This window comes from Ruminococcus sp. YE71 (assembly GCF_900119155.1).
Classification (GTDB): domain Bacteria; phylum Bacillota; class Clostridia; order Oscillospirales; family Ruminococcaceae; genus YE71.
Genome location: NZ_FPIR01000013.1, coordinates 1 through 57671 on the forward strand (window position 1 = coordinate 1; position 57671 = coordinate 57671).

At 52.1% G+C, this 57671-nt stretch carries 50 protein-coding genes, 1 tRNA gene and 1 riboswitch (1 of these 52 running past the window's edge); of the genes, 29 read left to right on the forward strand and 22 right to left on the reverse strand.

The window, feature by feature from the left end:
• Positions 1-347: 347 nt before the first annotated feature.
• Positions 348-420 (reverse strand) — tRNA-Pro (locus BT142_RS12170).
• Between the two features lie 245 nt (positions 421-665).
• Here BT142_RS12170 and ppk1 point away from each other — a divergent pair.
• Positions 666-2771 (forward strand): polyphosphate kinase 1, encoded by a 2106-nt coding sequence (gene ppk1 / locus BT142_RS12175; RefSeq protein WP_072418473.1) that lies wholly within the window; start codon positions 666-668, stop codon positions 2769-2771.
• Between the two features lie 77 nt (positions 2772-2848).
• Here the strand turns inward: ppk1 and BT142_RS12180 are convergent, their stop codons facing one another.
• Positions 2849-4396: a DUF975 family protein gene (locus BT142_RS12180; RefSeq protein ID WP_072418474.1), complete on the reverse strand. Its 1548-nt coding sequence runs from the start codon at positions 4394-4396 to the stop codon at positions 2849-2851.
• Between the two features lies 1 nt (position 4397).
• Positions 4398-5459, reverse strand: a complete 1062-nt coding sequence (queA, locus tag BT142_RS12185; protein WP_084659461.1) for a tRNA preQ1(34) S-adenosylmethionine ribosyltransferase-isomerase QueA — start codon at positions 5457-5459, stop codon at positions 4398-4400.
• Between the two features lie 88 nt (positions 5460-5547).
• Positions 5548-5729: riboswitch (Lysine riboswitch) on the forward strand.
• Between the two features lie 126 nt (positions 5730-5855).
• On the opposite strand from queA, the gene asd reads away from it, so the two are divergent.
• The 14 genes from asd to BT142_RS12255 all read left to right on the forward strand — a co-directional run bounded on the left by asd (position 5856) and on the right by BT142_RS12255 (position 20511).
• The gene (asd, locus tag BT142_RS12190; protein WP_072418475.1) at positions 5856-6944 is read left to right on the forward strand and encodes an aspartate-semialdehyde dehydrogenase; all 1089 of its coding nucleotides are present in this window, start codon (positions 5856-5858) and stop codon (positions 6942-6944) included.
• Between the two features lie 4 nt (positions 6945-6948).
• Positions 6949-7644: a zinc metallopeptidase gene (locus BT142_RS12195; protein WP_072418476.1), complete on the forward strand. Its 696-nt coding sequence runs from the start codon at positions 6949-6951 to the stop codon at positions 7642-7644.
• Positions 7645-7676: 32 nt separating this feature from the next.
• Positions 7677-8576, forward strand: coding sequence for a 4-hydroxy-tetrahydrodipicolinate synthase (gene dapA / locus BT142_RS12200; protein ID WP_072418477.1), 900 nt, complete (start codon positions 7677-7679; stop codon positions 8574-8576).
• A 98-nt stretch (positions 8577-8674) separates the two neighbouring features.
• A complete protein-coding gene (gene dapB / locus BT142_RS12205) occupies positions 8675-9433 on the forward strand; it encodes a 4-hydroxy-tetrahydrodipicolinate reductase (protein WP_072418478.1) in 759 nt (252 codons plus the stop codon).
• 243 nt (positions 9434-9676) lie between these two features.
• Complete coding sequence (gene tgt / locus BT142_RS12210) at positions 9677-10819, forward strand: tRNA guanosine(34) transglycosylase Tgt (protein ID WP_072418479.1); 1143 nt, start codon at positions 9677-9679, stop codon at positions 10817-10819.
• A 3-nt stretch (positions 10820-10822) separates the two neighbouring features.
• Positions 10823-11527, forward strand: a complete 705-nt coding sequence (locus tag BT142_RS12215; RefSeq protein WP_072418480.1) for a hypothetical protein — start codon at positions 10823-10825, stop codon at positions 11525-11527.
• 12 nt (positions 11528-11539) lie between these two features.
• Positions 11540-12271, forward strand: coding sequence for a hypothetical protein (locus BT142_RS12220; RefSeq protein WP_072418481.1), 732 nt, complete (start codon positions 11540-11542; stop codon positions 12269-12271).
• A gap of 3 nt (positions 12272-12274) precedes the next feature.
• Positions 12275-12925, forward strand: a complete 651-nt coding sequence (locus BT142_RS12225; RefSeq protein ID WP_072418482.1) for an HAD family hydrolase — start codon at positions 12275-12277, stop codon at positions 12923-12925.
• Positions 12926-12941: 16 nt separating this feature from the next.
• A complete protein-coding gene (locus tag BT142_RS12230) occupies positions 12942-14612 on the forward strand; it encodes an AMP-binding protein (RefSeq protein ID WP_072418483.1) in 1671 nt (556 codons plus the stop codon).
• Positions 14613-14908: 296 nt separating this feature from the next.
• Entirely contained in the window at positions 14909-15535 is a 627-nt protein-coding gene (locus tag BT142_RS12235) for a GNAT family N-acetyltransferase (protein ID WP_072418484.1), read from the forward strand.
• Positions 15536-15636: 101 nt separating this feature from the next.
• A complete protein-coding gene (locus tag BT142_RS12240) occupies positions 15637-17934 on the forward strand; it encodes a clostripain-related cysteine peptidase (RefSeq protein ID WP_072418485.1) in 2298 nt (765 codons plus the stop codon).
• A 21-nt stretch (positions 17935-17955) separates the two neighbouring features.
• Positions 17956-18627, forward strand: a complete 672-nt coding sequence (locus BT142_RS12245; protein ID WP_072418486.1) for a nitroreductase family protein — start codon at positions 17956-17958, stop codon at positions 18625-18627.
• 34 nt (positions 18628-18661) lie between these two features.
• Positions 18662-19324, forward strand: a complete 663-nt coding sequence (locus BT142_RS12250) for an LbetaH domain-containing protein (RefSeq protein ID WP_072418487.1) — start codon at positions 18662-18664, stop codon at positions 19322-19324.
• A 197-nt stretch (positions 19325-19521) separates the two neighbouring features.
• Positions 19522-20511, forward strand: a complete 990-nt coding sequence (locus BT142_RS12255) for a diaminopimelate dehydrogenase (protein ID WP_072418488.1) — start codon at positions 19522-19524, stop codon at positions 20509-20511.
• Between the two features lie 433 nt (positions 20512-20944).
• Here the strand turns inward: BT142_RS12255 and BT142_RS12260 are convergent, their stop codons facing one another.
• Positions 20945-23941 (reverse strand): ABC transporter ATP-binding protein/permease, encoded by a 2997-nt coding sequence (locus tag BT142_RS12260; protein ID WP_072418489.1) that lies wholly within the window; start codon positions 23939-23941, stop codon positions 20945-20947.
• Positions 23929-24405, reverse strand: coding sequence for a MarR family winged helix-turn-helix transcriptional regulator (locus tag BT142_RS12265; protein ID WP_072418490.1), 477 nt, complete (start codon positions 24403-24405; stop codon positions 23929-23931). Before BT142_RS12265 ends, BT142_RS12260 begins: the two co-directional genes overlap by 13 nt.
• Before the next feature lie 243 nt (positions 24406-24648).
• Here BT142_RS12265 and BT142_RS12270 point away from each other — a divergent pair, with 243 nt between their 5' ends.
• The 4 genes from BT142_RS12270 to BT142_RS12285 all read left to right on the forward strand — a co-directional run bounded on the left by BT142_RS12270 (position 24649) and on the right by BT142_RS12285 (position 27563).
• A complete protein-coding gene (locus BT142_RS12270; protein WP_072418491.1) occupies positions 24649-25941 on the forward strand; it encodes a hypothetical protein in 1293 nt (430 codons plus the stop codon).
• 1 nt (position 25942) lies between these two features.
• A complete protein-coding gene (locus BT142_RS12275; RefSeq protein ID WP_072418492.1) occupies positions 25943-26641 on the forward strand; it encodes a hypothetical protein in 699 nt (232 codons plus the stop codon).
• 141 nt (positions 26642-26782) lie between these two features.
• A complete protein-coding gene (locus tag BT142_RS12280; RefSeq protein WP_072418493.1) occupies positions 26783-27118 on the forward strand; it encodes a DUF4234 domain-containing protein in 336 nt (111 codons plus the stop codon).
• A 67-nt stretch (positions 27119-27185) separates the two neighbouring features.
• Positions 27186-27563, forward strand: coding sequence for a DUF2752 domain-containing protein (locus BT142_RS12285; protein ID WP_072418494.1), 378 nt, complete (start codon positions 27186-27188; stop codon positions 27561-27563).
• A gap of 51 nt (positions 27564-27614) precedes the next feature.
• Here BT142_RS12285 and BT142_RS12290 read toward each other — a convergent pair whose 3' ends face one another.
• From BT142_RS12290 to BT142_RS12315, 6 genes are all read right to left on the reverse strand, one after another.
• Positions 27615-28424 carry a DUF3592 domain-containing protein gene (locus tag BT142_RS12290; RefSeq protein WP_072418495.1) on the reverse strand — a complete coding sequence of 270 codons (810 nt, stop codon included), beginning with the start codon at positions 28422-28424 and terminating at the stop codon, positions 27615-27617.
• 26 nt (positions 28425-28450) lie between these two features.
• A complete protein-coding gene (gene galT / locus BT142_RS12295; protein ID WP_072418496.1) occupies positions 28451-29947 on the reverse strand; it encodes a UDP-glucose--hexose-1-phosphate uridylyltransferase in 1497 nt (498 codons plus the stop codon).
• 162 nt (positions 29948-30109) lie between these two features.
• A complete protein-coding gene (gene rpsR, locus BT142_RS12300) occupies positions 30110-30346 on the reverse strand; it encodes a 30S ribosomal protein S18 (protein ID WP_092983174.1) in 237 nt (78 codons plus the stop codon).
• A gap of 41 nt (positions 30347-30387) precedes the next feature.
• On the reverse strand, positions 30388-30939 hold the full coding sequence (locus BT142_RS12305) for a single-stranded DNA-binding protein (RefSeq protein ID WP_072418498.1): 552 nt from the start codon (positions 30937-30939) through the stop codon (positions 30388-30390).
• A 35-nt stretch (positions 30940-30974) separates the two neighbouring features.
• Positions 30975-31265, reverse strand: a complete 291-nt coding sequence (gene rpsF / locus BT142_RS12310; RefSeq protein WP_072418499.1) for a 30S ribosomal protein S6 — start codon at positions 31263-31265, stop codon at positions 30975-30977.
• 159 nt (positions 31266-31424) lie between these two features.
• Positions 31425-32384 carry an RING finger protein gene (locus BT142_RS12315; RefSeq protein WP_072418500.1) on the reverse strand — a complete coding sequence of 320 codons (960 nt, stop codon included), beginning with the start codon at positions 32382-32384 and terminating at the stop codon, positions 31425-31427.
• A gap of 550 nt (positions 32385-32934) precedes the next feature.
• On the opposite strand from BT142_RS12315, the gene BT142_RS12320 reads away from it, so the two are divergent.
• The 3 genes from BT142_RS12320 (at position 32935) to BT142_RS12330 (ending at position 38934) form a co-directional block, all read left to right on the forward strand.
• Positions 32935-33339, forward strand: coding sequence for a hypothetical protein (locus BT142_RS12320; protein ID WP_072418501.1), 405 nt, complete (start codon positions 32935-32937; stop codon positions 33337-33339).
• Positions 33339-35285 carry a threonine--tRNA ligase gene (thrS, locus tag BT142_RS12325; RefSeq protein ID WP_072418502.1) on the forward strand — a complete coding sequence of 649 codons (1947 nt, stop codon included), beginning with the start codon at positions 33339-33341 and terminating at the stop codon, positions 35283-35285. The genes BT142_RS12320 and thrS overlap by 1 nt, the downstream gene beginning before the upstream one ends.
• A 190-nt stretch (positions 35286-35475) precedes the next feature.
• Positions 35476-38934, forward strand: a complete 3459-nt coding sequence (locus BT142_RS12330) for a glycoside hydrolase family 2 TIM barrel-domain containing protein (RefSeq protein WP_072418503.1) — start codon at positions 35476-35478, stop codon at positions 38932-38934.
• Between the two features lie 54 nt (positions 38935-38988).
• Here BT142_RS12330 and aguB read toward each other — a convergent pair whose 3' ends face one another.
• From aguB to BT142_RS12350, 4 genes are read right to left on the reverse strand one after another with little or no spacing between them, the layout of a single operon-like run.
• Positions 38989-39864, reverse strand: coding sequence for an N-carbamoylputrescine amidase (aguB, locus tag BT142_RS12335; RefSeq protein WP_072418504.1), 876 nt, complete (start codon positions 39862-39864; stop codon positions 38989-38991).
• Complete coding sequence (gene aguA, locus BT142_RS12340; protein WP_139182230.1) at positions 39861-40979, reverse strand: agmatine deiminase; 1119 nt, start codon at positions 40977-40979, stop codon at positions 39861-39863. The genes aguB and aguA overlap by 4 nt, the downstream gene beginning before the upstream one ends.
• The gene (gene nspC / locus BT142_RS18755) at positions 40976-42112 is read right to left on the reverse strand and encodes a carboxynorspermidine decarboxylase (RefSeq protein ID WP_072418505.1); all 1137 of its coding nucleotides are present in this window, start codon (positions 42110-42112) and stop codon (positions 40976-40978) included. Before nspC ends, aguA begins: the two co-directional genes overlap by 4 nt.
• 1 nt (position 42113) lies before the next feature.
• Entirely contained in the window at positions 42114-43367 is a 1254-nt protein-coding gene (locus BT142_RS12350) for a saccharopine dehydrogenase family protein (protein WP_072418506.1), read from the reverse strand.
• 43 nt (positions 43368-43410) lie between these two features.
• On the opposite strand from BT142_RS12350, the gene BT142_RS20005 reads away from it, so the two are divergent.
• Positions 43411-43764, forward strand: a complete 354-nt coding sequence (locus BT142_RS20005; RefSeq protein ID WP_175545497.1) for a hypothetical protein — start codon at positions 43411-43413, stop codon at positions 43762-43764.
• Here BT142_RS20005 and BT142_RS12360 read toward each other — a convergent pair.
• Genes BT142_RS12360 through BT142_RS12375 form a run of 4 tightly spaced genes read right to left on the reverse strand, consistent with a single transcriptional unit; the run spans position 43707 to position 46763 of the window.
• The gene (locus tag BT142_RS12360; protein WP_072418507.1) at positions 43707-44174 is read right to left on the reverse strand and encodes a GNAT family N-acetyltransferase; all 468 of its coding nucleotides are present in this window, start codon (positions 44172-44174) and stop codon (positions 43707-43709) included. The two genes, BT142_RS20005 and BT142_RS12360, sit on opposite strands and share 58 nt — an antisense overlap.
• Positions 44175-45032 carry a polyamine aminopropyltransferase gene (speE, locus tag BT142_RS12365; RefSeq protein ID WP_072418508.1) on the reverse strand — a complete coding sequence of 286 codons (858 nt, stop codon included), beginning with the start codon at positions 45030-45032 and terminating at the stop codon, positions 44175-44177.
• A 59-nt stretch (positions 45033-45091) separates the two neighbouring features.
• A complete protein-coding gene (locus BT142_RS12370) occupies positions 45092-45304 on the reverse strand; it encodes a hypothetical protein (protein ID WP_072418509.1) in 213 nt (70 codons plus the stop codon).
• 7 nt (positions 45305-45311) lie between these two features.
• Entirely contained in the window at positions 45312-46763 is a 1452-nt protein-coding gene (locus BT142_RS12375) for an aminotransferase class I/II-fold pyridoxal phosphate-dependent enzyme (protein ID WP_072418510.1), read from the reverse strand.
• A 531-nt stretch (positions 46764-47294) separates the two neighbouring features.
• Here BT142_RS12375 and secF point away from each other — a divergent pair.
• Positions 47295-49691: a protein translocase subunit SecF gene (secF, locus tag BT142_RS19130; RefSeq protein WP_175444942.1), complete on the forward strand. Its 2397-nt coding sequence runs from the start codon at positions 47295-47297 to the stop codon at positions 49689-49691.
• A gap of 39 nt (positions 49692-49730) precedes the next feature.
• On the opposite strand, the gene BT142_RS12390 is transcribed toward secF, so the two are convergent.
• The 3 genes from BT142_RS12390 to BT142_RS12400 all read right to left on the reverse strand — a co-directional run bounded on the left by BT142_RS12390 (position 49731) and on the right by BT142_RS12400 (position 53456).
• Positions 49731-50342: a hypothetical protein gene (locus BT142_RS12390; RefSeq protein WP_072418511.1), complete on the reverse strand. Its 612-nt coding sequence runs from the start codon at positions 50340-50342 to the stop codon at positions 49731-49733.
• Positions 50343-50431: 89 nt separating this feature from the next.
• Positions 50432-52687, reverse strand: coding sequence for an anaerobic ribonucleoside triphosphate reductase (locus BT142_RS12395; protein ID WP_072418512.1), 2256 nt, complete (start codon positions 52685-52687; stop codon positions 50432-50434).
• Positions 52688-53246: 559 nt separating this feature from the next.
• On the reverse strand, positions 53247-53456 hold the full coding sequence (locus BT142_RS12400; protein ID WP_072418513.1) for a hypothetical protein: 210 nt from the start codon (positions 53454-53456) through the stop codon (positions 53247-53249).
• A 154-nt stretch (positions 53457-53610) separates the two neighbouring features.
• Here BT142_RS12400 and BT142_RS12405 point away from each other — a divergent pair, with 154 nt between their 5' ends.
• The 5 genes from BT142_RS12405 to BT142_RS12425 all read left to right on the forward strand — a co-directional run.
• Positions 53611-54519 (forward strand): asparaginase domain-containing protein, encoded by a 909-nt coding sequence (locus BT142_RS12405; protein ID WP_175545498.1) that lies wholly within the window; start codon positions 53611-53613, stop codon positions 54517-54519.
• A gap of 82 nt (positions 54520-54601) precedes the next feature.
• A complete protein-coding gene (locus BT142_RS12410; protein WP_072418515.1) occupies positions 54602-55465 on the forward strand; it encodes an undecaprenyl-diphosphate phosphatase in 864 nt (287 codons plus the stop codon).
• A 20-nt stretch (positions 55466-55485) separates the two neighbouring features.
• Positions 55486-56025: an anaerobic ribonucleoside-triphosphate reductase activating protein gene (gene nrdG / locus BT142_RS12415; protein WP_072418516.1), complete on the forward strand. Its 540-nt coding sequence runs from the start codon at positions 55486-55488 to the stop codon at positions 56023-56025.
• 91 nt (positions 56026-56116) lie between these two features.
• Positions 56117-56794, forward strand: coding sequence for a vitamin B12 dependent-methionine synthase activation domain-containing protein (locus BT142_RS12420; protein WP_072418517.1), 678 nt, complete (start codon positions 56117-56119; stop codon positions 56792-56794).
• A protein-coding gene (locus tag BT142_RS12425; RefSeq protein ID WP_072418518.1) for a homocysteine S-methyltransferase family protein crosses the window boundary here: on the forward strand, positions 56784-57671 show its start. The gene runs 1485 nt beyond the window's last position; 888 of the gene's 2373 nt are visible here — the first part of the coding sequence; the start codon lies at positions 56784-56786; its stop codon lies beyond the right edge, outside the window. The genes BT142_RS12420 and BT142_RS12425 overlap by 11 nt, the downstream gene beginning before the upstream one ends.

Below are 57671 nucleotides of genomic sequence, written 5' to 3' on the forward strand. Positions count from 1 at the left end.
CTCTGTATCGTGTAATCTTCTTTGGAATAGATCTCGTCTATCACATTGCCCAGTACTCTGACCGGTGAGCTTTCTTCGATGTAGATCTCATAATTTATGTTAAGACGTACTTGACAATTTCTCATTTTTATGGTACAATCCTTTCGTGGGTTATTTTTTTCGCAATTAAATTATACCACAAAACGAAGAGCTTAGCTATACCTTTCGGGGTTCGCTAAGCTCTTTTTCTTTCTTTTTGGGGTGCAACAGCCCCTGCCGTTTTGTCCCGATACGATAATGTAACGGACACCGTATCCGTAAAATAGAAAAGCTCGCAAACCCTGAAGTTTACGAGCTTTCTGCGTTAGTCGGAGTGACGGGACTTGAACCCACGGCCTCTACCACCCCAAGGTAGCGCGCTACCACCTGCGCCACACCCCGAACAACGTAATATATTATAGCACATCAATTCGCACCTGTCAAGGGTTTTTGAGCCTGATTTGATTAAACTTTTGTAAATATAAAATTAAGCCTTGTTCACAATTCGTTGTCGAACTCGCTTAGTAATAGAATAATAATCAAATATACGTATTGTGTTAATATAATCTTGATATAATTAATTGAAACAACCGATCGAGTTGGTTAGTTTTATACGATTCTTACAAATTATGTTACGGGAGAAAAATATGGGCAAGAAAAATACAGACAGACAAATTATCGAAGAGATCCCCGAAAATGAGTATCTTTGCTTTGATAACAGGGAACTTTCGTGGCTCAAATTCAATGAAAGAGTGCTTGAAGAGGCTGAGGACGAGCGGGTGCCGCTTCTCGAACGGCTGAATTTCGTTTCAATATTCCAGAGCAACCTCGATGAATTCTTTATGGTCAGGGTCGGAGGTCTGCACGATACGGTCTCGGTCGCACCCGATACGCGCGACAGCCGCTCGGGGATGAACGCCGCCGAACAGCTCACGGCTATCCTGCCCGAGGTCAAGCGGCTCTGCGACCGCCGCGACGCCGCATACGTTAATATAATGCGAGGGGTGCGCGACAACGGCGTAAGGCTCGTGCGCTACACCGAGCTCACACATAAGGAACAGGAATTCGTCCGCCGCCACTTCGACGAGGATATACAGCCCCTGCTTTTCCCTGCGATGATCGGCAAGAAACAGCCGTTCCCGTTCCTCAAAAACAAGGAGGTCTACGGTTTTGCCGTGCTCGAAAACAAGAGCGGAAAGCGCAGGATAGCCATCGTGCCGTCCATCTCGCCGATGTTTCCGCCGACGCTGGAGCTTTCGGGCATCTCGGGCGGTTCGAGCGTTTCGGTCATCTGCATGGAGGACGTTATCCTTGAATTCTTTGAGGAGATATTCACGGGCTACAAGGTCATCGAAAAATCCCTTATCCGCATAATCCGCAACGCCGACATCGACGAGGCGAGGGTCTACGACGAGGAACTCGACTACCGCGACCACATGAGCGAGGTCATAAAGATGCGCAAAAAGCTCGCTCCCGTGCGTCTTGACCTGTCGAATCAGCTGAGCGAGCCCGTGCTCGAAGAGCTGTGCAGCCTTCTCCGTCTCGAACGCCGATGGGTGTTCATTTCGGGAATGCCGCTCTCCACCGACTTTATCAAGCCCCTCGGCGAACTTCTCGACGGCAGACCTCAGCTTCGCTATCAGCCGAGAACCCCCCAGCGAAGTCCCGAACTGACCGATTCGCCTGTCATACCTCAGATACTGAAAAAGGACGTGCTGCTCCACTATCCTTATGAGAGCATGACACCGTTCCTGAATATGCTGCGTCAGGCTGCCGAGGACAAGAACGTCATCTCGATACAGATGACCCTCTACCGACTCGCAAACCACAGCAAGGTCATCGAAGCGCTCGTTGACGCCGCCGAGAACGGCAAGGAAGTCAACGTGCTCGTCGAGCTCAAGGCGCGTTTCGACGAGGAGAACAATATCAACTGGTCGAAGCGTCTTGAACAGGCGGGATGCAGAGTGGTCTACGGTATCGACGGACTGAAAGTCCATTCAAAGATATGTCTCATTACCCGCCGCAGCGGAAAGAGCACGCAGTACATAACCCAGATAGGCACGGGAAACTATAACGAATCCACGGCGCGGTTCTACACCGACCTCTCGCTGATGACTGCCGACCGTCAGATAGGTCTTGAAACGGCGGAGGTTTTCAGGCACATCCTGATGGGTGAGACCGTTGCCGAGACAAAGCACCTTATGGTAGCGCCCAACTGCCTGCAAAACAAGGTCATCGACCTTATCGACCGTGAGGCGCAGAAGGCTCGCGAGGGCAAAGCCGCATACATCGGCGTGAAGCTCAACTCCATGACCGACAAGAGGATAATGGAGCACCTTATAGAAGCGTCCAAGGCGGGCGTAAAGATAGAGATGGTCATCCGCGGCATCTGCTGCCTGAAGCCTGGCATCGAGGGTCACACTGAGAACATCCGCATCGTGAGCATTGTCGGCAGACTGCTCGAACATTCGAGGATATACATTTTCGGAGCCGATGACGACAGGGATATCTTCATCGCGTCCGCGGACTTCATGACGAGGAACACGCTCAAACGCGTCGAGGTCGCAGCGCCTGTCTATGCGCCCGAACTCAAAGCGCGTATAATGGGGATATTCGGCATCCTTATGAGCGATACCGCGTCCGCAAGGCTCATGCTCCCCGACGGCAGCTACAAGCGTCTGAGGGAAGGCGCGGACAATCTCTGCGCTCAGGAAAAGCTGTACGATATGGCTTACGAGAACGCGCTGAACTGATATATTACGTCACTATATAATTATAATAGCAAAAACAAAGCCCGAAAGAGCGGATCTGCTCTTTCGGGCGTTTTTGTTTAATGGAAACCTTCGGTGATGCCGTCACCTGTGTTCGGGTGCTTGACCGACCATCCAAGGTCGATGAAGAACAGAACGGTCAGCACAGTGCAGAGCGTCTTTCTGACCTTCGGCGGTATCCTCTCGAAGAGGTTATCCACCACGGGCGCGATGAAATAGGTCATAGAAACTCCCGCAAGTCCGAAGACCAGCAGACCTTCAAGACATATCCTGCCGTTCAGGTTCATGAAATAACCCGTGTAGTCCCACCAGCGCTGACCCATCATCTTTTCCAGCAGCCACGAGGTGAAATACTCGACGATGCCGCAGACCGCGAACGTCCCTGCGAACATCACGGCAGGCTTCTTTCTCAGCGGTTTGAGCAGGTAGATGATTATCCAGCCGCCCACGCCGTATATCGGCAGCCACGGCCCCGTCATGGTACCGCGGTTGATGAAGGAACCTTCGTTAATAAGATAGAAGAAAACTTCCCACGCCCAGCCGATGAACGAGAAGAAAAAGAAGAACAGCACAGGACGGTCGCCGCCGTAGTCCTTGCTGTAGTCGGTGGTGAGCCATCTGCGGTGTTCGAGGTAGGGGGTAGGGCAGTGGGTGTCGGGGTAGCAGGCGGAATCCGCGGCGTTGACAAGGTAGATGTCGTAAAGCAGCTCGGGCTTTTTCAGCTTTTCGCGCTTATCCTCACGCAGGGAAGAATAGTACTCCGAAAGCAGACACTCGCGGTAGGGATTGAGGAAGAACACCGACGTCAGGTGAAAGGTCGCACCGTCGAGCAGAGCCGCAGGCAGCAGCGTCAGGTCGATGAGGAATGCACGCTTCTTCTCGCCGCGCATCATCTGCTTCGAGAGGGCGAAAGCGTCATGAGTGGAGATGTTGGGGTTCTCGGCGAGGATGTAGGGTATCATCATGTATTCATAGTGTTTGATGACGCCGCCCACGATAGTCAGGTCCCACAGCGTCTGGTACAGCGAGCGGAAAAACATGGTCCTCGCAGTTCTGAGGATATGGCCCGTGCGGTAGATGAACAGCAGGCGGTCGGCTTTGGTGTAGGGGTAGCACCTCCGCTCCATGAAATATCTGCACCGTCCCACGATGATGAGGTTCTTGATGAACACCCAGAACAGTCCCGAGATGACGGTCATCGCGAATATCACCACCGATTCGCCTATCCTGCCGTGAAATACTATCTTGTTGATGCCGTTGAGCACGCCGAATCCAAGCGAGCCCGTGTCGGTCACCTCGTTCACGATGACCGCAAAATAGCCCATCGTATATTTCTCGGCTTCCGTCTCGGCTTTCGGCGGGTCGATGTCAACTATCGTCTGTTCCTTTACGAACTCGCGCAGTATCTCGGCATTCGACTTTCGGTTGTCCGAGATGATGTAGGAGGCTTCCTGTTTCGCCTGCTTTTCCTGCGTCCGCCAGTCGGAAGCGTAGTTGTAGCCCTCGTTCAGCACGATGCCGACGATGAATGCCACCACTATATTCAGAAAGAAGTGGGACTTCAGCGACTTTAGTGCTGAACTGTACAGGTCTTTGGATAGTTTCATATCACGACTCCGTATCGGGAGCTATGAGCATAGCATCGCCGAAGGAGAAGAAACGGTATTTTTCCTCGACCGCGACCTTGTAGGCGTTCATGGTCTTTTCGTACCCGAGGAACGCCGACACCAGCATGATGAGGGTGCTTTCGGGCAGGTGGAAGTTTGTCACAAGTCCGTCGAGCACCTTGAACTCGAAGCCCGGATAGATGAATATCTCGGTGCGTCCCTCACAGGGGATGACCTCGCCGTACTTCTGCGCGGCGGATTCGAGCGTCCTGCATGAAGTCGTACCGACCGCGATGACCCTGCCGCCGTTCGCTTTGGTCTGTTTTATCAGCTCGGCGGTACGTTCGGGTATCTCGTAGTGCTCCGAGTGCATCTTGTGGTCGAGCACCTTGTCTTCCTTGACGGGACGGAAGGTGCCGAGACCAACATGGAGCGTCACGTAAGCGATGTTCACGCCCATGTCCTCTATCTCTCTGAGCATCTCCTTGGTGAAGTGCAGACCTGCGGTAGGCGCGGCAGAAGAGCCGACCTCATGGGAATAAACGGTCTGATAGCGCTCTTTGTCCTCCAGCTTTTCGGTTATGTAGGGGGGGAGCGGCATCTGACCTATCTCGTCGAGGGTCGAGAAGATGTTGCCTTCTTTCACCTCAAAGCGTGCGACGCGGTTGCCGTCTTCAAGAACGTCGGTTATCTCGGCGGTGAGCTTGCCCTCGCCGAACACGAACCGCGTGCCGATCTTCGCCTTCTTGCCAGGGCGGCAGAGTATCTCCCACTCGTCGTTGCCGCGCTGTTCCAGCAGCAGGAACTCGATGAAGCTGCCCGTATCCTCACGCTCACCGTAGATACGCGCAGGCAACACGCGTGAATCGTTGAGCACCAGCAGATCACCCTTTTTGAGGTAGCTGCATAGATTGTAGAAATGAGCGTGCTCTATCTCGCCGCTCACACGGTCGATCTTCATCAGACGCGAGGAATTTCTCGGCTCGGCAGGGTGCTGAGCTATCAGCTCCTGAGGAAGATCGTAAAAAAAGTCGGCTTTTGTCATGTTATTTAAGTCAAGCATCTGTTTTTCTCCTGAATTTTTACAAAAAAGTCATAATTTTTTTTGCGGTGCTATTGACAATCGTTCAAATATCTGTTATGATAAGATTTGAACAGATAGAGGTGCGGCAACGAACAGTAGCCCTGAGTAAGAACGTGCGTATCCCGAACGTGCGGCTCTGCGGCAAAAGGCAATGCCGCCGAAGCTCAGCGCACGGGGAGCTGCTGCTGACCGCCTGCCGAACAGGTTTGCGGTTGTCATCATGCTTTGTGATGGAGTGCTATCGGCATTGATTGTCAACATTCTTATTATATTGCATGATGGCGGGCATTTCAACCCGTTTTTTTATTGTTCCGATAAATTTTAGGCTTTGTACACATTTACTTAATGTGTACCGAGGGAAAAGGAGTTTTTACAATGGAAAAGAAATTCAACGTAGGTATCATCGGTGCTACGGGCATGGTAGGACAGAGATTTTCTCTGCTGCTTGCTAACCACCCGTGGTTCAATGTAGTATGCGTAGCGGCTTCCGCTCGTTCGGCAGGCAAGACCCTTAAAGATGCTGTAGGCGCTAAGTGGGCTATGACTGAGCCGATGCCCGAAAAGCTCGCAAATCTCGTAGTTCTCGACGCTGAGGCTGACATCGACAAGATCGCAGAGCAGGTTGATTTCGTATTCTGCGCTGTTAATATGAAGAAGGACGAGATCAAGGCTCTTGAGGAGAAGTACGCTAAGCACGAGGTACCCGTTGTTTCCAACAACTCGGCTCACAGACACACTCCCGACGTTCCGATGGTGATCCCCGAGATCAACCCCGAGCACATTGAGATCATCGCTTCCCAGAGAAAGCGTCTCGGCACCAAGCGCGGTTTCATCGCAGTTAAGTCTAATTGCTCGCTCCAGAGCTACGTTCCCGCACTTGCTCCCCTTATGAAGGAGTTCAAGGTCACCAAGGCTCTGACCTGCACCTATCAGGCTATCAGCGGCGCAGGCAAGACCTTCGAGACCATGCCCGAGATCGTTGACAATGTTATCCCGTTCATCGGCGGCGAGGAGGAGAAGAGCGAGCAGGAGCCTCTGAAGATCTGGGGCAAGATCGTCGGCGACGAGATCGTTCCCGCTACCGAGCCTTCCATCACTGCACAGTGCCTCCGCGTTCCTGTTTCGGACGGTCACACCGCAGCAGTATTCGCTTCCTTCGAGAAGAAGCCTACCATCGAGCAGATGAAGAAGGCATGGGCTGAGTTCAAGGGCGTTCCCCAGGAGCTCGAGCTTCCTTCCGCTCCGAAGCAGTTCCTCCACTACTTCGAGGAGGACAACCGTCCGCAGGCTAAGCTCGACCGCAACCTTGAAGGCGGTATGGCTGTATCCATCGGCAGACTCCGTGAGGACAGCCAGTATGACTACAAGTTCGTATGCCTCTCCCACAACACCCTGAGAGGTGCGGCAGGCGGCGCTGTTCTGCTTGCAGAGCTGCTGGCTGCTAAGGGCTACTTCGACAGGTAAGAAAATGCCTTTCGAGATCAGTCTGATACTCTGGCTGCTGATACTGCTTATCCCGCTGACAGCGCAGATAAACGTCAAGCTCACCTTCTCGAAATATAAGAAGGTCATGAGCAAGAGCGGTCTGACAGCGGATAAGGCAGCAAAGCAGATACTCGACGGCGCAGGTCTCGGACTTGTGAAAGTGAAGCAGATCGGCGGCAAACTGACCGACCGTTACGAACCCGACAACGATACGATAAAGCTGTCCGACTCCGTGTACGGCGATCCGAGCGTCGCTTCGATCGGTGTTGCGGCTCACGAATGCGGTCATGCGATACAGTATGCCGAAAATTACGCTCCGATCATCGTGCGCAGCAAGCTGGTACCTGTGACGAGCTTCTGCTCTAAAAGCTGGTACTACGTCGTGCTTGTCGGTGCGATGATGAGCAGATATCAGGTCGGCACACATATAATGACTGTGGGCGTGCTGCTGTTTACGGTGTTGGTGCTGTTCCAGATGGCTACGCTGCCTGTCGAGATAGATGCGAGCAAACGCGCTCTCAAAGTCATCGAATCCCGCGGGATACTTGACGATGAAGAGCTCAGAGCCGCTAAAAAAGTCCTGACCGCTGCGGCGCTGACCTACGTCGCTTCGCTGCTGTCGGGTATATTACAGCTTATTCGTCTTATCCTCATGTCACAGAACAGGAGACGGCGATGATAACTATCCTTTGAAGAAAGGTGGGTTTTACCATGAAAAAGACAATTTTTACAGGTGCGGGCGTCGCTATCGCCACACCTATGAATGCTGACGGTTCGATCAACTATGACGAACTGGGCAGACTTATCGACTTCCAGATCGAAAACGGTACTGATGCTATCATCATCTGCGGCACCACAGGCGAAAGTGCCTGCATGACAGACGAAGAGCATATCGAGTGCATCAAGTTCGCAGTGGAGAGAACGGCTAAAAGAGTTCCCGTTATCGCAGGCACAGGCTCGAATCACACCGAGTATGCCGTTAATCTCTCGAAGCACGCCGAGCAGCTGGGCGCTGACGCTCTGCTGTGCGTTACACCTTACTACAACAAGGCTTCTCAGCAGGGTCTTATCAAGCACTTCAGCGCTATCGCCGAGGCTGTTACTCTGCCGATAATCCTTTACAACGTACCGTCGAGAACTGGCTGCAACATCCTTCCCGAGACTGCTGCCGAGCTCGCTAAGATCGACAACATCGTTGCTATCAAGGAAGCATCGGGCAACATCAGTCAGATCGCTAAGGTAAGACAGCTCTGCGGCGATACCCTCGACATCTACTCGGGTAACGACGATCAGATCGTTCCGATCATGTCGCTGGGCGGCAAGGGCGTTATCTCAGTGCTGTCGAACGTTGTTCCGAAGCAGACCCACGAGATCGCGGCTCTCTGCCTTGAAAACAAGTGGAGCGAGGCTCTTGACCTTGCTATGAAGTATCTGCCTCTCGCAAACGTTCTGTTCTGCGATGTGAACCCGATACCCGTCAAGGAAGCTCTGAACGTAATGGGCTTCAAGGCAGGTTCGTGCAGACTTCCGCTCTGCGACACGAGCGACGACAAGAAGGCTAAGATCAAGGCTGAACTTGACAAGCTCGGACTGACAGGTTCGATCAAGTAATCATAACTCAGATGAGCGGGGGAATGAAAGCTCCCGCTCTATTTATAACCGGCGGTGAGCTGACCGCCGCAAAATACTGATACGAAAGGATGTTAAATATGACCAATATCGCTATCTGCGGTGCAAGCGGACACATGGGACGAGTTATCGCCGACATAATCGCGAACCGTTCCGACTGCACAGTTGTCGCAGGCATCGACAAGGTGACACAGAGCTACGCCGATTTCCCGATCGTTGAGAATCCCGACGCTCTGCCTGTGAAGCCCGATGTTATTATCGACTTTTCCCACCCTTCGACCCTTGACGGACTGCTCAGCTACTGCCTGACAAACGGCGTGCCTGTAGTTGTTGCGACCACGGGCTACACCGCCGACCAGATCGCTCAGATCAAGAAGGCTGCCGAGAGCATTCCCGTGTTCTTCACGTTCAATATGTCGCTGGGCATCAACCTGCTTGCCGAGCTTGCCAAGAAGGCGGCTTCGGTGCTGGAGGGGCAGTTCGATATCGAGATCGTCGAGAAGCACCACAACCAGAAGCTCGACGCTCCGAGCGGTACGGCTATCATGCTCGCCGATGCTATCAATGAGACTCTTGAGACCAAGTGTACCTACACCTACGACCGTCACTCTGTCCGCGCAAAGAGGACAAAGACCGAGATCGGTATGCACTCCATACGCGGCGGCACGATCGTGGGTGAGCACGAGATAATCTTCGCGGGTCGTGACGAGGTCGTTTCGCTGAAGCACGAGGCTCATTCCAAGAGTGTGTTCGCGGTAGGCTCCGTGAACGCGGCTGTGTTCCTGAAAACCAAGGGCGCAGGTCTTTACGCTATGAGCGATATGCTCAAAGAGGTCTGAAAACACAGGATTAAAAAACGGAACATCACTGTCCTTGCGGCGGTGATGTTCTTTGTATTTGGCGGCTTTTTTGACGGCTGATGAATGATTTTGTATCATTTCTGTATATTTTGCCGCCTGTTTTGTACCAATTTTCGAGACTTGTCCTAAACACGTTTGACAAAATTATTTTGCTGTGCTAAAATTGTATGGTACTGTGAAAGTGTTCTTTCATTTGATTAATATCTACTATAAGGAGACCTTATGTTTAAACTGATAAAACAGGAAGGGGCTGCAAGGCGCGGAGAATTCACCACCGTTCACGGAACCATCCAGACTCCCGTGTTCATGAACGTCGGCACGAGCGCGGCGATAAAGGGCGGGATTTCCTCCATCGACCTCGCCAACGAGCTGAAATGTCAGGTCGAGCTTTGCAATACATACCACCTGCACGTCCGTCCGGGTGACGACATCATCTACAAAATGGGCGGGCTCCACAAATTCATGAACTGGCACAAGCCTATCCTCACCGACAGCGGCGGCTTTCAGGTGTTCTCGCTGGCAAAGCTCAGACGCATCAAGGAAGAGGGCGTATACTTTAACTCGCACGTTGACGGCAGAAAGATATTCATGGGACCCGAGGAGAGTATGCGTATCCAGTCGCACCTGGCGTCCACTATCGCTATGGCGTTCGACGAGTGCGTCGAGAATCCTGCCGAGTACAACTACTCCAAGCGTTCCTGCGAACGGACGACCCGCTGGCTCGAACGTTGCATCGCCGAGATGAAGCGTCTCAACTCGCTGGAGGAGACCATCAACCGTGACCAGATGCTGTTCGGCATCAATCAGGGCTGTACTTATGACGACCTGCGTGTCGAGCACATGAAGCGAATCCGCGAGCTCGACTACTGTGCGGGCTTTGCCATAGGCGGTCTGGCGGTGGGTGAGCCTACCGACGTGATGTACCACGTTATCGAAAAGGTCGAGCCTCATATGCCGAAGGACAAGCCGAGATACCTCATGGGTGTCGGCACCCCGTCGAATATCATCGAAGCTGTTGCGAGAGGTGTGGATTTCTTCGACTGCGTAATGCCAAGCCGAAACGCTCGTCACGCGACGGTATTTACATGGGGCGGCATCATGCACGCCCACAACAAGCAGTACGAGCTTGACGACCGTCCCCTCGACCCCGAGTGCGACTGTCCTACCTGCCGCAATTTTTCAAGGGCGTACATCCGACACCTGTTCAAATCCAACGAACAGCTTGCGGGACGGCTCGCAGTTCAGCATAATCTGTACTTCTACAACACGCTGACCGAGCGTATCCGCGAAGCACTCGATGAGGGACGCTTCGAGGAATTCAGGAAGAAATACTCGGTACGCCTTTCGCAGAAGCTGGAGGACTGACATATGGATAAAGATTACGAAGAATTCAGGACTCCTGCCGACAAATTCTGGGATACACTGATTTTTGGCGGATGTTTTGTTATCCTCCTATTTATCGCGGGAACGTTCGTCATGATATCAAGGCACGACTACATAATGGCGGCGGTCTTCGGTGCTATTACGGTGCTGTGGATAGCGCTCAACAGATACGCGGTCTACCGCGACGACAAGCGCATCATCGAGCGTAAACAGCAATACAAGGATACCTATGTTTCCGTTGTGACAGCGCATGACTCGTCGTTCGGAGAGCTTTCGTTTGAATACGATTCCAAGAAGAAGGAGCTTCACCTCGACAGCGCACAGCTTGTGAAGTTCGGCGGAGAAGGCATCGAGGTGAATGTTGATGATTACGACGGTAATATCAACACCGTTATGTCCTACATCCGCAGAGCATACGACGACAAGGACACGATCCTCGAAGGATTGTACGACCTTATCGAGAAGAATTATAAGGAAGAGGGCTACTCCGATTTTGAGGGTGACGTGATAGATCGTGCTTATATTGCGGATAAGTTCATCTTTACCGAGCTGAACATTTTTTTAGACCCGCAGGAGCGGTACGTCTGCCTTCAGGGTGAGATGCTGACCGAGTTTTACGACCTTGTCAGAGACCGTGGTGTGGCAGCCGAATTCAAAACTGACGGTACATACGAATATATCTTAGCCTGAGGGGGGATAAAAATGAGCAGGAGAACAGACGGAGATACGCCTTCGGAAAGATCGTCCTTTATGTTCGGAATGTTTCTTGTGATAGTTTCGCTGCTGATGAAGCTGGTGGGCGTTGTTATCGCGGTGGCGGCAATACTCGCCATGGTAAACAATGCGCACGGTCTTGCACTGGTGTGCGCACTTGTGTCGGTGTCGGTCATTTTTCTCAGTCACCTTATCAGCTCCTACGACGAGAAGCGTGACGCAATGATCGAGGAAAAGCGCAAGAATGACCGTGCAAAATACTATTCCGAGATAATCGCTAACGGAAAAGAACTGGGCTGGCTCCGCTTTGAGTACGATTCGCGCGAGAACGTGCTGAAGCTCGGAAGAGATCAGCTGCCGTATTTTTCCGACAGCGACGCACTCGAAGTCGTGACCTACGGAAACGACGGAACGGCTGACACTACAGTGGCGATGCTCCGACAGCTTTACAATGACAAGATCATCGTTATCGAGTCGATGCGCAGCAAGTGCCTTGACTACTGCCGCAGCAACGGCATCAGATTAAAGGGCGGCGAGCTTGTGAACGAGTGGTACATAAGCAACCATCTGAAGTTCTCGCAGCTCATTATCAACAACACCGAGGAGGGTCCCGAGGGCGTGCTTTACGCCGACCCCGACAACGGTTTTATCGACTACACTGTGAAAGCTGTGTTCAGAAACGGCAGCAACGAGTACGTTTACAGTGTCGGTATGAGGTGAGATATGATACAGCTTGCGATTTTTGATCTTGACGGTACGCTCGTCGATTCTATCAGCGACCTTGCGGACGCGGTGAACACCGCACTTGCCGAGAAAGGTCACCCCACGCATACGGTGGATGAATACAGATTTTTCGTCGGCAACGGTGCAAAAAAGCTTATCGAAAGAGCGGCTCCCGCAGATACGGATGAAACCGAAAGAGACTTGCTCTACGCACGTTTCTCTCAAATCTACCGCGAGCACTGCCTCGATAAGACGAAGCCCTATGACGGCATGGCAGAGCTCGTTTTGAGGCTCAGGAGCGAGGGCATCAAATGTGCTGTAGCTTCAAACAAGCCCGACGAATTCTCGAAGGAGATAGTGACCGCACTGCTCGGCGACGGTTCCTTCGACCTTGTGCGCGGAAAGCTCGACGGAGTGCCCACAAAGCCCTCGCCCGATATCATTTTTTCGATCACCGAAAAGCTCGGCATCCCAACAGAAAACTCTGTGATGATAGGCGACTCGAACGTTGACGTGCAGACCGCTCATAACGCCCGTATCCCGTGCATAGGATGCGAGTGGGGCTTTCGGGGAAGAAAAGAGCTTGAAAACGCAGGTGCGGACATGATAGCCGCTTCGCCCGAAGATATATATACTTTTTTACACAGCTGATTTGGAGGCTTACAAGATGAAGGACTTTTACAAGAGATTCGTTAAGGAAGAGCTTGACGAGCAGGGGAGACTGCTGAAATTCGAGCTTGATATCCCCGACAACTTCAACTTTTCCTACGATGTGGTGGACGAGCTCGCAAGGCTTCAGCCCGACAAGGTCGCGATCCTTTGGGTAAACGAGCAGGGCGAGGAACAGCGTTTCACCTACCGCGACCTGTTGGAGCAGTCCAACCGTGTGGCGAACATGATGACCGCTCACGGCGTGAAAAAGGGCGACTTCGTTATGGCAGTGCTCAAACGCCACTACGAATTCTGGTTCCTTGCCTACGGTCTGATGAAGATAGGCGCGATACTCGTTCCTGCGACAAATCAGCTTACTCCCAAGGACTACATCTACCGTTTCAAGGCGGCCGACATCAAGTATATCGTCTGCACCGCCGAGAACGATGTTGCCGCGAAGGTCGATGCCGCCGAGGAAAAGTACGGCAAGCTCTCGGGCAAGTTCATCACCCACGGTTCGCGTGAGGGCTGGGTGGATTTCCTGCCCGAAATGGCGAAGTTCGAGCCGACACATGAGCGCACCGAGACAAACGTCTACGAGCCGATGCTTATGTATTTCTCCAGCGGAACGACGGGTCAGCCGAAGATGGTGCTGCACAACTATTCCATCGCGGCGGCGCATATCATCACTGGCAAGCACTGGCATCACCTCGACGACAACTCCCTGCACCTGACCGTTTCGGAGACAGGCTGGGCGAAGTGCGCGTGGGGCAAGATGTACGGTCAGTTCGTTGCGGGTGCGACCACCTTCATCTACGATTTTGACCGCTTTGACCCCGACAAGCTCATGCAGGTCATCCAGGACTACAAGATAACTTCCTTCTGCGCACCGCCGACCATGTACCGTTTCTTCATCAAGGCGGGCGTCGGAAAGTACGACCTCAGCTCCATCAAGTACAGCTGTATGGCGGGCGAGGCGCTGAATCCTGCGGTCTACCGCCGCTGGTACGAGTACACGGGGCTTAAACTCATGGAAGGCTTCGGTCAGACCGAGACAGCCGTTATCATCGCGAACCTTTACGGTATGGAGCCGAAGGCGGGTTCGATGGGCAAGCCTACGCCCCTTTACAAGGTCGGTCTGATGGATTCGGACGGCGAGTTCGTGAATCAGGGCGAGGTCGGCGAGATAGTTGTGTTCGGTGAGGAAGGCAAGACCTTCGGACTGCTGAAAGAGTACTACCGCAACCCTGCCGAGAATGAACGTGCCTGGAAGTACGGCGTTTACCACACGGGCGACACCGCTTACATGGACAAGGACGGCTACTACTGGTACGTGGGAAGGACCGATGACCTTATCAAGGCTTCGGGCTACCGTATCGGACCTTTCGAGATTGAGAGCATACTGATGGAGCATCCTGCCGTAATGGAGTGCGCTGTTACAGGCGCTAAAGACCCAATACGCGGCAACGTCGTAAAGGCGACCATCGTTCTGACCAAGGACTATTCGCCTTCCGATGAGCTCGTCAAGGAACTCCAGACCTTCGTAAAGCGCTCGACCGCTCCGTACAAGTATCCGCGAATCATCGAGTTCGTGGACGAACTTCCGAAGACTGTCAGCGGCAAGATCAAGCGCGGCGAGATCAGAAAGCACGACATGGACCGCGACCCCGACGAGGACGAAGACTGATACTCATGCGCTTTTCCGAAAGGGGGAGCGCATTTCCTTTTTGAGCAGTTAATTCGCTCAAAAAAACAGAATAACACCGAAATATCAACTCGTTAAACTATTGACAGATTTGAAAAAATATAGTAAAATAGTAATATGGGATATTGTTTTCCATATTACTATTTTATTTAGGAGAGTGCTGTTTGAAAAAGTACAACATACGAGAGATTGTAGGCTGACCGGGAGGTTTGCATACGATCATTCAGACCTCCCGCTGAGAAGCAATTGAAGTCAACAATTTTCAGGAGGAAAAAACAATGAATATAAATGACATCACCATTCGTCTCGAGAATAAAAACGACCACAGAAAAGTTGAAGAGCTTGTCAGAACATCGTTCTGGAACGTCTACCGTCCGGGGTGCAGTGAGCACTACGTCATCCATGTGCTGAGAGACGACCCTGCTTTCGTCAGGGAACTCGACTTCGTCGTGGAAAAGGACGGCTCCCTTATCGGACAGAATATGTTCATGAAGACCGTTATCGAAGCCGATGACGGCAGGAACATCGACGTTCTGACCATGGGTCCGATATGTATCGCAAACGACCTGAAACGCAGGGGCTACGGCAAGCTCCTGCTCGACTTCTCGTTAGAGAAAGCGGCAGAGCTGGGCTTTGGCGCTGTGCTGTTTGAGGGAAATATCGGTTTCTACGGTAAGAGCGGTTTCGACTATTCAAGCAGGTTCGGGATTAGGTATCATGACCTGCCCGAGGATGCTGACTCGTCGTTCTTTCTCTGCAAGGAACTGAAAAAGGGCTATCTCGACGGTGTGACGGGCGTTTATCAGACACCGCAGGGCTACTATGTCGATGACTCTGACGTGGAGGAGTTCGACAGGGGATTCCCCTACATGGAGAAGAAAAAGCTCCCCACACAGATATTCTGAGCGGACGGATAACTGACCCCGTTTTACGGGCGGAGGAGGAAACTCCTCTGCCCGAAACAGGGTGTCATAATTTCAATCACAATAATGTTGGAGGGTATTATATGCCTAACGATAATAAGCCCCGTGCCAGACAGAAAACTGTCTCATCGGGCGGAAGCGGAATTCACCGCAGGGGCGGCGGACTCGGAACAGGTCCTGTCGGTTCAGGTTCGGGCGGTTCCTACAGCTCGGGCGGCGGCGTTTCAAAAGGCGCCATCGGCGGTGGAAGCATCGGTCTTATCGCCATCATCGCCGTTATAATCAAGCTGTTCGGCGGTTCTGGAGCAAGTTCAAACGTTCCCGAAGGTTACGGACAGGGCAGCGGTAACAACTACATGGCATCGACCGCAGGCGAAGTTGACCGCACGGTCGCGGCAGGTTCGCGCGAGAAATACACCGTCCTGAAAGGCGACGGCAAGGATAAGGTCACCTTCATGGTGTATATGTGCGGCACCGACCTTGAATCAAAGCACGGAATGGCTTCAAACGACCTTAAAGAAATGGCTGCGGCTTCGCTCGGCAAAAACATCGACATCATTGTCATGACGGGCGGCTGCAAGCAGTGGAAGATCAACAGCATCAGCAATTCGGTGAACCAGATCTACAAGGTTTCCGACGGAAAGTTGGAGCTGCTCGAAGCTGACATGGGCACCAAAGCTATGACCGATTTCTCGAATCTGTCCGCGTTCATCAAGTACTGCGCGAAGAATTATCCTGCTGACCGAAATGAGCTTATCCTGTGGGATCACGGCGGCGGTTCGGTGAGCGGCTACGGTTACGACGAGAAAAACAAATCGGCGGGCTCGATGGATCTCGGCAATCTTTCGAGAGCGCTGGAACAGGGCGGCGTAAAGTTCGATATGGTGGGCTTCGATGCCTGCCTGATGGCCACTGCCGAGACTTCGCTGATGCTTAACGATCATGCGGACTATATGATCGCATCCGAGGAGACCGAGCCCGGAATCGGCTGGTACTATACCGACTGGCTGAACGCTCTTGCAAAGGACACTTCGATGCCGACTATCGACCTCGGAAAGATGATCGTTGACAGCTATATCGAAAAGTGCGCTCAGCAGTGCCCGGGTCAGGGTACGACCCTTTCAGTCGTTGACCTTGCGGAGTTTGCGAATACCGTTCCCGATAAACTTGGCGGTTTCTCAAAATCGGTGACGGGTCTGCTTTCAGACAAGCAGTACAAGACTGTTTCCGACGCAAGATACACTACCCGTGAGTTTGCAATCAGCACGAAAATAGACCAGGTAGATCTTGCCGACCTTTCCACCAATATCGGAACCAAAGAGGGCGAAGCTCTCGCAAAGGCGGTAAAGGGCGCCGTCAAGTACAACCGCACCTCGGCGAATATGTCCAACGCTCACGGCGTTTCGATATATTTCCCCTACAGACGTGCTTCCTATGTTGACAAGGCTTGCAGTACCTACAACACCATCGGCATCGACGGCGAGTACAGCAAGGCTATCCGACAGTTCACGAGCATGGAAACTACAGGTCAGGTAGCTTCGGGCGGTACACAGTCGCCTGTGGGCTCGCTGCTGGATGTCGGTTCTTCCGCCGTGAGCGCTATCGGCAATTCCGATATGGTGACCTCGCTGCTGTCATCCTTCCTGCTGGGCGGTTCCGACAGGAGCATCAAGGGGCTTGACGACGGCAACACCGACTTCATGAACGACAACGCGCTTTCGGACAAGGATACCGCGGATTACATCTCGAAAAATATGCTTGACCCCTCCGCGCTTGTCTGGACGGAGAACAACGGCAAATATACGCTCGAACTCAGCAAGGAACAGTGGTCGCTCGTTCACGCGCTCGACCTCAATATGTTCTATGACGACGGAACGGGTTATGTGGATCTCGGACTTGATAACATCTTCACCTTCGACGGCGACAAACTCGTAGCCGATACCGACGGCGACTGGCTCTCCATCAACGGTCAGCCTGTGGCGTATTATCATACCGACACCATCGAGAACGGCGATGAGTACACCATTTCGGGATATGTGCCTGTGCTCCTCAACGGCGAACGTGCAGAGCTTATCCTGCGTTTCGACAACAAGAACCCCTCGGGATACATCGCAGGTGCGGTCAGCGACTACGTAGACGGCGAGACCGAGACGGTGGCAAAGGGTCTGACCGAGCTTCAGACGGGAGACACGATCGACTTCGTGTGCGATTATTATTCATACGACGGGACTTACTCCGACAGCTATATGCTAGGCGAACAGCTCGTTTACGACGGCAATATCACTATTACGAATACTGCTGTGGGCGGTAAGGTCAAGCTGACCTATCGTTTCACGGATATTTACGATCAGCAGTACTGGACGACTGCGATAATCAAATAACGCAAAAGGAGGACTATCAGTATGACATTGATCGACGCTATCAAGGAAAGACATTCCGTAAGAAGTTATCTTGACAAGCCCATCGAGCAGGATAAGATCGACATACTCGAAAAACTGATCGAAGAGATAAATGAAGAGACGGGTCTGCATTTCCAGCTCGTTCTTGACGAACCCGAGGCTTTTGATACCAGCAGAACAGCCCGCTACGGAACCTTTTCTGGCGTAAGGAACTATATCACACTTATCGGGCCCAAGACAAAGGATCTTGAGGAGCTGCTCGGCTATCACGGCGAAAGACTCGTGCTTGAGGCTCAGCGTCTGGGACTCAACACCTGCTGGGTGGGTCTCAGCTACCGCAAGGTGCTCGGCGTATACGAGATCGAGGACGATGAGAAGCTCATGGGCGTTATCACCATTGGTTACGGCACAAGCCAGGGCGCAAAACGCAAGACCAGACCTCCGCGCAGTCTTTCAAAGGCTGATGTTGAAGAGCCGCCGAAGTGGTTCAAAAGGGGAGTCGAGTGCGCTATGCTCGCTCCGACTGCGGTAAATCAGCAGAAATTCATGCTGACCCTCGCAGGGGACACTGTTACCGCAAAGGCAGGCAAGGGCTTTTACACCAAGATGGATCTCGGCATCGTGAAGTATCACTTCGAGATCGGTGCAGGCAAAGAGAATTTTATGTGGGGCTGAAAGCCGAAAATTTATTTTGAAAGAGGAATCTACAATGCTTACAATCAATGAAATGTACGATCTTGACCACACACTCGCGGGCGAGTACCTTAAAGGCTTTACCTACCCGTGGGAGGCACTCGACGGCATCAAGGACATGATAATCGCAATCGGCGAGAAACTTGACAAGTCGGAATACGCTGAGGTCAGTCCGCAGATATGGGTTCACAAGAGCGCTACCGTTTACCTTTCGGCGTTTCTGGGTGCGCCCTGCATCATCGGCGCAAATACCGAGATCAGACACTGCGCTTTCATCAGAGGCTCGGCACTCGTGGGCGAGAACTGCGTCATAGGCAACTCCGTTGAGCTGAAGAACGTTATCCTTTTCGATAACGTGCAGACTCCGCACTACAACTATGTCGGCGACAGCATCCTCGGTTACTGCTCGCACATGGGCGCAGGCTCCATCACCTCGAACGTGAAGTCCGACAAGTCGCTCGTGACCGTCAAGGACGGCGAGGAGACCATCGAAACAGGCGCGAAGAAGTTCGGCGCGATGATCGCCGATCACGTTGAGGTCGGCTGCAACAGCGTTCTCAACCCCGGAACGGTTGTCGGCAGGAACACTAATATCTATCCGCTGTCCTGCGTAAGGGGCTGCATCCCTGCGAACAGCATCTTCAAATCGGGCTGCGATATTGTTGAAAAGCACGATTGATGAATCAAATAACGCCGTCTCATGCAGATATTGACCGAAAATCTGCTAGTTAGACGGCGTTTTTGATGCAAATATGAAATTTTCTTATAATCGTCATTCATTTACTTGACAATTCCACTGGGATATGTTAGAATTATTATGGTGTCTTTTTTGTTTTCGATAGAAGATACATCCATATAGGAAAGGATATGATTTTTATGTCACAGATCAGATTAGGTGTTGTAGGCTACGGCAACCTCGGCAGAGGCGTTGAGCTTGCAGTTCGTCAGAATCCTGACGTTGCGCTCGCAGCGGTTTTCACCAGACGCGACCCCGCAAGCGTTAAGCTGCTCACTGAGGGCGTGCCTGTATATCACATTGACGATGTTGCAGCTCATAAGGACGAGCTCGATGTGCTTATCCTCTGCGGCGGAAGCGCTACCGACCTGCCCGTTCAGGGTCCGAAGTTTGCTGAGATCCTGCCGACCGTTGACAGTTTCGATACTCACGCAAGAGTTCCCGAGCATTTCGCAAATGTTGACGCTGCTGCAAAGAAGGGCGGCAACGTAAGCATCATCTCTGTGGGCTGGGATCCGGGTATGTTCTCTCTCGCAAGACTTTACGGCAGCTGCATCCTTCCCGAAGGCAAGGACTACACCTTCTGGGGCAAGGGCGTTTCGCAGGGTCACTCCGACGCTATCAGAAGAGTTGAGGGTGTTGCCGATGGTAAGCAGTACACCGTTCCCGTTGAGGCTGCTATCGAAGCAGTAAGAAACGGCGAGAACCCCGAGCTCACCACCCGTCAGAAGCACACCAGAGAGTGCTATGTTGTAGCTAAGGAAGGCGCTGACAAGGCTAAGATCGAGTCCGAGATCAAGAATATGCCCAACTACTTCTCCGATTACGATACTACCGTAAACTTCATCTCTCAGGAAGAGCTTGACCGCGACCACAAGGGCATCCCTCACGGCGGTTTCGTTATCAGAAGCGGAGTTACAGGCGTTAACGGCGAGACCAAGCAGCTCGTTGAGTACAGCCTCAAGCTCGGCTCCAACCCCGAGTTCACCTCTTCGATCCTCGTGGCTTATGCAAGAGCTATCTACAGACTTCACAAGGAGGGCGTGACCGGCTGCAAGACCGTGTTCGATATCCCGCCTGCATATCTCTCTCCGCTCACCGGCGAGCAGATCAGAAAGACAATGCTCTGATTTTTAACAGATAAATAAAAGAAGATCGGCACCGTTTATATGAACGATGCCGATTTTTTTACTCTCTATTTGCGGGGTGAGTGCGGAGATTCTTGGTGGAAACCCTTTTGAAAAAGGGTTATCCCCCAACCCCCTTTCCTAAAACTTTTAATGCTTTTTGGCTTTGGGGTGGTTCTTCCTTAATTTGTGTAGGTGGGGTAGTTTGTGGTTCTCCTGCTATATGCTTGTACCTTGCCAAAAAGACGTTAATGAGAGCGTAACGCGTCTTATGCAGAATTTGTAAGTGTTCTCTTTTGAAACGGTGAGAGTCTATCTTATAAACCACAACTAACTGCCAACATATTAAAAGTCTTTGGAAGGGGGTCTGGGGGAGAACCTTTCTTCAGAAAGGTTTCCCCCAGCAAAACAAGCAGTTCAGCACCACAACCCCCGATCATTCGGTCCTGAGTGCTACTACAGGGTCCTTCTTTGCGGCGCTTCTTGAGGGGATAAGTCCCGAGATGAGCGTCAGCAGGATGCTTATCAGGATGAGAAGGGCGGCTGCGGGTACAGGCAGGAAGGCGTTCAGATTCATGATGTCGGTGATATTGTGGATGATGATATTGATCGGGATGCAGAGCAGGTAAGTCACGATGACGCCTATCAGTCCCGACGTAAAGCCGATTATCATGGTCTCGGCGTTGAACATACTCGAAACGTCCTTCTTGGAAGCGCCGATAGCGCGGAGAATACCGATCTCCTTGGTGCGCTCCTGCACGGAGATGAGCGTGATAACGCCGATCATTATCGAAGATACCACAAGCGAGATCGAAACGAACGCGATAAGCACGTAGGAGATAGCGTTGATGATGGTGGTCACGCTCGAAAGCATGATGCCGATATAGTCGGTGTAGGTTATCTGCTTATCTTCGGTCGTGCCGTTGTTGTAGGATTCGATCGCGGAAGAGATCAGGTCTTTGTTCTCGAATGTTGAAGAATAAAGGCTGATGCGCGAGGGCTCGTCAAGATCGACATAGCCGAGCTTTTCGAGGTTGTACTCGTAGGTGGAGTCGCTGAGGTTGTGGGGCATGGCGTTGTCGTACCAGCCTGCGAGAGTTGTCTCGTCGGCATTCTTCACCGTTTCATCGAGGGTCGCAGAAACCTGCTCGGCGGTGAGGGATGCCAGCTGAGCGCCGATCATCTCTTTTTTCTGGTTAGTGATCTGTTCTTTCATGGCTGTCGAGAGCATCTCCTTGAACTCGTCCTCACTCATCGAGTCGAGGTAACTGCGGATGCTGCCCTCGTCCATGGTTATCTGTTCGCCCACCATCTGCATGAACATGGAGACCATGTCATCCTCGCTCATGGCGGAAATGTCGCTTATCGCCTTTGAAAGCTCCTCTTCGGTGGGGGCGCTCATCATGTCGGCGTAGAGCGCTGCCTTTTCGGTGTCGGGCAGCTCCTCGGCGTAGGACTTGAACTCGGCTGCCTTTTCGGGCTGTGTAAGCTCCTTAGCGTCCGCCTTGAAGGTCATGCCTGTGAATATATCAACGGTTTTGTCCGCCAGCTGAGCGGCTATCGCTTCGTTGCCTTCGCTCTGCTTAACGACGTACTTGGTAAGCGCCGTTGTGTAGCCGATGGCGGTCTGGAGCATCGGAGTATCGTTGTCCTCCAGCGGACGGATGATACCGCTTATCTTCAGATCGATGCCGTTGTCGTAGAGGTATTTCATGCCCGTGTCGCTGTCGCGCATATCGAGATAGATGCCGTCCTCGTTCGCCTTGTAGCAGTCGGAGTTGATTATCATGCGGTATTCCTTGCCGCAGATATCCTCATAGGACCAGCTTCTGTCATCGTATTCGAGCTCGGTCTGGTTCATGGCGGCGTCCATCATTTTCTTCATGTCGTCATGGGACTTGAGACCGAGAGCGTAGAGTGCGAGGTCGTTCAGCTCGTTGTTCTTGTCGAGGATGAGCACGACTTCGTTATACTCCTTCGGGTAGCTTCCGTATACGAGCTCGTAGTTGTCTGTGATGAGCTTGTTGATGCCCTCGCCGTTTGAATCGGGGAGCATTTCGCTCATGAGGTCAACTCCCACAGAGAACATATTGCCCGTACCTGCGAGGTAGCTGTCGCGAGCTTCGGTCATGGTGCTCATGTCAACGCCCATCGACTCGCTCATGATGTCCTGCATCAGCTTGTTCGGGTCGGCCTTCACTATCTTGCCCTCGGTGTTGTGGGTGTAGATGCTGATGTCGAGCTTGTAGGAATACTGCACCGCACTGAGCGCCTTGTGAAGGTCGCTGTTCTCGTCGGCGCGTTCATTTTCTATGTACTCCTTGAAGGCTTTGAGGTCGTTGGACTTCTGGTTTGATGCACTCATGGAGTTCACGAGGTCTGCAAATATCGGTCGGGTGTAGACCGCATCCTTTGGATGTTCCTGACTTTTTGTGGACTTGCCCATCATCGTTTCAAACAGCGAGGAGAAATCCATGACCTTCGATTCTATCGTCAGGGGGTAGCTTGCAAGGCTTTCCTCCTGAACGTCGTTGATGTAAGCCGTGACGCCCTCGGACAGCGAGAGTATCAGCGCGATACCGATGATGCCGATGCTTCCCGCAAAGGAAGTGAGTATCGTGCGTCCCTTTTTGGTCAGCAGGTTTTTCAGTGACAGTCCAAATGCGGTCGCGAAGGACATGGAAGGCTTTTTTTGTCTGCTTTCCGACTTGGAACGTTCGGCGTCGCTTTTCAGCTCGGCTTCGACCTCCGACTCGGTGAGCGGTGCGGAGTCGTCGGTTATCTGACCGTCGAGAACCCTGATGATTCGTGAGGAATACTTCTCGGCAAGCTCGGGATTGTGGGTTACCATGATGATGAGCTTGTTCTCGGAGATCTTTTTGAGTATCTCCATGACCTGAACGCTGGTCTCGGTGTCGAGAGCGCCAGTCGGTTCGTCGGCGAGGATGATATCGGGGTCGTTCACGAGGGCACGGGCGATGGCTACACGCTGCATCTGACCGCCCGACATCTCGCTCGGACGCTTTTTCAGCTGGTCGCCCAGACCCACCTGTTCGAGCGCCTTCTTCGCACGCTCGGTACGCTCGGACTTCGACACGCCCGACAGTGTCAGCGCGAGCTCAACATTCCTCAGCACTGTCTGGTGCGGGATAAGGTTGTAGCTCTGGAACACGAAACCGATGGAGTGGTTGCGGTAGGAATCCCAGTCGCGGTCCTTGAAATCCTTTGTCGATCTGCCGTTTATCACAAGGTCGCCTTCGGTGTACTGGTCGAGACCGCCGATGATGTTCAGCATGGTGGTCTTTCCGCAGCCCGACGGACCCAGGATAGAAACAAATTCATTCGTCCTGAATTTAAGGCTTATCCCTCGCAGCGCGTGAACTATTTCGCTGCCTGCGGGATAATCCTTTCTGATATCCTTCAGTTCAAGCATATTTTATCCTCCTTAGTCTGCTCTTCGGCAAGCTTTTTCAGATTGTCTGTCAGCTGAGCGCCCGTAAGATAGAACGCTTCGAGCTCACTTTTGCTGATGTTTCGGGTAATTCGTTCAGAGATGTCGTGAGAGAGTCTGTCGATGCTTTTGGTAAGCGTAAGCCCTTCATCCGTGAGAATGAACCTTGCTCCTCGTCTTTTTTTCTCGTCCTCGGGGTTCTTGCAGACGAGGCCTCTTTCCGTAAGTTCGGCAAGCATCCTTGAGATGAGCGCCTTATCGTAACAGGTCGCACGCCGCATATCCGAAGCCGAACAGCCGCCGATATTGTGCCGCAGTATCATCAGACAGGCGACGTAAGAGATCTTCAGCCCCGTGTCCGCGAGCGCTTCGCTGTACAGCTTTTGCAGGCTGCGGTGATTCTGCACTATCAGTACCGAGAACATATCTATTATCGAAGATTCCAAACAGTTCACTTCCTTTCTTACAGGATTATTATACCACCGTTAAGTTGATTTGTCAACATAGCCTGTGTGAAAGTTTGATGAAAGCATATTTTTTCATGCAGATATATGGCGATAGTCTGCATGAATGACTTTACAAAAGAGAAAAAAAGTGGTATAATTTAAACAGGGTATTATCCTGAAACAGCGCCAGTATCAACTGTGTCAAGCGGCTGTTTCTCACAGGAAAAGCAAGAGGGTGATCCGATGAAAAAACGTCAGCTTCGGTGGATGAAGCTCGATAATTCTGCAAAGCTCTATCCTGCCACACGTCGGCGTGACTGGAGCAATATATTCCGACTGTCCATCACTCTCGACGGGCAGATCGACCCGTGGCTCTTGCAGGACGCGCTCGACCGAACTGTGCGGCGTTTCCCGTCCATAGCCGTTCGCGTAAGGCGTGCCGCCTTCTGGTACTATCTTGAAGAGATCGAGAGAGCCCCGAAGGTGATGCCCGATCACAGCTACCCCCTCACACATATGCCCTTCGACGACATCCTCAAATGTGCTTTCCGCGTGCTGTACTACAAGAACCGCATCGCGGTGGAGTTTTTCCACGCAATAGCGGACGGCAACAGCGGACTCATCTTCCTGAAAACGCTGGCGGCTCAGTATCTGCAACTGTCCCGCGGTATCAACATTCCCTGCGAGCATGGCGTTTTCGACTGCAAAGAGCCCCCTCGTGATGAAGAGCTTGTGGACGATTTCCCGAAGTATGCGGGCAAAAATCCCCTCAAGCAAAAAGAGGCGACCTCCTATCAGCTGAAAGGAACGCCGATACCCGACGGTTTCCGCGACATAATCCTTGCGGAGCTTGACGTCAGGGAAGTGATAGGGCTTGCACATAAGTACAAGGTCACGCTCACCGAACTGATGGTCACGGTCATGATACAGGCGTTTCTCGACGTGCAGGCGGAACGAGTGCCGCCGAAGAAGCGCAGACCCGTCAAGGTCCTCGTTCCGACAAATCTGCGTCGGATGTTCCCGAGCGAGACACTGAGAAATTTCGTCCTCTACGTTTCACCCGGCATCGACCCTCAGCTGGGCGACCTCACATTTGAGCAGATGCTCAGCGACGTGCATCATCAGATGTCCCTCGAACTCGCTCCGCACCGCATCGCCGCCCGCATCCGTTCAAATGTTCGGATGGAACAGATGTGGATATTGAAGATACTGCCGCTTTTCATCAAGAACATCGGCATGAAGATAGTTTATGACATGAACGGCGAGAAGAAGACCTGCATCACCATGTCGAATCTCGGGGCGGTGAAACTCCCCGACGAGATGGCGGCTCATGTTGAGCGCGTGGGCTTTACCCTCGGCACGCAGACAAAATCCCCGAACAACTGCGCTATGCTCAGCTTCGGAAATAAGCTGTATATTGCGCTTATCCGCTCGATAAATGAACCCGTGCTGGAGCAGAGGTTCCTGCTCCTGCTGAGAGATCTTGGACTGCACGTTAAAGTCAGCTCCAATTACGGAAGGGAAGGTGTACAATAAAATGTACTGTATTAAATGCGGAGTGGAGCTTGCCTACAGCGAGCAGAAATGTCCCCTCTGCTTTACGAGAGTGTATCATCCCGATCTCGAGATGCCCCACGGCGACCCGCTTTTCCCGAACAATCCCGTCATAAAGCGGCAGACGGTCACACGTCAGGGCGGATTGTTCATACTGACCTCGCTGTTCCTGCTTGGTCTGACCCTTCCCCTCATCTGCAACCTGAGCATAACGGGTTCGGTGACATGGGGCGGCATCGCGGCGGCTTCGGTGATACTTGCCTATGTCGTGCTTGTCCTGCCATTCTGGTTCAAAAGACCGAATCCCGTTGTGTTCGTTCCTGTCGATCACGCGGCGGCGGCGGCCTTCTTACTGTACATAAATCTGTACACTCACGGAAAGTGGTTCCTGTCATTCGCCTTTCCGACGGTGGGGGCTTCATGTATCATCTGTACCGCGGTGGTGGCGCTCTGCAAGTACGTTGCGAAGGGTTACCTCTACATTTTCGGCGGTGCGACTATCCTCAGCGGTTTCGCTATGGTGCTGACCGAGTTCCTTCTGAACAACACCTTCGGCATAAACAATAAGCTGGTCTGGTCGATATACCCCTTCGCCGCCTGTGTGCTTATCGGGCTGATGCTCATTATAATCGCGGTGAGCCCCGCACTCAGAACGACGCTGGAAAAGAAATTTTTTGTGTAGTATTTTAGTGGATAATGCTTAATTTTCTTTGTAAATTTTCTGAAAAAATCTTGACTTTTTGATTGTACTATGCTAAAATATTACTTGATAGGGTGGTATGCCCTGTTAAAAAATTCAGATCTATGAAAGGAGATCACAATCATGTTCACTCAGAAATCAGTTGCGACAGTTGTAATACTGACTATCGTTACCTGCGGTATCTATAGTCTGGTATGGTACTGGGGAGCAATGCACGAGCTGTACAATGCAGGAGGAAAGAGCGTTGCTAACCTCGATCCCACCATTCAGTTCATTCTGCTGTTCCTGTATGTCGGAGGTGTTTTCTTTGCTATAAATGCAGATGACAACATCAACGCGGTAAAGGCTCAGCGCGGTATCCCACAGGCTGACAACAAGATCCTGTACATCATTCTTTCGCTGGTATTCCCGATCGCAATGATCGCTCTCGTTCAGAACGAGATGAATCAGCTCGCATGACCGCAAACAAAAGGCTGTCCGTTACGGCGGGCAGCTTTTTTAGTCTTTGATAGGGAGTAGGCTTCGTATGAAAAAAAGGATCATCAGGGTCTTGTTTGTTTATGCGGCGATAGCTTCGTCGGCGGCAGCCTATGCGCTTATCATGGAGCTGACAGGCCGCGGTCTGCCGTGCATTTTTCACAAGCTCACGGGGCTGAAATGTCCCGGCTGCGGAAACACTCACGCTCTGCACTGTCTTGCAACGGGCAGATTCCGTGAAGCACTCGGGCACAACGCAATGATGCCCCTCGAAGCCGCCTTCGCGGTGTGGCTCGCGGTCGCTTCGGCGGCAAGGTATATCCGCACGGGGAAATACTCTCTGACAACGGGCTGCGAGGCCGCGAATGTTGTTTTCCTGCTGCTGTTCGTCGGCTGGTGGGTCGTGAGAAATATTTTAGGGATATAAAAAAGCTCATTTCCGAACAAGGGAATGAGCTTTTTTTGAACACTATTCTGTTTAGATCCCGAACATCATGATGAATACGAGAAATCCGCCCATGGCAGCAAATATCAGTCCGAAAACTACCAAGAACGCCTGCGTGCCCGTCTTGCGGTAGATCTCGACGGGATCGTCGGGATTCACAAGTATCTCATGCACCGAACCGATCTCGGGATAGCCAACGTTCGTATATGTACTTTCCTGATGCTCGTAGGTCAGACCGTTGACCTTGTACTCCCAGTTTGGGGCGAAAACTCTGTACGCTCTTCCGTTTTTATTGCGACTGTGTCTCGAAGCGAGACCTGTACAGGTAGCGTCGATCTTCAGCGTACACTTTTTCAGCATGACATTTCGGTGGATAAGCGGAAATACTATCACGCATAACCCGATCAGGAAGAAGAGCAATCCCACCAGCAAGCCGACGGTTTTTGTGCTCATCACGGGGCCGAGGTCGTGCTTTTTGTTGTAGAGCGCTTTTGCGGGTATCACGATCATGCCGAGACCCGCGAGAGGGAAGACGGTTATCGGAAGGTTATCCCACGAAAGTTTCTGGGAGTAGAGTACAGCCGCGCCGATCGTGAAAAACAGCTGACCGACGCAGATGACCGCGATCAGCGGCTCGCTCTTTGCGAATATCGCCAGCCCGAGGAACATGACGACGAACGAGATCAGCACAAGTACACCGGGCACACCGTCTAATCTCTGGGGTTCCTGATAGTGGTTATTGCCGCCGTATGTGGGGTCTTCCGCCTGACGTCTTTTTATCTCCTCAATACGCTCTTTTTCGTCGCGAATCGCCTCGGTCACCTGATCTATCGGGTTTTCCATATGATCTCCTTCTTTCTGTTTGAAAATTATCTGCCGTTCACATGGTCGATGAAGCGCATGAACGCCTGTCTGCCCTCATTGGTGCGCTTGTAGACGCCTGCGTGTTCGAGGACTTTCGCGAATACGATTCCAATCTCTTCACGAAGCACCTCTGCGGCGTTTTCGGCGGTGACAGTTCTTCTCGAAAGGATGTCCTCGACCCAGTCGGCGTGCTTTTCGAGCACTTCGTCCGAACGGATGTCCGAACCGTTCACGATCGCCTGTTCGAGCTTAGCCATCTCGTCCTTGAGTCTGCTCGGGAGCACCGCAAGTCCCATGACCTCGATAAGTCCGATGTTTTCTTTCTTGATGTGGTGAAGCTCCGCGTGCGGATGGTAAACACCGAGCGGATGTTCGTCGGTGGTGATATTATTTCTAAGCACAAGGTCGAGCTCGAAAAGATCTCCTCTGCGGCGTGCGATGGGGGTGATGGTGTTGTGAGCCTCGCCGTCGGTCTCGGCAAAAATGAATTCCGATTCGTCGGTATAGCCGCGCCATTCGGTAAGTATCTTGTCGGCAAGTTCCGCGAGTTTGTCGGGTTCGCTGCCTGTCAGGCGGATGACTGACATAGGCCACTTCACGATACCTGCCGAGATATTTTCATAGCCTTTGAAAACAACAGGCGTTTCGACCTCGGCACGCTCCATCGCGAAGGTGTAGCGTCCGCCCTGAAAATGCTCGTGAGAGAGTATCGAACCGCCGACTATCGGCAGGTCGGCATTGGAGCCCACGAAGTAGTGTGGGAATACGGTGACGAAGCTGAGCAGCTTGTCGAAGGCGCTTCTGTCGATGACCATAGGAGTGTGTTTCTTGTTGAACACGATGCAGTGCTCGTTGTAGTAAACGTAGGGTGAGTACTGGAATCCCCAGTCCTCGCCGCATATCTTGATGCCGATGATGCGGTGGTTCTGACGGGCAGGATAGTTGACTCTGCCTGCATAACCCTCGCACTCGCGGCAGAGCATACACTTCGGATAGCCCGCCTGCTTTGCGTTCTTTGCGGCGGCGATAGCCTTTGGGTCTTTTTCGGGTTTCGAGAGGTTTATCGTGATGTCGAGCTCGCCGTATTCGGTCTGCGACTTGTAGCGTACGTCCTTCGCGATGCGGTAACGCCTGATGTAGTCGGTATCGCAGCTGAACTTGTAGTAGTTGTCGGTCGCAGTCTCGGGGGAGATCTTCATGTCCTCTGCGAACCGTCTGTTGACTGCCGAAGGCGGGGGAGTGATAAGTCCCATGAGTTTTGTGTCAAACAGGTCGCGGTAAACAACGCTGTCCTCGCAGAGACCCTTTTCAACCGCGTAGTCAAGCAGTTCGGCGAGAGTCTGTTCAATATCGACGTCAGAAAAATTTTCCTGAGGTTCGTCATATTCCTCAAGCCCGAGAGCTTCGAGAATCCTGTTCGTGCAGTACACCCTGTCCACAGGGTCGATAAGTCCTTTTTCAAGTCCGTAGCTTACCAGTTTTTTTATGCTGTCATATATCATCGGTTTTCCTCCTTAACGGATATCAACTTTATTATATCACATAAATTTTTAAAAAGCAATAGCTTCAAACATATGCAGCACACATTTTCTGTCGATGAGCAACAAAAAAACCTGTACGTCCTAAAACGTACAGGCTGTGTTTTTTTTATCGATCCCGAATGCTTATTCAGCAGTGTAGGGAAGCAGTGCCAGATGTCTTGCTCTCTTGATGCAGCTGGTAAGCTCTCTCTGATGATATGCGCAAGTACCTGTTACTCTGCGGGGAAGAATCTTGCCTCTTTCGGTAGTGCACTTTCTCAGCTTAGCGATATCCTTGTAGTCGATCTTCTCAGCTCTGTCTACGCAGAACATGCAAACCTTTTTGCGGCCTCTCTTCATAGGTCTGGAACCCTTTTCCATGTCGATCCTCCTAACTCAAAAAATTCGTTTACTCTCTTTGCTCAGAAAGGAAGTCCGTCATCGTTATAAACGTCAACGTTGAAATCCTGGAAATCTCCGATGCTCACTGCGTCATCGGGCTGCTGGGGCTGCTGATTCTGGTAGCTGTTCTGTGCGGGCTGTCTGGGAGCCTGATTGTAGCTTCCGCCCTGCTGATAACCGCCGCCGTTATAGCTTCCGCCCTGCTGGTATCCGCCGTTATTGTAGCTCTGCTGAGCGTAACCGCCCTGATCTTTCGGCTCGAAAGTAAACTGAGCTTCATCGACGAAGACTTCTGTAACATAATGCTTAGTACCGTTTTTATCATCGTATGTTCTTGAACGCAGGTTGCCGACAATAGCTATCGACTTGCCCTTGCGGAAGAAACGGCTGATAAATTCGGCAGTCTTTCCCCAAGCAACACAGGTTATGAAATCAGTCTGGCGCTCTTCGCCCTGTTTTGCAAAATTGCGCTGTACCGCGAGTGTGAACTGTAAAACAGCATTACCGCCGTTGGTCTGTCTGAGCTCAAGATCCTGAGTTATCCTGCCTGAAAGAATTACCTTATTCAGCATAATACCAGTCCTTTCTGATCTGTTTGACCGTTTGCTTATCTCTTCATGATGAGGAAGCGAAGAACGCCATCGGTGATACCGAATACACGCTCAAGCTCAGCAGGGAAGCTGCACTCGGAAGTGAAGTTCCAGAGTACGTAGTTACCCTCGTTCTCGTAGTTGATCGGATAAGCCAGCTTTCTCTTGCCCCAGTCGTTCATCTCGACTTCGGTGGCATTAGCTTTGATGAGAGCGTCGAACTTTTCGGTCAGAGCCTTTACGTTCTCTTCTCCGCTCTGGGAGCTGAATACTGCGACAACCTCGTAGTTTTCGTTGATCTTTGCCATTACTATAGCACCTCCTTATGGATATTAAGCCTGCACTCTTATTGTGCAAGCAAGGGGAATCACGCGTCTGTCCGCACGATACATAATATTATAACACAAAAGATCCGCAGAAGTCAAGCACTGCGGACCTTTTTATAATGTAAATTTTCTGTAAACGCGTCAGTAGACATAAGTCAGCGCAAGCATGAACCCGAGCTTGAGGATGATGATCGCGATAGCCGCAGCGCCGACAGCCACCCAAGAAGTGCCTCCTTTTTTGCGGATAAGATCGACCGTTTCATGCTCGCTCACCGTTTCTTCGGCGCGGATGCTGGTTATATCTTCGCGGGCTTTTTTATAGTACCAGTAGTTCGCGTAGGAACTTGCAAAAACGCTCACAGTCACGTTGATTATCCAGCACAGTTCGTAGAAAGATGTGAACTGCCTGCTCTTTATGTCGATTGGGGTGCTGAAAAGTATCATCCCGCCGAATTCACCCGACTGACCGTTGTAGATCATCACGGGGATGCTGAGCAGGAAGGAGAGCAGCAGGAAAATCACGCCTGTCTTGGTCATCTTTCGGTAGAAGAAATAGAGCTCGGGGAAGATGAGAGCCGCGATGTTGAAGCTGACTTTTCTGCCTGTTTTCGCGAATTTGATGAAGCTCGCGATGATGTTGAACGAACGGCTGCCGATGTACTCCATGTAGTCGCCGAGCCTTACGCCTGCCATGTCGGACTGAGGTGTAAGACGGATGGTGCGCATCTGCATATTCGGCATCTGAGGGATGCCGGGTGTGCCCTCTTCGTTCTCGGGGATATCGTTGAAGGGGCGTGAACTCTCCCTGTCGAAGTTCAGCGGAAGTCCGCACTCGCTGCAAAAATGGCTGTCGCCGTCATTGAGCGCACCGCAGCGTATGCAGCGGATAGGCTGACCGTCGGGGGGGGTATAGGAGACTTTAGCTGTAGGTTTCCAGCTTTCACCGCTTTCATGGAGCGCGGTGTTCGTGCATTCGCCGCTCTTTTCCCAGCAGCTTCTGTGGCAGGGTGTACCGCAGTCGGGGCAGACAACTATGTCGTCACCGTCGGCGAACAGTTCGCCGCAGACTATGCACTTTTCGCCTGTATATTTATCAGACATTATATTGTTCCTTTCTCATATGTGCTTTTACTTTCCCGAATAAATATATTTCTATTTATTATACCATATTTTTTTTTGCTTGAAAAGACCTTTTTTCAAAAAAACTATTTTTTTGATGAAAATTATCTGAAATCTAAATGAGAATCACAGGAAAGCTCAGGCGCTTTGGGGAGAAATGATAAGAAATTGTGAAACTTTCGTGAATCTGCTTGACAAAGCATCTGTTCGGTGATAAAATTAGAAAAAAACATATCCGATATAAAACTGTGAAGAGACAGTCCGTTTTTCGGATGCGAAACGATGACAGAGAGCGCACCGCCTGCTGAAAGGTGTGCAGTGTTCGCGGAAAACGGGTACCGGTCTCCGAGTTCGCCCAATCAGCGACGGATAAGCACCGTTAAAGGCTTGACACCGTGAAGGCGGTGAATGAGGTACGCAGCGTAAGCCGCGTGCGAATGCGGGTGGAATCACGGCTAATTGTCAATGTCGTCCCGAATGTGCTTTGTGCATATTCGGGCTTTTTATTTCTGAAAGGAGAACGGAGAAAACTATGCTGCATTTCAGGAGGATACTTGCATTTCTGTGCTATCTTGTCATGCTCGCTGCCGATGCTGTCGCGGTCTATGTGATATACATCTCGATATTCGGTCAGATAACATATTATTTCGGTATGCTGATCTTTATTCCCGTGTTCATCATCAGCTACTGGTTCGCTACATTTTTCATGCAGCTCACAAGCGGAAGAGTCAGGGGCAGACGCGTGATGTCAAAGGGACTCAGGGTCTTCTTCAATACTCTCGGCACGCTGCTGAGCCTTGCACTGGTCGGTTTCTGGGGATACATTTACTTCACTCAGCAGCTGAATCAGGCGGCAAATGAAAACCTTGTCGTGGAAACGGCATCGTATAGATACATCGAAACTAATGATATTATAAATGAAAGGATTGATTTGTAATGATTAAGCTTACGCTTAAAGACGGCAGCATCCGCGAGATCGAATCCGCGATGCCTGCATCCGAGATCATCAAGGGTATCGGCATGGGTCTTTACAAGGCTGCCTGCTGTGTAAAGGTCAACGGTGAGGTCAAGGACATCCGCACCGTTATCGATTCCGACTGTGAGTTCGAGGTACTGACCTTCGATTCCAAGGCAGGTGCCGAGACCTTCCGTCACACTGCTTCCCACCTTCTTGCTCAGGCTGTAAAGAACCTCTACCCCGACGCAAAGCTGGCAAGAGGTCCTGCTACCGATACGGGATTCTATTATGATTTTGAGGTCGAGAAGCCTTTCGCTCCCGAAGATCTCACAAAGATCGAAGCTGAGATGAAGAAGCTCGCTAAGGAGGGTTTCGAGCTTGAGCGCTTCGAGCTGCCTTTTGATGAGGCTGTAAAGCTCATGGAAGAGCGCGGCGAGAAGTACAAGGTCGAGCTCATCAAGAAGCACGACGACCGCGGCGAGTCTCTGAGCTTCTACAAGCAGGGCGATTTCATCGACCTGTGCGCAGGCCCCCACATCATGAACGTATCCGTTATCAAGGCTGTCAAGCTGCTCTCCTGCACAGGCGCTTACTGGGGCAAGGCTGAGGACGGCATCCAGATGTCGAGAATTTACGGAACCGCTTTCCCGAAGGCTTCCATGCTCGAAGCTCACCTGAAGGCTCTCGAAGAAGCTAAGCTCCGCGACCACAACAAGCTCGGCAGAGAGCTGGAATACTTCACCACTGTTGACTATATCGGTCAGGGTCTGCCGATCCTGCTGCCGAAGGGCGCGAAGGTCATCCAGACTCTCCAGCGCTGGATTGAGGATGAGGAGTACAAGCGCGGCTATCAGCTGACCAAGACTCCTTACATGGCTAAGCGCGACCTCTACAAGATCTCAGGTCACTGGGATCACTACCGCGATGGTATGTTCATCTTCGGCGATCCCGACGATGAGACCAAGGAGTGCTTTGCTCTGCGTCCGATGACCTGCCCGTTCCAGTATCAGGTATTCCTCAACAAGAAGCGCAGCTACCGCGACCTGCCTATGAGACTCGGCGAGACCTCCACCCTGTTCAGAAACGAGGACAGCGGTGAGATGCACGGACTTATCAGAGTTCGTCAGTTCACCATCTCCGAGGGTCATCTGATCCTCCGTCCCGAGCAGCTGGAAGAGGAGTTCAGGGGCTGTCTCGATCTCGCTAAGTACTGCCTTGAGACGATCGGTCTCGCGGAAGACGTTACCTACCGTTTCTCCCAGTGGGATCCCGCAAACCCGAACAACAAGTACGAGGGCACTCCCGAACAGTGGGACGAGGCTCAGAGCACCATGAAGAAGATCCTCGACAACATCGGTCTTGACTACGAGGTCGGCATCGACGAGGCTGCATTCTACGGCCCGAAGCTCGACATCCAGATCAAGAACGTATTCGGTAAGGAAGACACCCTCATCACCATCCAGATCGATATGCTCCTCTCCAAGAAGTTCGGCATGGAGTACGTTGACACCGACGGCAAGATGAAGAACCCGTACATCATCCATCGTACCTCTGTCGGCTGCTACGAGAGAACACTCGCACTGCTTATCGAGAAGTACGCAGGCGTGCTTCCGCTGTGGCTCGCTCCCGAGCAGGTTCGCATCCTCCCCATCAAGCCCGAGAACAACGAGTACGCAAAGGCGTTCGCCGAGAGACTTTCCAACGCAGGTATGCGCGTGACTGTCGATGAAGAGGACTCCAACATCGGTCCGAAGATCAAGAAGGGCAGAAACGACCGCATCCCGTACCTGCTGATCTGCGGCGATAACGAGATGAATGACAACACCTTCACCGTTCGTTCGCGCAAGGAAGGCGAGCTGCCTGCTATGGCTGCCGACGAGCTGTTCACAAAGCTCATCACCGAGGTGGCTACAAAGGCTAAGTAAGCCTTACGTAACGCGGCTGCTCCGTGCAGTAACGTTTATCAAATGATAAATAAAACGATCCCCGAAGTTTTCACGCTTCGGGGATCTGTTTTTGTTTCATATCATCATAAATGCTGATAAATAATGCTTGCAAAACACAGCATGATAGTGTATAATTTTAAGTGAAAAACTTTTTAGGAGTGTGCCACTTATGAACGACATCATACTTTCATGCGGCTGGAGTTTCTGCAAACTGCCGTTCGGCAGCGAGTGTCCGCAGCCCGATTCTTTCGCCCCTGTGGAGCTGCCGCATGACTGGCTGATTTACGATACAAAAAATCTTTACGAGACTTCTACGGGCTGGTACAGAAAGACCATCACCGTTCCCGACGACGGAAAGCGGACGTCCATTCGTTTTGAGGGCGTTTATATGGACAGTAAAGTCTATGTGAACGGCGTTTTGGCAGGGGAGTGGAAGTACGGCTATACAACTTTCGAGTTCGATATTACCGACCTCGTTAAGCCCGGCGAGAACGTCATTACCGTGCGGGTGGACTACATCGAGCCTAATTCGCGGTGGTATTCGGGCGCGGGCATCTTCCGCAAGGTGCTGCTGCGGCGTTATGCGCAGACTCATATCCTGCCCGACGGTGTGTATATCTCGGCGCGGAACGACGGCAGCGTGACTGTTATGACCGAGGCGGCGCGTCCCGCGGATGAATCCGTCGAGGGTTACCGCGTTAGAACGAAGCTGTATAAGAAGACCGACGGCGAACCTCAGCTCCTGACTCTCTGCGACAGCAATATGTGCGCCGCAGACCGCAGTGTTCTGCCCGACTACCTCACAGCCGACGGTTTCAGGTACTCGGTCAACGAACAGCGCCTGAACGTTGACGAGCCGCAGCTTTGGGACATCACCGACCCTCAGCTCTATCTCTGCGAGGTGTATATTCTCAAAAACGGTGAGGTCATCGACAGTGTGAGCAGTGATTTCGGTTTCCGAAGCGCGGAATTCACTGCCGACAAGGGCTTTTTCCTTAACGGCAGACACGTCAAGCTGCATGGCGCTTGTCAGCATCACGACCTGGGAGCTCTCGGCGCGGCGGTCAACAAAGCGGCGCTCAGACGTCAGTTCGTCAAGCTCCGCGAGATGGGCATCAACGCTATCCGCACCAGCCACAATCCGCCCTCGGTGGAGTTCATGGAGCTTGCTGATGAGATGGGATTTCTCATCCTCTCCGAGTGCTTCGATATGTGGGAGCTGAAAAAGACCGACTACGATTACGCGCGTTTTTTCCCCGAGTGGCACCGCCGCGATGTGGCTTCGTGGGTGCGCCGCGACAGGAATCATCCCTCGGTGTTTGCGTGGAGCATCGGGAACGAGATCTACGACACTCACGCTTCCGACCGCGGTCAGGAAGTCACTTCGATGCTGATGCACGAAGTCCGCAGGCATGACCCCTTCGGCAACGGATATGTCACCATCGGCTCGAACTACATGGGCAGTGAACCTGCACGCAGATGCGCCGACATCCTCAAGACCGCAGGCTACAACTACGCCGAGCGTCTCTATGACGAGCACCACGCCGAACATCCCGACTGGTTCATTTACGGCAGCGAGACTTCTTCGGTGGTGCAGAGCAGAGGCATCTACCATTTCCCGAAGGAGCAGGCGATACTTTGCGACGACGACGAACAGTGCTCCGCCCTCGGAAACAGCTCCCCGGGCTGGGCGGCACGTTCCACCGAGTCCTGCATCATTCCCGACCGTGACGCCGAGTTCTGCGCGGGTCAGTTCATCTGGACGGGCTTCGACTACATCGGCGAACCGACCCCGTACTCGACCAAGAACAGCTACTTCGGACAGATCGACACCGCGGGATTTTTCAAGGACAGCGCGTACATTTTCCGCGCTGCGTGGACTGACTGCAAGACCGCACCTTTCGTCCACCTCTACCCCTACTGGGACTGGAACGAGGGCGAGATCATTGATGTGAGGGCGGCGACAAATGCTCCTCTCGTCAGACTGTTCCTCAACGGCGAACAGATTGCGGAGCAGACCATCGACGTGCTTCACGGCGACACTTACACCCTTGACGCGAAGGTCGCTTTCGTCAGGGGCGAGCTCACGGCGGTGGCTTACGATGAAGAGGGCAGGGAAGTCGCACGCGACACCCGCCGCAGTTTCGGTGATACGGCATCGGTTCGTCTGACCCCTGACAAGACCGAGTTGACTGCCGACGGTAAAGACCTCGTTTTCATCGAGATAGACGCCCTCGACCGTGACGGCAATACCGTTGACAACGCCAACGACCGCGTGACCGTCAGCGTTTCGGGCGCGGGCAGGCTCGTCGGTCTCGACAACGGCGATTCCACCGACTACGATCGGTACAAGGGCACTTCCAGACGGCTTTTCTCGGGCAAGCTGCTTGCCATTGTGGCGGCAACGACCGAAGCGGGCGAGATAACTGTGACGGTCAAACCCAACGGTCTGCCCGAAAGTACTCTGAACCTTACTTCGTCCGCCCACGAGACAGTTACCGAGACAGACTGCATCGACGAGTGCAGACCCTGCGACGCCGACTGCGTCAATGCAGAGGACGATATTCCCGTCCGCAGGATCGGTCTCATTCCCGAATGCCGCGAGTTTTCGCCGAGCCGCCGCGAGATCAGGGTCAGGACGGTCGTTTATCCCGAAAATGCAACGTATTCAAAGGACATCGACTACCGCCTGACAACGGTCAGCGGCATCGACGTGAACAACGCGGTCATCAGGGAGCGCTCAGCAGAGGGTGTGACCATCGAAGCAATGGGCGACGGCGTCATCTACCTCAAGGCGCTCTGTAAGAACGGCACCGATAAATATCATGTGCTCTCGACGGTGAAACTGACTGCCGACGGTCTCGGATGCGCCTGCATCGACCCGTACAGCATGGTTTACGGCGGTCTCTACAGCCTGTCGGACGGTAATGTCTGTGACGGTCTCGATCACGGTGCGACCATCGGCGGCGAGGGCGGATGGTTCGGCTTCACGAACGTCGATTTCGGCGCGGTGGGAAGCGACACGGTGACCGTGCCGATCTTCGCGAACACTTTAACGCCTGTCCGCATCCGCTTCTATGATGGTTCTCCTGCCGCGGGCGGCGAGCTTATCGGCGATTTCGAGTACGGCCTGACCCCGATCTGGCTGACCTACCAGCCGATGACCTACAAGCTCTCGAAGGTGCTTACGGGCGTTCACACCATCTGCATCGGTTCGGACGAACGCTACGACGTGCAGGGATTCGTGTTTGAGCGCCGCGCCAAGGAGACTTCAGAGCTGGCTGCGGTCAACTGTGAGAACATCTACGGCGACAAATTCACGATCGGTACCGACGCTGTGACAGGCATCGGAAACAACGTGATGCTGAGTTTCGGCGAGTTCGATTTTGCCGAGGCGGTGGACACGATCGTTATCTGCGGACGTTCGCAGCTGCCTGTGAACAGCATCCACATCATCTTTTTTGATGAAAATGGCGCCGAGATACGCCGCGAGCTCTGCGAATTTGAGCAGGCGGACGACTACACCTGCCGCGAGTTTGCGATAGGTGCTGTCCGAGGAAAAGTCAAAGTTCAGCTCTGCTTCCTCCCGGGCAGCGACTTTGACCTGAAGTCGATAAAATTCAGATAAATGTACATAAAAACGGACAACTGATGTGCGAATCAGCTGTCCGTTTTTTTTACGCTATTTTTCGGTAATGACTTTGTAGCAGGTCGGTCTGCGGTCGCGGAACAGACCCCATTCGAGCCTTGCTTTGTCAAGCTCCGCAAGGTCAAATTCGGAAGTCAGGACACAGTCGCCCTCGCGCTCGGCCTGTGCGATCACCTCACCGACGCCGTCAGTGATAAACGACGAACCGTAGAACCGAAGCGCCGAACTCTGTCCGCCGTTTTCCTCTGTCGGTTCAACAGTTTCGAGCCCGTAGCGGTTTGCGGCGATCACGGGGATCATGTTTGTGGCCGCGTGGCCTTTCATGCAGCGACGCCAGTGCGGCATACTGTCGGTTTCGAGGATAGGCTCGGCACCGATCGCGGTCGGGTAGAGCAGAAGCTCGGCACCCATAAGCGCCATCGCACGGGCGGTCTCGGGAAACCACTGATCCCAGCAGATCCCGACGCCAATTCGGCCGAAACGAGTGTTCCAGACCTTGAAACCTGTGTCGCCGGGCGTGAAATAAAACTTTTCCTGATAGTAGTGGTCGTCGGGGATATGCGTTTTGCGGTAAACGCCGAGCACCGAGCCGTCAGCGTCGATCATGGCGACGGAGTTGAACAGGGTGTTGCCGCTCCGTTCGTAAAAGCTGACAGGAATAACGACATTCAGCTCGGCACAAACCTTTGAAAAGTGCAGAACAGCGTCATTCTCGGTGACAGACTTTGCGAATGCATAGTAGTCATATCGCCGCTCCTGACAGAAATACTGACGCTCAAAAAGCTCGGGCAAGAGTATGACATTTGCGCCGTCAGCCGCAGCTTTACGCACAAGCTTCTCGGCGTGTGCGATGTTTTCACCCACATCTCGCGAGCAGTTCATCTGAACCGCTGCTGCTTTTATCTTCATTTCAGGTCGTCTCCTTTCGGGATCTGTTGAGTGATGCAGTGGATGTTTCCGCCGCCGACGATTATCTGCCGCGCCTGTATCGGAACGATTTTTCTGCTCCTGCACCATTCGGTCATGAGTCGCACTGCGCGTTCGTCGCTCTCAGCGTTTTCACCGCCGAACTGCGGCAGCAGAACTTTACCGTTAGTGAAGTAAAAGTTCACATAGCTTGCCGCGAGTCTTTCGCCGACTTCTCGGACATCTTCGCCTTCCTCGAACACATATCCGTCGAGTTCTTCCTGAGTGATGCAGACGGGATGATCAGGGATAGGCAGCTTGTGGATTGTGAATTTTCTGCCTTTAGCGTCGGTCTCTTTTTCAAGAACATCAAGGCACGCTTTCGACATTTTATGCTGAGGATCGTTCGCATCATCAGTCCATGCAAGAACGACCTCAGCAGGTCCGATGAACGCACAAACGTTGTCAACGTGCTCATTTGTCTCGTCGTTATAGATTCCTCTCGGAAGCCAGATGACTTTTTTGCCGCCCAGATGATCACACAAAATACGTGCAATATCGTCTTTAGAAAGGTGCGGATTTCGTCCCTGACTCAAAAGGCAGCTCTCTGTAACAAGGATAGTACCTTCACCGTCGGAATGTATCGAACCGCCTTCAAGCACGAAATTTTGAGCGTCGTAGTAGTGAACTGCGAGCTTCTCACAAATGCTTTTGGCAAGCTTGTTGTCATTATCCCAGTGGGCATAAAGCCCGTCAGATTCGCCGCCCCATGCGTTGAACTGCCAGTCTATCCCTCGGATCTCATGACCGTTTGTTACAAATGTCGGAGCGGTGTCTCTTGCCCAGGCATCGTCTGTCGGTATCTCTAACAGGGTGATATTCTGTACACCTGCAAGCATTTTCTCAGCAATATGCTTTGTGAACGAACTGACGACAACATACACATTTTCGTCTTCAGCAATCTCACGTATTATCTGCGAAAAAACTTCCTGAGCGGGTTTCGCCTCGTCGATCCACGAACCTCTCCGCTCGGGGAAGATCATGATGGTGCCATGGTGCGGCTCATACTCGGCAGGCATCCTGAAACCGTCCGCAGACGGCGTATTTACAAGCTTCATGACAGCCTCCCCTTGAAATCTTCGTAGCCGAACCTCCGAACGAGTTCGTAGCTGCCGTCGGCGTGGAGAATCCCGATATCTGGCAGCGGCATCCCGTTGAAAGTGTTGTTTTTGACCATCGAATAGATCGCCATGTCCTCAAAACACAGCCTGTCGCCGACTTCGAGCGGCTGATCGAAGCTGTAATCGCCGATGATATCGCCTGCGAGGCAGGTTCGTGAAGACAGCCTATAACTGTACGCTTTTTCTCCCTCTTTTCCCGAAAGGAACAGTGGCGGACGATAAGGCATCTCAAGAACATCGGGCATATGACAGGCAGCCGATGCATCTAAAACTGCGATTTTGCGCCCGTTTTCGACGATATCCATCACTTCTGTCACCAGATAACCTGCGTTCAGAGCGACAGCTTCGCCCGGTTCGAGATAGACCTCAACGTTGTATCTATCCCTAAAATCGGACACAAGTTTCACTAGCAGATCACGGTCGTAATCGGCACGGGTGATATGATGCCCGCCGCCGAAATTGACCCATTTCACCCTGCTAAGGTACTTCCCGAATTTCTCCTCGACTGCTTTGAGCGTCACTTCAAGTGCGTCGGAATTCTGCTCGCAAAGCGTGTGAAAATGCAGTCCGTCGAGACACGCTACCACCTCATCAGTGAGGTCGCACGCCCTGACTCCGAGCCGCGAGCCCGACGCACACGGGTCATATATCGGCTCTTCCTGCGTCGAACATTCGGGATTGACGCGCAATCCGATGCTTTTACCTGCACATCTGTCCTTAAATTTGTACAGCTGAGCAATTGAATTGAAAACGATATGGTCTGACAGACTCGCTACTTCCTCAAATTCGCTGTCTTTGTACGCAGGGCAGTAGGTGTGAACTTCACCCTTAAATTCTTCATGTCCGAGTTTTGCTTCATACAGACCGCTCGCAGTGGTGCCGTCCATATATTCAGCGATCATCGGATAGACAGAAAACATAGAAAATGCTTTCTGAGCGAGCAGTATCTTACAGCCTGCCCGTTCTTTTACGTCCTTCAGTATGCGAAGATTTTTCAGAAGTTTCGCTTCGTCGAGAACATAGCAGGGTGTTTCAATAGTCCTGAAAATCGGACTGATAACTTCTAACATATCAGTCTACCAATACAGGATTCTCGTCAACTACCCAGGGCAGACCGTACTTGTTCAGAGCGTCCATGTAAGGATCGGGATCGAACTCTTCAACGTTGAATACGCCTGCGCCGCTCCATGTGCCGCCGGCAACCATAGCCGTTCCGATCATCGCGGGAACGCCTGTTGTGTAGCTGACAGCCTGTGCGCCTGTCTCCTTGTAGCACTCCTGATGGTCGCACATATTATAGATGTATATGCACTTTTCCTTGCCATCCTTCACACCGCGGAAAATGCAGCCGATGTTTGTCTTGCCCACTGTGCGCGGTCCGAGACTTGCAGGATCGGGCAGGAGCGCCTTGAGGAACTTGATCGGCACGATCTCATTACCCTCGAACATCACAGGTGTAGTCGAGAGCATCCCCACATTCTGTAAGCAGTTCATGTGCGTGAGATAGCTCTGACCGAATGTCATGAAGAAACGGATGCGTTTTACGTTCGGGATATTTTTCGCCAGCGACTCGATCTCCTCGTGGTGGAGCAGGTACATATCCTTCATGCCGACGCCGTCGAAGTTGTACTCGCGCTTGATCTCCATCGGCTTAGTCTCGACCCAGTGGCCGTTCTCCCAGTAGGAGCCGTTCGCGGACACCTCGCGGAGATTGATCTCGGGGTTGAAGTTGGTGGCAAAGGGATAGCCGTGGTCGCCGCCGTTGCAGTCGAGGATGTCGATGTAGTGGATCTCATCGAAGTAGTGCTTGAGCGCATATGCCGTGAAAACGCTTGTAACACCCGGGTCGAAACCTGTTCCGAGCAGAGCGGTGAGGCCTGCCTTCTTGAACTTCTCGTCGTAAGCCCACTGCCAGCTGTAGTCGAAGTAAGCGGTGAAGCCCTCTTCCTTGCAGCGCTTTTCGTAGGTCGCACGCCATGCAGGGTCATCGGTATCCTCGGGCTCGAAGTTAGCGGTATCAACGTAATTTGCGCCGCATTCAAGGCAAGCGTCCATGATGGTCAGATCCTGATAGGGGAGCGCCACGTTCAGAACGGTGTGTGGCTCGAACTCTCTCATCAGTTCAACGAGCGATTCAAAGCTGTCCGCATCAACGGTCGCAGTGGTGAGCTTAGCCTTTGTGTTCGGCTGAAGTCTTTCCGCAAGGTCAACGCACTTGCTCTCTGTTCTGCTTGCGATGCAGATCTCCGTAAAGATCGGGTTCTGACAGCACTTGAATATAGCAACGGATGCAACTCCGCCGCAGCCTATAACCAGTAATTTCATGTTTATGTCCTCCTTGAAAATGATATTTTAGTTTTTTAGTTTCTTGTCTTTCACCTGTCTGAATGAATCGGATCAGTTCCTCGACATCATCAAAACCGTCGTAATCTCCGAAGATACCCTCACGGTGATAGACGATGCCGTTCTTTTCGTTTATTTCAAGACGGTCGGGAAGTTCTTCCTCGCCTATCTTTTTGCAAACAAAGTGAAGCAGTATGGTTTTATCTTCGACAGCATACCCTTTCGGCATTCATTGGTGCAGCCGAAGCAGTGCGCGGCTTTCTTTTCGGCTGTGCATTTTCTGTTTTCGAACCATCCTTTGTCGGGACAGTCTTCCGAAGATCACCCGATGACCAGCCCCATCTCCGACACGAGCGGCTCAAAGCCGCAGCTTTCGTAAAGCGGTCTGCCCATGTCCGTCGCTTCAAGCCCGACCATGCTGACGCCGTGTTCCTTCGCGTCTTCGAGAAGCATCCTGACCATTCGCGCCGCGATGCCCCTCCGCCGATAGTCGGGAGCGGTGTACATATTCATAATGTAGGCTCTTTTTCCTGTGGGCTCGTGATAGGTCGGCATTATATTATAGTAGCTGATGCCGCCCGTCCCGATGATTTTTTCGCCGTCGAACACAAGAAACGCCGTGTGCGAACCTTCCGAAAGCGCCTGCTGATAGTAAGCCTTTGAAGCCGTTCCGACCACTGACATATCAGTATCATCTGAGAGCCTGTTCGCGGCTCTGAGCACGATGACCCGAGTTTCGGTCAGCAGTTCCAGATCGTTCAAGTCCGCTTTTCTGTACACTAAACCCATTTAAGAGCGTTCCTCTTCTTCGAGCAGTTCCTCAACATATCTCGGCAGCATGAACGCGCCTGTGTGCAGGTTTGTCGTGTAGTACCAGGTCTTCAAGCCCCTCGCCTTCCAGCGCTCGGCGTCGAGGTCGTGCAGCGGGTGATACTTCTTGCTCGCGAAGCCGAACAGCCAGTAACCCGACGGGCAGGTCGGGATATGTGCCTGATACACGCGGCTGATCGGGAAACTTCGGTACGCCTTGCGGTGCATGGCGCGGCAGGCATCCTCGTCCTCGTCGAAAAATGGCGAACCGTGCTGATAGACCATCACGCCGTCTTCTTTGAGTGCCTTGTAGCAGCTGCCGTAGAACTCCTTTGTGAACAGCCCCGCCGTGTGTCCGAACGGGTCGGTGGAGTCGTTGATGATGAGGTCGTACTCGCCCTCCTTGCCGCGCAGGAAACGCAGACCGTCGCGGTAGTAGACCTTGACGCGGGGGTCGTCGAGCCCCTTTGCGTTGTCAGGGAAGAACTCCTGACAGACCTTGACGAACAGTTCGTCGGGTTCAACAACGTCGATCTCCTCGATCTCCTCGTAGTAGCTGAGCTCTCTCGCCACGCCGCCGTCGCCGCCGCCGATGACCAGCACCTTCTTGACGTTCGGGTGTACCGCCATCGGAACGTGTACGATCATCTCGTCGTAGGTGAACTCGTCCTGCTCCGAGAAGATAACGCTGCCGTCCGACGTGATGAACCTGCCGAACTCGGGCGACTCGAACACGTCGATCCTTCTGAAATCGCTGTCCCCCGAGAAGAGCTGACGCTCGACGCGGATAGACATTTTAACATTAGCCGTGTGCATTTCCGAAAACCAGAAATCCAAACCGCTCACCTCCGGTAGAAATGAATAGTGAATACAGAATAATGAATAATTAACAATATTTAAACACCATTATAGAATCTGATGATTATAAGTATAACAGCCAGCATCGGGATAAATACTATGTACCCGATGATCCTGAGCGCAACTAATATTTTACTGTTTTGGTCAACCTTTTCACCCTTACGTCTGCGCTTCATTACGGTCATTATCAGTACATACAGCAGAACAACGATAAGTGCCGCCCACAGCATTACATTCCAAAAGCCTGCCATGCCTGATCTATCCTTTAAGTACGTTGAGTCTTTCGAGTGACCCGTCCTCAGGTCCCTGCATTGAGCACCCCTTTTCCTTAGCGAAAAGCGTGTACTCAATGATCTCCTCGGTTATCATCTCGCCCGGGGAGAGGATCGGTATTCCGGGCGGATAGCACATGACGAACTCGCCGCAGATGCGCCCCGCCGTCTCGCGGATCGGGACGAGCTCCTTGTCGGAATAGAACGCCTTCTGCGGTGTCGCTGCAACGATGGGCGTGATGTACTCGGCGTTGTGCAGCTTTGAGGTCGGCTTGTGATACAGGCGCTTGATGTCCTCCAGCGCGCCCACAAGACGTTCAATATCCTGAATGCGGTCGCCGATCGAAATGTACGCGAGGATGTTGCCTATGTCGCCGAACTCGATCTGTATATCGTACTCGTCACGCAGCAGGTCGTATACTTCTATACCCGTCAGACCGATGTCGCGGGTGTAGACTGACAGCTTTGTGACGTCGTAATCGTAGATGCTCCTGCCGTTGACAAGATCTTTACCGTAGGCGTAATAACCGCCGATGGAATTTATTTCGCTGCGTGCGTATTCAGCCATCTGACGAACCTTTTCAAAGCTCTCGCGGCCTCTCAGAGCGAGGTTTCGTCGCGAAATGTCAAGGCTCGACAGCAGCAGATAGCTTGCGCTCGTTGTCTGAGTGAGGTTGATGATCTGCTCGACATAGCGCGTGTTCATGCTCTCGCCGAGCAGCAGCAGGGAACTCTGCGTCAGGCTGCCCCCCGATTTATGCATCGAGACAGCCGCCATATCCGCGCCTGCTTCCATTGCCGAAACGGGGAGCTCCTCATGGAAGTACAGATGCGTTCCGTGAGCTTCGTCCACAAGACAAAGCATACCATGCTCGTGAGCCATTTTCACGATGGAACGCAGGTCGGAACAGATGCCGTAGTAAGTCGGGTTGTTGACAAAGACTGCTGTGGCTTCGGGGTGTTCTTCCATCGCCTTTTTCAGCATATCCAGATCCATTCCGAGGGCTATGCCGATATGCGCGTCAACGTCGGGATTGACGTATACGGGCTCGGCGCCGCACAGCACCAGCGCATTGATGACGCTGCGGTGAACGTTTCTCGGAAGGATGATCTTGTCCCCCGCCTTGCACGCCGAAAGCACCATGCTCTGCACCGAAGAAGTGGTGCCGCCTACCATAAAATAGGCGTGTGCCGCCCCAAAGGCTTCGGCAGCCAGCGCTTCCGCGTCGTAGATGACCGAAACGGGATGGCAAAGGTTGTCCAGCGGCTTCATCGAGTTGACGTCGAGCCCGACGCACTTTTCGCCCAGAAGCTGCACCAGCTCGGGATTTCCGCGTCCGCGCTTGTGTCCCGGAACATCGAAGGGAACTACCCTCTGCCGTCTGAACCTTTCGAGCGCTTCATAGACAGGGGCTCTTTTCTGCTTTTCTATGTCCATATCTTTTACCTCACGATAAAGTATTTTTCCCACAATGACGTTAACAGAGCAATTTCAAAATCAAAAACAGGCGATACGCATAACGCATCACCTGCATGAAAATGTCTTTGCTTTGCACGTTCGCCCGTAACCGCTGGGAGTAATGCCGATTTCTTATTGACCGTTTCACAAGTGATGTTGATTATAAAGTTATCATCTTATAAAAAGTTAGGGCTGTTCACCCAATCAATAATGCAGCAGAAAATGCTGCGGTCGGCTTTCGACCCGCCTGTCCGTCCGGGCTTGGCTTTTCGATCATATTGAAAGAAAAGCGGTCGTGACTTTTTCAAGTCCTTATGTATTATAACATATTTTTTGTCAGTTGTCAACGGTTTGTCAGAGAAATTTAACGTGTCGGTTGTAAAAAAATTCTGTATATCTATTGACAAGATAAGAGAAAAGTAGTATAATATTATGGTAAATCGGCTGCATGAGGGCTTGCTATGCCGTTTTGACCCTCGTTCAGTCAGAAAGTTGATAGGAGGAAATACAGTGCGACGTGCAAAAAAGCCTGTATTCTTCGTAGTCTTCATACTTATATTCGCTTTTGCGTACCTAACTATCATGGGTGTGCATTACCTGTACGGAGACACGCAGTTTACAGTCATAAAGAGCGTAAATGAGATAAGGTGGGGTATCGATATTCGGGGCGGTGTAAACGCCACCTTCGGTCCTGCTGATGATTACAAAGCTTCCGAGGACGATATGAACTCGGCTAAGGCGGTAATCGACCAGAGACTTCTGAACCTCAACATAACCGACAGTGAGGTCTATGTTGACTACAACAAAAACAAGGTCATCGTGTCCTTCCCCTGGCAGGCAGGCGAGTCTGACTTTGATCCCGAACAGGCAGTTAGCGAGCTCGGCGAGACGGCTATGCTCAAGTTCGTTAAGGGTTCGGATCAGAACGGCGAGGAGATCATGACCGGTCTTCAGGTCGCAAAGGCAGAAGCAGCGGGCTATGAGGGCGACAACGGTGAGACAAACTGGGTCGTTAGCCTTACTCTCGACGAGGACGGCAAAAAGGCGTTCGCTGATGCTACTACCGAACTTGCGGGCAGCGGTGACATCTCCATCTGGATGGATGAGACCATGATCTCCGATGCTAACGTCAATGAGCCTATCACAGGCGGCAAGGCACAGATCTCGGGCAACTTCACCTACGAACAGGCAAAATCCCTCGCTGACAAGATCAACGCAGGTTCTCTGCCTTTCAAGCTGGTGGCTACCAGCACCAACATCATCAGCCCGACCCTTGGTGAGGGCGCACTTTCCGCAATGCTGATGGCCGGCCTTATCGCATTCGGCTTTGTTGCAATTTATCTGATGATCTTCTACAGACTGCCCGGCTTTGTTGCAGTTATCGCACTTGTCGGTCAGGTCATTGGTTCGCTGGCGTGCATCTCGGGCTTCTTCAAGGACTTCGACAGCTTCACGCTCACCATTCCGGGTATCGCGGGTATCATCCTCTCGATCGGTATGGGTGTTGACGCGAACATCATCGTTGCAGAGCGTATCAAGGAAGAGCTCAGACTCGGCAAGACCCTTAACGGCGCTATCGAGCAGGGTTACAAGAGAGCATGGGCAGCCGTATTCGACTCCAACATAACTGTAATTTTCGTTGCTGTCATCCTGATGGGTTCCTTCGGTTCCACCGACAGCGTATTCGGAACACTTCTCAAGCCTTTCTTCATGGCGTTCGGCGCTCAGATGGCAGGCACCATTTACTCGCTCGGCTATACTCTTTTGGTCGGCATCATCACAAACTTCTTCTTCGGAATCTTCTGTTCGAGACTTATGCTCGAATCCCTGTCTAAGTTCCAGTGCTTCAGAAAGCGCAAGTTCTTCGGCGTCAAGGAAGATGAAAAGAGCGTTCCTACTCTCGAGAAGAAGCGTTACAATGTTACAGGCAAGGGCAAGGTCTTCTACGTTGTTTCCTGCTGCCTCATAGTTCTGTTCGCAGCACTCACCATCGCAGGTATCCCGAAGATCGCTATCGAGTTCAAGGGCGGTACACTTATCAGCTATACATTCGAGGGCACTATCGACAATTCTGCTGTTGAGACCCTCGTTAAGGACACCATCGGAGAAGACTGCACCGTTACTCAGGGTAAGGACATCACCAGCGGCAAGGACACTGTTCAGCTGAGCTTCTCCTCCAAGGGCGGTATCGACGATTCCAAGCAGGAACAGATCAAGACTGCTATGACTTCAACTTTTGCGGACAACAACATCGAGACTCTTGAGTCCACCAACGTTTCCGCGACCAACGGTAAGACATTCTTCGCTAAGTGCCTCGTTGCGCTTCTGCTGGCTGTAGTTGTTATGATTATCTACATCGGCATCAGATTCCGCAACATCGGCGGTATCTCGGCAGGTGCGTTCTCTGTTGTAGCGCTCCTCCACGATATGATAATGGTTTACGGCTCCTTCGTGATCTTCGGATTCGACATCAGCTCCAACTTCATCGCAGTACTGCTCACCATCATGGGCTACTCGATCAACTCGACCATCATCATCTACGACCGTATCCGTGAGAATAAGCGTCTGTACGGCAAGAAGCTCGACATTCAGGAGCTTACGAACCTTTCCATCACACAGACCATCACGAGAAATATCCACACCAACGTGACCACCGTTTCGGTTATGATAATCGTTTCGGTAGTATGCTCGCTCAGAGGCGTTTCCTCGATCATGAGCTTCTCGCTCCCGATGATCGTTGGTATGCTCTCAGGTGTTTACACCTCGATGTGCCTTGCTCCTACCCTCTGGGTGGCTTGGCAGAAGCACGTTGAGAAGAAGCACCCCGACAAGTCCTTCAAGTCTCAGGGCAAGAAGAAAAAGGCGGGTTACAAAGACACAGGTTACGGTGTCGGCGCTCAGGTATAAAAAATCAAACCTCACAGTTCTGTTGAGCTGTGAGGTTTTTTACATGATACGCGGCTGATCGTTGTTCGTATCGCCGCGGAAATCGAGCTTTTGCTGATGATTTTTCCATCGGAGCTTTTTCTGCTTGTCATACTTGTGCAGGTTCTTTATCCCGATATACGAAGCCGACCCCGAAAGAGCAGTCAGCAAGATCATGGCGAATATCATTCCTGCGCTGCCGTCGGTCAGAATGCCTGCGATCGTCACCATCAGCATCAGCAGAGTGATCGGCGAGAACACCAGAGCAAGCAGTGCTCCGAAAAATGCGTTCGCTTTCGAGACGGGCATTTCCTGCTGAACGGCAACTGTCGCCCCTGCTTTTATCTGCACGCCACAGTTGGGACACAGACCCTCAAAACCGCGATCCACTATCGCGCCGCAGAACGGACACGCCCACTGTTCCCGAACGCTCTGAGAAGGTGATACAGGTTTATTTTCAGGCTTTGGCTGAGTATAGATATTGTAGGTATTGTAGACATTGTGCCGGTAGACGGGCTGCCCTTGGGGAGCCGAGCTGTGCTGAGGATTCGGAGGGTCGATCTTTCCTCCGCATACAGCACAGAACACACCGTTATGTTCCGCCATCGCTCCGCAGTTGTAGCAATATCTCATAATTATCTCCTCCACGCTTAATTATAGCAGAATACCGTTGATTTGTCAAGAAAAAAGCGTATCCGCACTGAGCAGATACGCTTTTGCTGTTATTCTTCTTCGGGGCAGTAGATACGCTTGAGTCTTTCACGTACGATCTTGTTGTGCTCCGACTCTGTGCGTCCGCATCTCGGACATTTGTCACCGATGATGCCTGTGTAGCCGCAAATAGGATCGCGGTCAACAGGGTGGTTGATAGAGCCGTAGCCGATGCCCTTTTCCTTCATGTAGCGGATGATCTTCTCAAAGGCGGGAAGATTGTTCAGCGGGTCGCCGTCAAGCTCGATGTAGCTGATGTGACCTGCATTGGTGAGCGCGTGATAAGGCGCTTCGATCTCGATCTTCTTGTAAGCGTTGATCGGGTAGTAAACGGGCACATGGAAGGAGTTGGTGTAGTAATCCTTGTCGGTGACGCCCTTGATAACGCCGTACTTCTTGCGGTCGATCTTGATGAATCGTCCCGACAGACCCTCGGCTGGAGTAGCGAGCAGCGAGAAGTTGAGTCCGCGCTTCTTGGACTCCTCATCCATGCGTTCTCTCATGTGAGTGATGATCTCGATACCGAGCTTGCGTGAGTTCTCATCCTCGCCGTGGTGCTTGCCTGTGAGCGCCACAAGGCACTCAGCAAGTCCGATGAAGCCCATGGACAGCGTGCCGTGCTTGAGCACTTCGCCGACCTTGTCGTCAATGTCGAGCTTCTCGCTGTCGATCCAGATGCCCTGTCCCATCAGGAACGGGTAGTTCTTCACGCGCTTGTCAGACTGTATCTTGAAGCGGTGGAGCAGCTGTTCGATAACGAGGTCGATGTACTTGTCGAGCATCTCGAAGAAGTCGCCGATATTTCTGTCGGCAAGGATTCCGAGACGCGGCAGATTAACGGTCGTGAAGGATAGGTTTCCTCTGCCCGTAACGATCTCGCGCGAGGGGTCGTAAACGTTGCCTATAACTCTTGTACGGCAGCCCATGTACGCGATCTCGGTGTCGGGGTTGCCTTCCTTGTAGTACTGAAGATTGAAAGGTGCGTCGATGAATGAGAAGTTTGGGAACAGACGCTTTGCCGAAACGCGGCAGGCAAGTCTGAACAGGTCGTAGTTAGGATCGGTCGGGTTGAAGTTGATGCCGTCCTTGACCTTGAAGATATGTATCGGGAAAATAGGTGTCTCGCCGTTTCCGAGACCTGCTTCCTGCGCGAGCAGCACGTTCTTGATGACCATCCTGCCCTCGATCGAAGTATCCGTACCGTAGTTGATGGACGAGAACGGTGTCTGCGCACCCGCACGGGAGTTCATTGTGTTGAGGTTGTGGATGAGCGCTTCCATAGCCTGATAGGTGGCTCTGTCGGTCTCCTTAACGGAAGTCTTGTAAGCGAAATTCTGTATCTTAGTCGCGGTCTTGTCGTCGGTAAACGCAAGCAGATACTCGTGTTCGGCCTCGGTATAGCCGTTGTCGTTTGAAAGGGTAGGACCGACACCCAGGTCATTGTGGATCTTATCCATGATCTTCACAACTATCTCATAGGAGTCCGAAAGGTTTGCGATGAGCGCGAGAGAACGGTGGATATTGTCTCTGTAGCGGTGCGCGAAGGTCTTCTTTACGCCCTCAGCCATGTCGTAATCGAACTTCGGGATCGACTGACCGCCGTGCTGATCGTTCTGGTTGGACTGTATCGCGATGCAGGCGAGTGCGGCGTAACTGGAAATATCGTTCGGCGTTCTGAGGAAGCCGTGACCTGTCGAGAAGCCCTTGTTGAACAGCTTTGTCAGGTCGATCTGAGTGCAGGTGGTAGTCAGCGTGTAGAAGTCGAGGTCGTGGATGTGGATGAAGCCCTCAGCGTGAGCCTCGGCGTGCTTCTTGTCGAGCACGTACATCTCATAGAACTCCTTAGCACCTACCGAACCATACTTGAGCATGGTACCCATAGCGGTATCGCCGTCGATGTTGGCGTTCTCGCGCTTGAGGTCGTTGTCCTTTGCGGATTTAAAGGTAAGATCCTCGTACACCTTCATAAGACGGGTGTTCATCTCTCTTGCCTTTGTACGCTCCGAACGATAGAGGATATAGGATTTTGCGGTCTGTGCGTGACCCTCTTCGATCAGCACCTTTTCAACGCAGTCCTGTATCTGTTCAACAGTAGGGTTAGAGAGCTGCTTTTCCATGAGCAGGTCGCCGACCTTGCCTGCAAGCTGCAAAGCCTCTTCGTAATTCTCACCGCCGACCGACTGGGCAGCCTTGAAAATTGCGTTTGCGATCTTTTCGATATTGAACGTGACCAGTCTGCCGTCACGCTTCTGTATCTTGATGATCATAATCCTATCAATCCTCCGTATATTGTGTAATTCTTAATTGATTTCAGAAATTCAGGGCACTCAACCACCATATATAGTGGTTGAATTGTGACCGTATTCAAGTATATAGTATTTTAAGCCTAAAGTCAAGTGGCTTTTTGTACAATGGGACTCCACAAAAATATACATTTTGCACAACTCGGACTTAACCAATTAATAAGTGTTGCGGCGTTTTTAGGTGTAAAGTCACTATCAAAAATCGTCCGAAACGTAAATCGAACGCTGACAAGTCTTGTAGCTTGTCAGATCTATCGTATGAATAAAGGCACTATTCCGCATCGGAAGCATTCGGACAGATATTCAGCGTACAAATAATCACTCAGAACATTTGCTCTTCAAAGCGTTCCAAATTACCTGTATATGTAAGTTAAAATCCTATCAAGTAACTTAACTTTACACAAAGCAAACCATTCTAAAACGGCATGACAGGTATTTTGATTTGTGTAAAGTTATATATCTTTACTGTACACCGTGCACAAAAAAGCTGCTTTTTCAAAGCAGCGATTAGGCTTGTGGGGTTTTATTCCTTCTCCGAGGAGTTGTCCGCATCGGTTTTCTCCGAGGTGCTGTGCGTGATAATAACGCCCTCACCGCGTTCGCGTTCAAGTACGTCCTCAAGGGAGGTGCTTGCCATATACGCCACGAAAGTCAGCAGCAGAACAACTGCCCAGACGAGAAGGATTATCTCGACGCGCAGCCTGTTGCGGCGTTTTTTCTTCTTTTCTGCCATATGCATCACCTCCGTATATATCATTATACAATATCCTGAGAAAAAAAGCAAGGGGGATAATTAATTTTTTTGATTCGTATTGAAAATTCCTGTCCGATGTGCTATAATAATATGGTTGGAAATTTAGTGAGGTGATATTTTTTTGAAAATATCGGTGATATTTACCGGCGGCACTATCGGCAGCAAGACCGAGGACACGACCGTTTCGCTCGGAACTGCGCCCTATACGCTGCTTGAAGGAGCGGTATACAACGGCGTCATTTTCGATTGCTTCGAGCCGTATACCGTCCTCAGCGAGGAAATGACCGCCGACAGACTTCGGACTCTTGCCGACAGCGTCCGCGGCCATCTTGACAGCTGTGACGGCATCATTGTCACGCACGGGACGGATTCGCTGGTCTATTCGGCGGCGTTTCTCGGCTACCTTTTCGCTGATACGCCTGTACCCATCGTGCTCGTTTCGTCGGGTTATCCTCTTGACGACCCCCGAGCGAACGGCAGACAGAACTTTTCGGCGGCAGTTGGGCTTATCCGAAGCGGAGAAAAAGGCGTGTTCGTTACGTGGACTGCCGACGGCGTTAGCAAGGTGCATCGCGGCGTGAGACTGCTCAGACAGCTTCCGTATACCGATATGCTGACGAGTCTTTCGGGCGGCAGTACGCAGGGTGTTCCGATGCCTTGTCCCGACGATCTTTCGGGTTTTGGCAGAACAGTTTACCTGACCGTTCAGCCTTCCATGTGGTATCCGAAGCTCGACGAGAGCGTTTCGGCGGTGCTGATGGTCAGCTATCACTCGGGTACGCTTTGCGCCGATGAGCGTTTCGCCGCTTTTATGAAAAGCGCCGACAAGCTCGGGATCCCCGTGTTCATCGCGGGCGCGGGCGGCAGAGATGCCGATTATGAGACTGTGCGCAAATACCGTGACCTCGGAGCAGTACCGCTGCCGATGGCGTCCCCCGATGCCATGTACGTCAAGCTGTGTCTGGCTGCATCCCTTGCGTCGGATGCCGAGGGTATCCGAAAAACGATGCTTACGGGCTTTGCGGGCGACTTCGCCGAGTAATAGCACAGAACTTTCGGGAATAGAATTATCCCGTACCATATTGGGAAATACATTCGGCCAAAAGCCGTGTTAGGAGAGTATGATGATAGAATTTATTAAAGTTATCCTTCTGGGGATCGTCGAGGGTATAACCGAGTGGCTGCCTGTCAGCAGTACAGGTCACCTCATCCTCGCGAATCAGTTTATCGGACTGAAAGCCACCGAGGAGTTTCAGGAAATGTTCGACGTGGTGATACAGCTCGGCGCTATCATGGCGGTTGTTGTGCTGTACTGGAACCAACTTTTCCCCTTCGGCAGAAAAAACAACGACCATCCGCTGGGACAGGACGGCTGGAAAGCGTACATAAAAACGGACATTTTCCAGATGTGGTTCAAGTGTCTCGTGGCTTGTGTGCCTGCGGCGGTCATCGGTCTGCTGTTTGACGATATGTTCAATAAGATGTTCTACAACTGGCAGACCATCGCGATAATGCTGATACTTTTTGGTATCATCTTCATCATTGCCGAGCGCTACAACAAAAAGCGCAAGCCCGTATTCAACTCCATCGCGCAGATGCCTTACTGTGTAGCGCTGATGATAGGCGCGTTCCAGCTTATCGCGGCGGTCTTCCCCGGAACTTCGCGTTCGGGCGCTACCATCGTCGGAGCGCTGATAATCGGCGTCAGCAGAACAGTCGCCGCCGAGTTCACCTTCTTCCTTGCCGTGCCCGTAATGTTCGGCGCGAGCCTGCTGAAGCTCGTGAAGTTCTTCCTTCACAGCGGTCACATGACAGGCACCGAGACTGCCGAGCTTCTTCTCGGAATGGGCGTGGCATTCGGCGTTTCGATCTTCGTCATCCGATTCATGATGAGTTACATCAAAAAGCATGATTTCACCGTTTTCGGCTGGTACAGGATAGTGCTGGGCGTGCTGGTACTTCTGTACTTCGGACTTGTGGCGGCGTAACAGAAAGGTTATGAGGAAAAATGGAAATTAAAATAGCGGGACTTGTGGATGATTCTATCGTTGACGGACCCGGAGTAAGATACTCTGTGTTCGTTCAGGGATGTCCCCATCACTGTGAGGGATGCCATAATCCGCAGACCTGGGATTTCGAGGGCGGAACGATCATGACCACCGAGGAGATCTTCAAAAAGATCATCGCCGACGATATGCTCGACGGCGTGACTTTCACGGGCGGCGAACCCTTCTGCCAGTGCAGACCCCTCGCAGAACTTGCTGATATGCTCAGAGCTCACAAGCCCGAGATAAACATCATGTCCTACACGGGCTTTGAGTACGAGTATCTTGTGGAACACGCCAACGAAGAGAACGGCTTCATGGAGCTTCTGAAAAGGCTCGACAGCCTTGTTGACGGACCTTTTGTGCTGGAAAAGCGCAGCCTTGAACTCAATTTCAGGGGCAGCTCAAACCAGAGATTTCTCGATGTGCCCGCGTCCCTCAGAGAGGGCAGGGCAGTTACAGTTCGGGACGACTGGAACAATGTTGATATAAAATTAATATAATATTCATAGTATTTTTCTATGGTATATAAGAAAAGCGGGTCGGGGGTATGTTATAATTTTATCAATATAAATAGACAGGGGAGAAACATATATGCCGGATTCGATCAGATTAAAAATAGACATAGACGAAGCGATACGCTATATGGGTTATCGTGAGGCTCCGAACAAACAGCAGCTGGAAACCATCCGTGGTCTTGCAGAGCTCATCGAAAAAGATACAAAGCCTGCATGGGTGTACAGGGTATTCCCCATCATCGAGACTGAGGATGGCATCGAGCTGAAGGGTACAAAGCTCGTTCTGACGGGCAGTTCCGTGAGAAAACATCTCAAGGGCTGCGACAGCGCCGTACTTCTGTGCGCGACCATCTCTGCCAAGGCGGACGAGATAATCAGACAGAAGGAGCGCGAGGATATTGCGCTCGGTTTCATGACTGACTGCCTTGCTTCCGCTGCCGTGGAGTCTATCTGCAACGAGATCGAAAGAATGCTCGCCGAAAAGTTCTCTACGAAATTTTTCACATGGAGGTTCTCGCCGGGGTACGGAGACCTTCCGCTTGACGTTCAGCCTTACATCATCGAAGTGCTGGGCGCAGGAAAGCGTGCGGGCGTGACCTGCACTCCTTCACTTATGATGATACCTTCAAAATCCGTAACGGCTGTTATCGGTCTTTCGGATGTACCTATAGACAGGGGCAGGAGAGGATGCGCCGTCTGCAACCTCTCGGGGACCTGCGAATTCAGAAAACGAGGTGTACGCTGTGGAACTTAATAAACTGCTCGGACAAAAGGAATTTGTGTTTCTCGACGGCGGTATGGGTACGATGCTCCAGAGCTCAGGTCTTGAAGCAGGGGAGATCCCCGAGCTTCTGAACCTGACTTCTCCCGAGCTTATCGAGAGTATCCATCTTAAATATATCGACGCGGGTTCGGATATTTTTTACGCAAATACCTTCGGTGCGAACAGGTATAAGCTCGAAAAATCGGGCAGGACCGTTGCCGAGATCGTCGGGGCGGCTGTAAAGATTGCAAACAGCGCAAAATCTCACGCGGACAGGCAGGCGTACTGCGCCCTTGACATCGGACCTATCGGTCAGATGATGGAGCCGAACGGCACGATGCTTTTTGACGAAGCTTACGACATCTTCAAGGAGATGATCGAAGCAGGCAGGGAAGCGGATGTTATCGTTATCGAGACCATGACCGACCTGCTCGAAGCTAAGGCGGCACTGCTCGCGGCTAAGGAGAACAGCGACCTTCCCGTTATCGTTACGATGACTTTCGAGGAGAATATGCGTACCTTTACGGGCTGCTGTATCGAGTCGATGGCGATGACTATGGCAGGTCTCGGAGCGGATGCTATCGGTATCAACTGTTCTCTCGGACCCCGTGAGCTTTTCCCTGCGGTGGAGAAGCTCTGTTCATGTACGAATCTTCCTGTGGTCATCAAGCCTAATGCAGGCCTGCCCGACCCTGTGACGAACGAATATAATGTAATGCCCGACGAGTTCGCGGAGCTGCTGACGAACATGATACCTCTCGGCATCAAGATTATCGGCGGCTGCTGCGGAACTTCCCCCGACTATATCAGAGCGACAGTCAAGGCGTTTGAAGGCAGAAAGTGCGAAGCTGTGAAGAAGACTCTTCCG

Excerpts from the sequence above, each read along its gene's own strand:
- ppk1 (WP_072418473.1), top strand. The coding sequence starts at position 666 with ATGGGCAAGAAAAATACAGACAGACAAATTATCGAAGAGATCCCCGAA.
- BT142_RS12180 (WP_072418474.1), bottom strand. The coding sequence starts at position 4,396 with ATGAAACTATCCAAAGACCTGTACAGTTCAGCACTAAAGTCGCTGAAG.
- queA (WP_084659461.1), bottom strand. The coding sequence starts at position 5,459 with ATGCTTGACTTAAATAACATGACAAAAGCCGACTTTTTTTACGATCTT.
- asd (WP_072418475.1), top strand. The coding sequence starts at position 5,856 with ATGGAAAAGAAATTCAACGTAGGTATCATCGGTGCTACGGGCATGGTA.
- BT142_RS12195 (WP_072418476.1), top strand. The coding sequence starts at position 6,949 with ATGCCTTTCGAGATCAGTCTGATACTCTGGCTGCTGATACTGCTTATC.
- dapA (WP_072418477.1), top strand. The coding sequence starts at position 7,677 with ATGAAAAAGACAATTTTTACAGGTGCGGGCGTCGCTATCGCCACACCT.
- dapB (WP_072418478.1), top strand. The coding sequence starts at position 8,675 with ATGACCAATATCGCTATCTGCGGTGCAAGCGGACACATGGGACGAGTT.
- tgt (WP_072418479.1), top strand. The coding sequence starts at position 9,677 with ATGTTTAAACTGATAAAACAGGAAGGGGCTGCAAGGCGCGGAGAATTC.
- BT142_RS12215 (WP_072418480.1), top strand. The coding sequence starts at position 10,823 with ATGGATAAAGATTACGAAGAATTCAGGACTCCTGCCGACAAATTCTGG.
- BT142_RS12220 (WP_072418481.1), top strand. The coding sequence starts at position 11,540 with ATGAGCAGGAGAACAGACGGAGATACGCCTTCGGAAAGATCGTCCTTT.
- BT142_RS12225 (WP_072418482.1), top strand. The coding sequence starts at position 12,275 with ATGATACAGCTTGCGATTTTTGATCTTGACGGTACGCTCGTCGATTCT.
- BT142_RS12230 (WP_072418483.1), top strand. The coding sequence starts at position 12,942 with ATGAAGGACTTTTACAAGAGATTCGTTAAGGAAGAGCTTGACGAGCAG.
- BT142_RS12235 (WP_072418484.1), top strand. The coding sequence starts at position 14,909 with ATGAATATAAATGACATCACCATTCGTCTCGAGAATAAAAACGACCAC.
- BT142_RS12240 (WP_072418485.1), top strand. The coding sequence starts at position 15,637 with ATGCCTAACGATAATAAGCCCCGTGCCAGACAGAAAACTGTCTCATCG.
- BT142_RS12245 (WP_072418486.1), top strand. The coding sequence starts at position 17,956 with ATGACATTGATCGACGCTATCAAGGAAAGACATTCCGTAAGAAGTTAT.
- BT142_RS12250 (WP_072418487.1), top strand. The coding sequence starts at position 18,662 with ATGCTTACAATCAATGAAATGTACGATCTTGACCACACACTCGCGGGC.
- BT142_RS12255 (WP_072418488.1), top strand. The coding sequence starts at position 19,522 with ATGTCACAGATCAGATTAGGTGTTGTAGGCTACGGCAACCTCGGCAGA.
- BT142_RS12260 (WP_072418489.1), bottom strand. The coding sequence starts at position 23,941 with ATGCTTGAACTGAAGGATATCAGAAAGGATTATCCCGCAGGCAGCGAA.
- BT142_RS12270 (WP_072418491.1), top strand. The coding sequence starts at position 24,649 with ATGAAAAAACGTCAGCTTCGGTGGATGAAGCTCGATAATTCTGCAAAG.
- BT142_RS12275 (WP_072418492.1), top strand. The coding sequence starts at position 25,943 with ATGTACTGTATTAAATGCGGAGTGGAGCTTGCCTACAGCGAGCAGAAA.
- BT142_RS12280 (WP_072418493.1), top strand. The coding sequence starts at position 26,783 with ATGTTCACTCAGAAATCAGTTGCGACAGTTGTAATACTGACTATCGTT.
- BT142_RS12285 (WP_072418494.1), top strand. The coding sequence starts at position 27,186 with ATGAAAAAAAGGATCATCAGGGTCTTGTTTGTTTATGCGGCGATAGCT.
- BT142_RS12290 (WP_072418495.1), bottom strand. The coding sequence starts at position 28,424 with ATGGAAAACCCGATAGATCAGGTGACCGAGGCGATTCGCGACGAAAAA.
- galT (WP_072418496.1), bottom strand. The coding sequence starts at position 29,947 with ATGATATATGACAGCATAAAAAAACTGGTAAGCTACGGACTTGAAAAA.
- rpsR (WP_092983174.1), bottom strand. The coding sequence starts at position 30,346 with ATGGAAAAGGGTTCCAGACCTATGAAGAGAGGCCGCAAAAAGGTTTGC.
- BT142_RS12305 (WP_072418498.1), bottom strand. The coding sequence starts at position 30,939 with ATGCTGAATAAGGTAATTCTTTCAGGCAGGATAACTCAGGATCTTGAG.
- rpsF (WP_072418499.1), bottom strand. The coding sequence starts at position 31,265 with ATGGCAAAGATCAACGAAAACTACGAGGTTGTCGCAGTATTCAGCTCC.
- BT142_RS12315 (WP_072418500.1), bottom strand. The coding sequence starts at position 32,384 with ATGTCTGATAAATATACAGGCGAAAAGTGCATAGTCTGCGGCGAACTG.
- BT142_RS12320 (WP_072418501.1), top strand. The coding sequence starts at position 32,935 with ATGCTGCATTTCAGGAGGATACTTGCATTTCTGTGCTATCTTGTCATG.
- thrS (WP_072418502.1), top strand. The coding sequence starts at position 33,339 with ATGATTAAGCTTACGCTTAAAGACGGCAGCATCCGCGAGATCGAATCC.
- BT142_RS12330 (WP_072418503.1), top strand. The coding sequence starts at position 35,476 with ATGAACGACATCATACTTTCATGCGGCTGGAGTTTCTGCAAACTGCCG.
- aguB (WP_072418504.1), bottom strand. The coding sequence starts at position 39,864 with ATGAAGATAAAAGCAGCAGCGGTTCAGATGAACTGCTCGCGAGATGTG.
- aguA (WP_139182230.1), bottom strand. The coding sequence starts at position 40,979 with ATGAAGCTTGTAAATACGCCGTCTGCGGACGGTTTCAGGATGCCTGCC.
- nspC (WP_072418505.1), bottom strand. The coding sequence starts at position 42,112 with ATGTTAGAAGTTATCAGTCCGATTTTCAGGACTATTGAAACACCCTGC.
- BT142_RS12350 (WP_072418506.1), bottom strand. The coding sequence starts at position 43,367 with ATGAAATTACTGGTTATAGGCTGCGGCGGAGTTGCATCCGTTGCTATA.
- BT142_RS12360 (WP_072418507.1), bottom strand. The coding sequence starts at position 44,174 with ATGGGTTTAGTGTACAGAAAAGCGGACTTGAACGATCTGGAACTGCTG.
- BT142_RS12370 (WP_072418509.1), bottom strand. The coding sequence starts at position 45,304 with ATGGCAGGCTTTTGGAATGTAATGCTGTGGGCGGCACTTATCGTTGTT.
- BT142_RS12375 (WP_072418510.1), bottom strand. The coding sequence starts at position 46,763 with ATGGACATAGAAAAGCAGAAAAGAGCCCCTGTCTATGAAGCGCTCGAA.
- BT142_RS12390 (WP_072418511.1), bottom strand. The coding sequence starts at position 50,342 with ATGAGATATTGCTACAACTGCGGAGCGATGGCGGAACATAACGGTGTG.
- BT142_RS12395 (WP_072418512.1), bottom strand. The coding sequence starts at position 52,687 with ATGATCATCAAGATACAGAAGCGTGACGGCAGACTGGTCACGTTCAAT.
- BT142_RS12400 (WP_072418513.1), bottom strand. The coding sequence starts at position 53,456 with ATGGCAGAAAAGAAGAAAAAACGCCGCAACAGGCTGCGCGTCGAGATA.
- BT142_RS12410 (WP_072418515.1), top strand. The coding sequence starts at position 54,602 with ATGATAGAATTTATTAAAGTTATCCTTCTGGGGATCGTCGAGGGTATA.
- nrdG (WP_072418516.1), top strand. The coding sequence starts at position 55,486 with ATGGAAATTAAAATAGCGGGACTTGTGGATGATTCTATCGTTGACGGA.
- BT142_RS12420 (WP_072418517.1), top strand. The coding sequence starts at position 56,117 with ATGCCGGATTCGATCAGATTAAAAATAGACATAGACGAAGCGATACGC.